Source organism: Arthrobacter pascens, from assembly GCF_030815585.1.
GTDB classification, from domain to species: Bacteria; Actinomycetota; Actinomycetes; order Actinomycetales; family Micrococcaceae; genus Arthrobacter; species Arthrobacter pascens_A.
Genome location: NZ_JAUSWY010000001.1, coordinates 4395051 through 4452240, shown reverse-complemented (window position 1 = coordinate 4452240; position 57190 = coordinate 4395051). Strand labels below are relative to the sequence as shown.

Genomic DNA, 57190 nt, shown 5'->3' with positions numbered 1-57190 from the left:
CTCAGTCTTCTCTTAACGAGGTTCCTGACCACAGCGTTCCCGACACTTTTGGAAACGATGAACCCGATCCGGCTGGGTTCGTCGGCAGCAATAGCTGCCGTATATAACACTACGTTCCGGCGTCCATTGCGGACACCGGAACGTACGGTTGTTGAAAAATCGGTTGCAGTCCTCAAACGGTTACGGGTGGCCAGCACCTTAAACTCGCAAAGAAATGTAAACCGACGAGTCAGTTATCTAGGCCGACAGTTCGGTGCGTCCCTTGCCACGACGGGCTGCCAGGATGGCACGGCCGGCACGGGTACGCATACGAAGGCGGAAGCCGTGCTTCTTGGCTCGACGGCGGTTATTCGGCTGAAAAGTCCGCTTGCTCACGTTAGTTACTCCAGTGGATCAAAGGTGCGCCCACCCGATCAGTAATGGGGAAGAACTGGCCGACGCTAAGTTTTGTATATGCACGCTTCCCCCGGCTGCTCGAACGCGGTGCGTCTGAGAGATTCAGATGGGGCAAAAAAGCGGACACAAAGGACTTCACAACGTTAGGGCAAAATGCGCCACCGAGTCAAACCGGGATGGCCTGCGATACCTGTCCCCGACTGTGGTTAACCGACGTCAACAGCCTGTGGATGAAGCGGCTCACAGGGGCTGTTTCCGAACCACAACGGTGTAATTATCCACAAGCTACTTCCCAGCTATCTTCTAGCGTTTTGATCCCCTAGAGTGGCTCAGTAGCCGATTATCCACGGACTGTGCATAACCCTGTGGATGAAGCTGGACCAGCATCCTGGTTCCGGACTTGGGGCTGCAGCTAATGCAGGCAAGCAAGTTTTGAGGAACTGATTGATGACGGTAGACGAAGCCAACCACGCCAATACTGTCGGAAGTTCCTGGCGCAGGGTTGTCAGCCTGCTAGAACAGGACGACCGTGTTTCACCGAGGCAGCGGGGCTTTGTCATCTTGGCCCAGGCACAGGGCCTGATTGGTTCCACCCTCTTGGTGGCGGTACCCAACGAGCTCACGCGCGAAGTCCTGCAGACGCAGGTCAAGGATGCGCTGGATGACGCATTGCACAACGTTTTTTCCGACGACATCCGCTGCGCAATCGATGTTGACACCGATCTGGTGCCCATCCACGAAGAGCCGGAACCCGTCGTCGAACCGTCCTTCATCTCGGACCAGCTGATCGAGCAGAAGCCGCAGCCCATGCTGCCGAGCACCTCCCACGAATTCGGCAGGCTCAACCCCAAGTACGTCTTTGACACCTTTGTGATCGGTTCATCGAACCGTTTTGCCCACGCTGCCGCTGTGGCCGTTGCGGAAGCGCCGGCCAAGGCCTACAACCCGCTTTTCATCTACGGTGATTCCGGGCTGGGCAAGACGCACCTCCTCCACGCCATCGGCCACTATGCCCGCCGCCTGTACAGCGGGATCCGCGTCCGTTATGTGAACTCCGAGGAATTCACCAACGACTTCATCAACTCCATCCGCGATGACGAAGGCGCCAGCTTCAAGACCACGTACCGCAACGTGGATGTGCTGCTGATTGACGACATCCAGTTCCTGGCCGGCAAGGACCGGACGCTGGAGGAGTTCTTCCACACCTTCAATTCGCTTCACAACAACAACAAGCAGGTGGTCATCACCTCGGACCAGCCGCCCAAACTGCTGGCAGGTTTCGAAGACCGGATGAAGTCCCGCTTTGAGTGGGGCCTGCTGACGGATATCCAGCCTCCGGAACTGGAGACCCGCATCGCCATCCTGCGGAAGAAGGCCCTCAGTGAAGGGCTCTCAGCACCGGACGACGCCCTGGAGTACATTGCGTCCAAGATCTCCAGCAACATCCGTGAACTCGAAGGGGCCCTCATCCGGGTGACGGCGTTCGCCAGCCTCAACCGCCAGCCGGTTGATGTCGCCCTGGCGGAGATGGTCCTGAAGGACCTCATTACCGACGACGGCGCCCAGGAAATCACGTCGAGCCAGATCCTCACTCAGACAGCTGACTACTTCAAGCTCAGCATGGAGGAACTCTGCAGCAAGTCCCGGACCAGGACCCTGGTCACCGCCCGGCAGATCGCCATGTACCTCTGCCGTGAACTGACAGACATGTCGCTGCCGAAGATCGGCCAGGAGCTCGGCGGGCGAGATCACACCACCGTCATCCACGCGGACCGCAAGATCCGTGAACTGATGGCCGAGCGCCGTGTGATCTACAACCAGGTCACGGAGCTCACCAACAGGATCAAGCAGCAGCAACGGGATTCCTGAACCTCGCACTCCTACCTTATTAACAGGCTCATGTGGATAACCCTGTGGATACTTAAGGGGACAACCCCGCTTAGTGGGCTTAAAACCCTTAAGGCATCTGTGGATCGTCGAAAACCGCAAAACGGTTATCCCCATCCACACCCTGTTTAAAACCTGCGGCGCCCACAGTCCATGAACAGGCCTTAACCGCTGGATCCTGCGGTCGGATTGGGTTATCCACAGTTTCCACAGCAGTTATTAACACTACTAATCCTAAGAAATTGATTTCCCTCAAACAACAAGATCGATCCGCACGCTGAGCAGACCTGGGGCTGAGGGCCCCGGACGGCGGGGATCCTTGCCGGGGATGGGTTAATCCCGGATCTTCCGGCTAAGCTGTCAGCAGCGCTCCCATCCTTGGGTTTCTCTGTGGTTCAGCAAGCGCGGACCATGCAGGTTCAGGTGTTGGGGCAACTACTTTTGGAACTCCCTTGAAGGAATTTCAGGTTCAGACATGGCAGCAGCAATGAAAGGCGGCACCCTTCCGTGAAGTTCAGAGTCGAACGGGACGTCCTGGCAGAAGCCGTCACCTGGACAGCCCGGTCGCTGTCTCCGCGGCCGCCGGTACCCGTACTGTCCGGCCTGCTCCTCAAGGCTGAGGCAGGAACCGTAAGCCTTTCGAGCTTCGACTATGAGACCTCCGCACGCCTCGAGATTGCCGCGGATATCACGGTTGAAGGCACAATCCTGGTGTCCGGGCGGCTCCTGGCCGACATCTGCCGCAGTCTGCCCTCCGCCCCCGTGGATGTGGAAACCGACGGCAACAAGGTCACCCTCACCTGCCGACGCAGCAGTTTCCACCTGGCCACCATGCCCGAAGCGGAGTACCCGCCCCTGCCTGCGCTGCCCACCATCAGCGGCACCGTGCCCGGAGATTCCTTCGCGCAGGCCGTTTCCCAGGTGATCATCGCAGCCAGCAAAGACGACACCCTCCCGATCCTCACCGGCGTCCGGATGGAAATCGAGGATGACCTCATCACCCTCCTGGCGACGGACCGCTACCGGCTGGCCATGCGCGAAGTACCTTGGAAGCCAGTTACTCCGGGCATCTCCACCAGTGCCCTGGTCAAGGCGAAAACTCTTAGCGAGGTCGCCAAGACTCTGGGCAACAGCGGTGACATCAACCTCGCCCTGGCGGACGACGACAGCAGGCTCATTGGCTTCGAAAGCGGCGGGCGCACCACCACCTCGCTGCTGGTTGACGGTGACTACCCCAAGATCCGCTCGCTTTTTCCCGATTCCACGCCGATTCACGCCACGGTGCAGACACAGGAACTGGTGGAAGCCGTCCGCCGTGTGTCACTCGTTGCGGAGCGCAATACCCCGGTCCGTCTGGCCTTCACCGAGGGACAGTTGCACCTCGACGCCGGCACCGGCGAGGACGCCCAGGCCTCCGAAGAGCTCGAAGCACAGCTTTCGGGCGACGACATCACCGTTGCCTTCAACCCGCACTATCTGGTGGAGGGACTCAGCGTGATTGAAACCAAGTACGTCCGGTTCTCGTTCACCACGGCGCCCAAGCCGGCCATGATCACTGCCCAAGCCGAAGCCGACGGCGAAGACCAGGACGATTACCGCTACCTGGTCATGCCGGTCCGGCTCCCCAACTAGGTAGCAGTATTCGTCGTTTTGGGCCCCCAAAACGACGCTTAGTGCGACCTACTTGGGTGGCGCTACTGAGCACCCCCCATTCACCAGCGCAGAAGGAGTTTCCACCGTGCATATCGGACTGATCGGCCTTGGAAAAATGGGTTTCAACATGCGCGAACGGCTTCGCAAGGGGGGAATCGAGGTCACCGGCCTGGACCGCAACCCCGACATCACCGATGTTGCGTCGGTGGATGACCTTATCGCCGCGGTGCCTGCACCACGCCTCATCTGGGTCATGGTCCCCGCCGGTGAGATCACCGATGCGGTCATCACCGAACTTGGAAACAAGCTTGACGCCGGCGACCTGGTGGTTGACGGCGGGAACTCGCGTTTCACAGAGGACCAGAAACACGGTGCCGTTCTGGCGGCAAAGGCCATCCGTTTCGTGGACTGCGGCGTTTCCGGCGGTGTGTGGGGGCTCCAGAACGGATACGGCCTGATGGCCGGCGGCGAGGCAGCCGATATCGAGCGCGCACTTCCGGTCTTTGATGCCCTGCGCCCGGAGGGAGAACGGGCAGACAGCTTTGTCCACGTGGGCGGTATCGGCGCCGGTCACTACGCAAAGATGGTCCACAACGGCATCGAATACGGACTGATGCAGGCCTATGCCGAAGGCTATGAACTGCTGGCGGCCAAGGACATCGTTACGGATCTGCCCGGAACCTTCCGCGCGTGGCAGAAGGGCACGGTGGTCCGTTCGTGGCTGCTGGACCTTATGGTCAAGGCGCTGGACGAGGATCCGGGCCTGGAATCCATCGATGACTATGTGGAAGATTCCGGCGAAGGACGCTGGACAGTTGAGGAGGCCATAGCCAACGCCGTTCCGGCGCCGGCCATCACGGCCGCCCTCTTCGCACGTTTTTCATCCCGTGAGGACAATTCCCCGGCCATGAAGATGGTTTCAGCACTGCGCCACCAGTTCGGCGGGCATGCCACCCGTCCCGCCAAGTAGTAGCCACCCCGGGATCCGAGGGGTCCCGAGAATTCTGAAGACGGCGTGTATCTAGAACACCTTTCATTGACTGACTTCCGCAGTTATGCCCAGGTAGACCTAGCCCTGGAGCCCGGAGTCACCGTGCTGGTGGGCTCCAACGGGATCGGTAAGACCAACCTGATGGAGGCCATCGGTTATCTGACCACGCTGAGCTCCCACCGCGTCAGTTCAGATGGTCCCCTGTTGCGGTTCGGCATGGAACGCGCCCTGGTCCGGGCTCGGCTGGTCCGCGGCGGCCAGACCACGGTCCTGGAACTGGAGATCAACGCCAACCGGGCCAACCGCGGCCGCATCAACCGGAGCAACCCCGTGCGTGCCCGGGACCTCCTGGGTATCTGCCAGACGGTCCTTTTTGCTCCCGAGGACCTGGCCCTGGTCAAGGGGGATCCATCAAGCCGACGCCGGTTCCTCGACGAGCTGTTGGTGAACCTGGTTCCCCGCCACTCAGCAACGCGCAGCGATTACGACCGTGTTCTCAAGCAGCGTAACGCCCTCTTGAAATCCGCCCGGGCCGGAAAATTCAGTGCCGGCCATGAGGCCACACTGGACGTGTGGGATCAGCACATGGCGCGGGCGGGCGCCGAACTTTTGCATGCGCGCCTGGAGCTTGTGGAAAGGCTGCGTCCCCACCTGGCCAGGGCGTATGCCCAGCTCACGGACGGGTCCAAGGAAGCCGGCGCTGTCTACCGCTCCACGCTTCAAAACCTGATGGACGACGACGGCGCGCCTGCTTTGGGTGCGGGAAGTGGCGGGACTGCGGGTGGCGGCACGGCTGCCGGCCAGGAAGACCTCCGGGAACTTTCTGTAGAACAGCTCACCGACCGCTACGTCCGGGCATTTGCGGCGTCCCGCCGCAAGGAACTTGAACGCGGCATTTCGTTAGTGGGACCGCACCGGGATGAGTTGGAGATGGTCCTCGGCGAGGCACCTGCCAAAGGCTATGCCTCGCATGGCGAAACCTGGTCAATGTGCCTGTCGCTCCGGTTGGCGTCCTATTACGTGATGCTCGATGACGCGCGGACCGGCGGATCCGCCCCGATCCTTATCCTTGATGACGTTTTTGCCGAGCTGGACGTCCAGCGGCGGCGTAAACTGGCGGCAATAGTCTCCGGTGCGGAACAGGTCCTGGTGACCGCCGCCGTCGACGCCGACATTCCGGAAGAGCTGTCCGGCCGGCGGGTGAAGGTTATCCCGGGAGGAATTGATGAGTAGGGACGACAAGAGCGGCGGCGGTCTTCAACCGGGCCGCGATCCCGATAACATCGACGCGCCCCAGGCGGCTCTGAACAGGATGCGCGAGGCAGCTGCGGCACGTGGGGAGATCCGTCGCAAAGCACCCCGGGCCGCAGGCACGGAAAAATCCAAGCGTGGAATCAGGGACACCCGCGGCTTCAGCCAGTTCCATGCCACCGGACGGGACCCCCTGGGACTGGGCAAGGTGGTGGGACGGCTGGTTGCGGAGCGCGGCTGGACCTCGCCGGTAGCGGTGGGATCCGTCATGGCTGAGTGGGCGACCCTGGTGGGACCGGAGATTTCTGCACATTGCACCCCGGAAAGCTTCAGTGACACCACGCTTCATGTGCGCTGCGATTCAACGGCCTGGGCCACACAGCTGCGGCTCCTGAGCCTGAGCCTGCTGGAAAAGTTCCGCACCGAACTGGGAGACGGTGTGGTCACCAGCATCCAGGTGCTGGGACCGTCCGCGCCCAGCTGGCGCAAGGGCGGCCGTACCGTCAACGGCCGCGGTCCCCGTGACACCTACGGATAAGCGCCGCGGCGACTCTTGAATATTCGTCCGACGCCGTGTAGGGCGCTGCAACGCCCTTGGGGCGTATAGGAACCCAAAGACGGGACCGCTGGGGCGCCCTAGGCCGGGTCAATGGCCTCGCACAGGCACATTAGTGTCCGCCGTTGCCCCTGGAATGCGGGATTATGCCCGGGTCCACGATAGAATCACATCAGATAACTGGGCGCCGGTGAAACGTTGACTGGGTCTGTTTTCCGCGCGCTAACAGCCAGCGGACCACGGTTCCGCACGTCGACCAAGTAGCTAGCGCCATCAGTTTGTGCCTGTTGGCGGATCCTTTCCCTTATGGACCCTGGGGAACGGAATCGGCCGGCCATCATCGAAAACAGAGGAGTCGACAGCGCCTGTGGCTAACGACAATACAGATATCCAGGCAGTGGAACCCGCACTGGAGGATGCCCGTACACCTGACACCCCGGCGGAAGCTGTGACACCGCGCGAATACGGCGCCAGCGACATTACGGTTCTTGAGGGCCTCGAAGCCGTCAGAAAACGTCCCGGCATGTACATCGGCTCCACCGGCCTCCGGGGGCTCCACCACCTGGTTTATGAAGTGGTGGACAACTCTGTTGACGAGGCCCTGGCCGGATACTGCACACACATCGAAGTGGTCCTGCAGGCCGATGGCGGCGTCAAGGTGGTTGATGACGGCCGCGGTATCCCCGTGGACATGCACCCCACCGAGCACAAGCCCACCGTCGAGGTTGTCATGACCATCCTGCACGCTGGCGGCAAGTTCGGGGGCGGCGGTTACGCGGTTTCCGGCGGCCTGCACGGTGTGGGAATCTCGGTGGTGAATGCCCTGTCAAGCCGGGTTGAGACAGAGGTCAGGCGCCAAGGCAACGTATGGCGGATGTCCTTCGCTGACGGCGGCAAGCCCCAGGGCGGCCTGGTGAAGGGTGATGAAACCGACCGGACAGGAACAACCCAGACGTTCTACCCCGATGAAGGTATCTTCGAATCCACCGAATTCGATTTTGAGACCCTCCGCGCCAGATTCCAGCAGATGGCCTTCCTCAACAAGGGCCTGCGCATCACCCTGACGGACGAGCGCACCTCCACTGAGGACGACGCCGCCGATGGTGATCTTGACCTTGACGCCGTGGTCACCGAAGGTGAGGTCGCCGCGGAACACCGCACCGTTGTCTACCAGTACGACGACGGACTGCTGGACTATGTGAAGCACCTGAATTCGGGCAAGAAGGTGGATGTGGTCCACGAGGACGTCATCGCTTTCGAAACCGAGGACAAGGAACGCCGCATTGCGCTGGAAATGGCCATGCAGTGGACCAACGCCTATTCCGAAAGCGTCCACACATACGCCAACACCATCAACACCCACGAGGGCGGAACCCACGAAGAGGGCTTCCGCGCCGCGATGACTTCGCTCATCAACCGCTATGCGCGCGAGAAGAGCATCATCAAGGAAAAGGATGACAACCTCACCGGTGATGACATCCGTGAGGGCCTGACAGCCGTCATTTCCGTTAAGCTCGCAGAACCGCAGTTCGAGGGCCAGACCAAAACCAAACTCGGCAATTCCGAAGTCAAGGGCTTTGTCCAGCGTGTGGTCACTGACGGACTGGGTGACTGGCTGGAGCGGAACCCCGGACCGGCCCGCGACGTCATCCGCAAAGCGATTTCTGCGGCTCAGGCGCGAATGGCCGCGCGGAAGGCCCGTGACAATGCCCGCCGGAAGAGCCCGCTGGAGTCCTTCGGGATGCCCGGAAAACTCTCGGACTGCTCCTCGAAGGACCCGGCCAAGTGCGAGGTGTACCTCGTGGAGGGCGATTCGGCCGGCGGTTCAGCCAAACGAGGGCGCAACCCCGAAACCCAGGCGATCCTGCCGCTGCGCGGCAAGATCCTGAACGTTGAGCGGGCCCGGCTGGACAAGGCCCTGGGCAATGCCGAGGTCCAGTCCATGATTACGGCTTTCGGGACCGGCATCGGCGAGGATTTCGATCTCACCAAGCTCCGCTATCACAAAATTGTGCTGATGGCTGATGCCGATGTTGACGGCCAGCACATCACCACACTGCTAATGACCCTGCTGTTCCGCTACATGCGCCCGCTCATCGAGAACGGCTACGTCTACCTGGCACAGCCTCCGCTGTACCGGATTAAGTGGTCCAATGCTCCGCATGACTACGTCTTCAGCGACAAGCAGCGCGATGCAATGCTGCTGACAGGCCAGGCCGCCGGCCGCCGCATCCCCAAGGACAACGGCATACAGCGCTACAAGGGCCTCGGCGAGATGGATTACACCGAACTGTGGGACACCACCATGGATCCGGACCACCGTACCCTCCTGCAGGTCACCATGGACGATGCGCTGGCCGCGGACCAGATTTTCTCAACGCTGATGGGCGAAGACGTGGAGTCACGCCGTAATTTCATTCAGCAGAATGCCAAGGACGTCAGGTTCCTGGATATCTAATCCGCTGCGCGGATTGATATTCCATAACTGACATATACCTGAAACGGAAAATAGACTATGAGTGACGAAACACCCGAGAACCCGGCGGACTCCGCCGGTCTTCCGGACGCCGTTCTTGAAGGCGATGTGCTGGTCGATCGCGTAGAGCAGGTGGATCTGCAGACTGAGATGCAGCGCTCCTACCTGGACTACGCCATGGCGGTCATTGTGGGCCGCGCGCTTCCGGATGTGCGCGATGGACTGAAGCCCGTGCACCGCCGCGTGCTGTACGCGATGTTCGACGGCGGCTACCGCCCGGACCGCTCGTTCAACAAGTGCGCCCGCGTGGTGGGCGAGGTCATGGGCCAGTACCACCCCCATGGTGACACCGCGATCTATGATGCCCTGGTCCGACTGATCCAGGACTGGACCATGCGCTACCCGCTCGCCCTGGGCCAGGGGAACTTCGGCTCGCCCGGCAACGACGGTGCGGCTGCCCCCCGGTATACGGAAACCAAGATGGCCCCGCTGGCCATGGAGATGGTCCGGGACATCGACGAGGAGACCGTCGACTTCCAAGACAACTACGACGGCAAGAACCAGGAACCCACCATCCTGCCGGCCCGCTTCCCCAACCTGTTGGTCAACGGCTCGTCCGGGATCGCCGTAGGCATGGCCACGAATATTCCGCCGCATAACCTCCGTGAAGTTGCCGACGGTGTCCAGTGGTACCTGGCCAACCCGACGGCGGGCCGCGAGGAACTGCTGGAAGAACTGCTGCTCCGCATCAAGGGTCCCGATTTCCCGACCGGCGCGACCATCCTGGGCCACAAGGGCATCGAGGACGCCTACCGGACGGGCCGCGGCTCCATCACCATGCGCGCCGTGGTCAACGTGGAGGAACTCCAGGGCCGCACGTGCCTGGTGGTCACCGAACTGCCTTACCAGGCCAACCCCGACAACCTGGCCATCAAGATCGCCGAACTGGTCAAAGACGGCAAGATCCAGGGCATCGCGGACCTCCGGGACGAGACCTCTGGCCGCACCGGCCAGCGCCTGGTCATTGTGCTCAAGCGCGATGCTGTGGCCAAGGTGGTGCTGAACAACCTCTACAAGCACACCCAGCTGCAGGACAACTTCGCAGCCAACATGTTGGCAATCGTCGACGGCGTGCCGCGCACCCTGAGCCTCGACGCCTTCATCCGCCACTGGGTGACGCACCAGATGGACGTTATTGCCCGGCGGACCCGCTACCGCCTGCGCAAAGCTGAAGAGGAAGCGCACATCCTGCGTGCCCTCCTCAAGGCCCTGGACATGCTGGACGAGGTTATTGCCCTGATCCGCGCCTCCAACACCACCGAGGCCGCCCGCGACGGCCTGATGCAGCTGCTGGATATCGATGAGCTGCAGGCGCGTGCCATCCTGGATATGCAGTTGCGCCGTCTTGCGGCCCTGGAACGGCAGAAGATCCAGGACCGGCACTCCGAACTCGAAGCCCTGATTACCGAGTACAACACCATTCTGGCTTCCGAGGAACGCCAGCGCGGGATCATCAGCACCGAGCTGGGTGAGATCGTGGCCAAGCACGGGGACGACCGCCGCACCAAGATCCTGATGGGTTTCGACGGTGACATGTCCATGGAGGACCTGATCCCCGAAGAGGAAATGGTTGTCACCATCACCCGCGGCGGCTACGTCAAGCGCACACGGAGCGACAACTACCGCTCACAGCAGCGCGGCGGCAAGGGCATCAAGGGTGCACAGCTGCGCGGCGATGACGTTGTGGAGCACTTCTTTGTCACAACTACCCACCACTGGCTGCTGTTCTTCACCAACCTTGGCCGGGTATACCGCGCCAAGGCTTACGAGCTGGTGGAGGCAGGCCGCGACGCAAAGGGCCAGCACGTCGCCAACCTAATGGCGTTCCAGCCGGACGAACACATCGCCCAGGTACTGGATCTCAAGGACTACCAGCACGCACCCTACCTGGTCCTCGCCACCAAGCGCGGCCTGGTCAAGAAGACCCGCCTGGAGGACTACGACACCAACCGCTCCGCCGGCGTGATTGCCATCAACCTGCGGGACGAGGACGAGCTGGTGTCCGCCCAGCTGGTCTCCGAAACTGACGACCTCCTGCTGGTTTCCCGCAAGGGCCAGTCCATCCGGTTCACGGCCACCGATGACGCCCTGCGTCCCATGGGCCGCGCAACCTCCGGGGTCACCGGCATGAAGTTCCGCGAGGAGGACGAGCTGCTGGCCGCCAACGTGGTCACGGACGGATCGTTTGTGTTCATTGTGACCGAGGGCGGCTATGCGAAACGCACGGCAGTGGAAGAGTACCGGCTCCAGGGCCGCGGTGGCCTGGGAATCAAGGTTGCCAAGCTTGCCGAAGAGCGCGGCGACCTGGTGGGTGCCCTGATTGTCCAGGAAGAGGACGAGGTCCTGGTGGTCATGGAAGGCGGCAAGGTTGTTCGTTCTTCGGTCGCCGGAGTCCCCGCCAAGGGGCGCGACACCATGGGCGTCATCTTCGCGAAACCGGACAAGAATGACCGGATCATCGAGGTGGCACGGAACAGCGAACGTGGACTTGAGGGCGATGAATCCATGGACGATGACGTAACGTTGGCTGATGAGGCCGGATCTCCCGAGGGATCCGCAGAGTCAGAGGCAGTGGCACAAACATCACCGGCCGTTGAGTCAGAGGACGCCTCGGGCGACGCTGAGCCGAACGAAGACTACACCGGAGGTAACGAGTGAGTAATCCCGACTCATATCCCAAGCCGACCAGCAATGGTCCCGGCGGAACACGCCAACCCGCGGCCGCTCCCCGGGTGAACGCACCCGTCCGTCCCCCGCAGCGGCCGGCAGCGGCCGGCGTTCCGGGCCAGAGGCCCGCTGCTCCCGGCCAGCGCCCGGTGCAGCCAGGGCAAGGCCCGCGCCGTGCGCAGGATCAGCCCGGCCAGGGCCAGCGAGCCGCCCAGGGTGCTCCCGGACTGGTCAAGCCGGCGCCCAAGGCAAAGGTCAGGCGTGCACGGCTGCTCGTGAGCAAGGTGGATCCCTGGTCGGTCCTGAAGATGGCATTCCTCCTCTCCGTGGCGTTGGGAATCGTCACTGTAGTGGCGGCCATTGTGCTGTGGACCGTCCTGGACCTTACGGGCATCTTTGATCAGGTGGACAGTCTCCTGGGGACCCTGGCGGGTTCCGAGGGAGGCGGGTTCGAGCTGAAGAAGGTCGCGTCCCTGGGGCAGGTGGCCTCTTTCGCCACGATTATCGCGGTAGTGAATGTGGTCCTGCTGACTGCGCTGTCCATGCTGTCTGCCGTGCTGTACAACATCTCGGCGACACTGGTCGGCGGCATCGGTGTCACCCTGACGGACGACTGAAAACCCGCAATTTTCCGGATATTTGCCGGTGGAGTACCTCGATTTGAGATCGGGCCGGGATGTGCTGTAAAGTCATATCTCGGCCCGATGAGGCATCGGGGCGTATAGCTCAGGCGGTTAGAGCGCTTCGCTGATAACGAAGAGGTCCCAGGTTCAAGTCCTGGTACGCCCACGGAACCTGTGCAGGTTCAAGTGGAGGTTCGGGTTACCTAGGTAGATCCGAGCCGGAACGGGGTGCATGTGAAGAAGTTGCTGGTACTTGCAGCTGCGATCGCAGGCGTCCTGCTCTACAAGAAGGCACAGGAATCCGAAGCCCAGAAAACAGTCTGGAGCGAGTCAACCGACAAGGTTGATTAGCCCGGATTCCAGGGCCTGGAGCTGGTAAACGGCTCTCTGGTTCTAGGGTATGATTGTCGGGTTGCTTCTTATGGGGGCATGGCGCAATTGGTAGCGCACCTGCTTTGCAAGCAGGGGGTTCGGGGTTCGAGTCCCCGTGCCTCCACCATAAGAAAGTCCCGGACAGCGGAAACGCTGTCCGGGACTTTTTGCTTTGGCTTCGCAAGGGGGTCCTTGACCCCTTGAGCCTTGGACTGCGGGGCGTGGACACGCGCTGATGCCACAGTAGGGTTGGACAGTGAACTTCTTCATCGCAGCGCTCGGTGTGTTGGGTGTTGCGTCTTCCGGTCCGCTGATCGCCGCCACGCTCGGGGCCACAACGGTGAGTGCCCTGGCAATAGCCTTCTGGCGGAACGCCATTGGGGCCGCTGTCATGGCAACTCCCACGCTGATCCGCGAACCGCGGCAGTTCGGGCGGCTCACCCGAAGCGAGTTCCGCTGGTCTTTGCTGGCCGCGCTCGCCCTGGCCCTGCACTTTGCTTGCTTTATCACCTCACTGCAGCTCACCTCCGTGGCTGCGGCAACTGCCCTGGTCTGCCTCCAGTCCGCATGGATCGCCGTCTTCCAGCTGGTCCGTGGAACGAGGCACCGCTGGCAGGTGCTCGCAGGCCTGGGAATTGCCTTTGGTGGTGTGGTTGCCATCACGGGTTTCGATATGGGATCTTCACCGGATGCACTCCTTGGTGATCTGCTGGCGGTGGCCGGCGGCGCCCTGGCCGGCCTCTACACGCTGGCGGGCGGCAAGGCCCGGCAAAGCATGACCACGGGAACGTACACCACGCTCTGCTACGGAATGTGTGCCGCAATGGTGGCGCTGCTCGCGCTCGTCAGCCATCAGCCGCTGGTGGGGTTCGACGCCGTTGGCTGGCTTGGCATCGCCGCCATCACCGTGTGCGCCCAGTTGGTGGGCCATACAGCCTTTAATCACCTGCTGGCCACCATGAGCCCGCTACTGGTGTCGATGATCATACTGCTGGAGATACCGGGTGCGGCCCTGCTGGCAGCCGTGTTCCTGCACGAGACCCTCCCGGCGGGCACCTACGCGGGATTGGGGCTCATCCTGATGGGGCTCGCGGTCGTGGTCCTTGGTCAGCGGTCCGGCCGGGCCAGAAGGAAGGGCCGGGACTCTCCGCCCGGCTCCCGGGGTGGCGGCCCGCCGTCGGAACGCCTGGCGGAGCTGGGCACAGACTGAGGCCCGGCGCGTGTTCCGACGGGGGCTACTGGCCGCCGCGGCGGATGGGCTGCGCGGTGTTTACGGTGTGGATGGCGCGCAGGAGCTTTGCCGGGAAGTAGACCGAGAAGAACACCACCATGGGTGCCTTGAGGGCCATCTTCTTGACGTTATGCGCCTTGTACGTGCGGTCGAAGCGTGTCACGTAGTAACGGTAGTCCCGGGGTGAGTCCTCGAGCCGGCGCGCCGACATGCCGGACACCATCTGCGGCCAGTACTGGACTTTGAGCTCGTGGTCGGCGAGATGCAGCGAGAGGTCGATGTCCTCGTGCATCTCGTCCTTTTCATCCCGGCAGGTTTCGTCCCGGATGGTTTTCCAGGCTGAGGCACGCAGCGCCATGTTGGAGCCGAACAGGAAGTGGTACTGGTGCTTGGCGAGTTTCAGCATCAGCTGGCGCATCTTGTCATCGGCCTTTAAACCGAACCGCCGCATGGGCATGTCGTAGTAGACCACTGGGCCGGTAGCCGCCTGTACGGACTGGTCCAGGAACGCCTTCTGCACCTGCTCAACCCAGTCGGGCTCCACGACGGAATCCGCATCGATGCGTCCGAGGACGTCTCCAGTGGCATGGTTCAGGCCGAAGTTCCTGGTCGGAATGAGGCCCTGTGCCTGGTCCTGGCTCAGCAGGATGATGGGACTTTCGGGATACTCCAGCTGCATCTGCTGGACGATGGCTGCAGTACGGTCCGTGGACAGGTTGTCCACCACGATGATCTCGTGGGCCGGAACAGACTGATAGATGGCAGCAATCAGACACTGCCGGATCACGCTCTCCTCGTTGTAAGCCGGAATAACAATGGACACGCGGGGCAGCTCGGCTGCGTCGTTCAAGGCATCCCCAGAGGATTTATCGGCTGACATCAGTTCAAATTTAGCACCGATCGGCGGCCGCCCGGCCGCCGACAGGGGCAAAGGCTGGGTAAATACTGGGAAACGACCGAAGGGGCCCGCCATAAGCGGAGCCCCTTCGATGTACCGGCCTTCGGCGGCCTGCGCCTACTAGCTGATGTTCTTGTCCGCGGTTCCGTTCATGTTGGACGCAATGTTCTTCATGGCGGTCTTGGCATCCGGGGAAGCTTTCGCTGCCGCTTCAGAGGAATCGTCCGCTACGTGCTTGGCCTTGTCCGCGTCATCCGCGGTGTCCTTGGTCTCTTCCGCAACATCTTCGGCTGCGCCGGAGGCTGCCTCGGCAGCCGCAGCTGCGGAAGCTTCAGCGGCGCCGGCTTCCTCTGCCGCCGAATCCTGAGTCTCGTTCACGGCGGTGGCAGGAACCGGGGCCGGGGTGGTCTGAACGGGAGACGGCGTCTTCCAAGGGTCTTCGACGGGCTTGGAAGCCTTCCAGGCAGCAACCGCGGCTGCCACGGCGGCCGCGATCACGCCAAACACCAGCCAGCCGCGCTTCTTGGGCTTCTCCGGCTGGGCCAGCTGGACGCCCACTGCCTTACCTGCTTCAGCGGCAGCAGCCTTGATGTGGGTGCCGGTCGTCTGCGCCTGCTCTTGGAGGGCGTGCACGATCCCGACGTCGCTGAGCTTCTGCGCAACGGCATCCACGTGCGCCGGGGTGCTTTCCAGGGTGCGGTGCACGGCGTCGGACGCGTGCCCGATCTGGTCCGAGAGGCGCGGAAGGTATTCCACCACCACGCGGTCCCGTGCGTTCTGGATCACGGGAGTGGCCTTGTCCAGTGCCTCGTGGAGGCGGGGTGTGGCGCCTTCAACGGCGTCGTGGATCTTGGGGGCGAGGTGGGCGAGCCCGTCCTGGATGCGCGGCGTGACTGTTGCGACGCCGTCGGCAAGGTTGTGGGCCGCGGTCTTGAGCCCTTCCTGGATTTTGGGAGACGCGGTATCCAGCCCCTGCTGCAAACGGGGAACTGCCCAGTCCACTGCTGCTTCTACGCGGGGGGCGGCCCAATCCTTGGCATTCTCTACTGCGCTGTTCACTGACTGCTCAAGGTCACGGGCAATACGATCCGATTTCTTCACAACTACCTCCCAATTAATGTGACGGTTCTGTTGTTAGCCTACGTGGATTGGCCCCCACCGGCTATTCTCCCCGCGGAATTCCGGCCGATTTCACCCAGCGCGGAACTGCAGTTCCAGCCGCCTCCGCGTTGACCCGCCGTGGAAGAATGGGCTTTATGACTGCCATCGCAACTGCAAAAGCAACCATTCACACCAGCCTCGGCGACATCGTCGTGAACCTCTTCGGCAACCACGCGCCCAAGACGGTCAAGAATTTCGTCGGCCTCGCCACAGGCGAGCAGGCCTGGACCCACCCGGAGACCGGCGAGGACAAGACGGGAACGCCGCTGTACGACGGCACCATCTTCCACCGCATCATCAAGGATTTCATGATCCAGGCCGGCGATCCCCTGGGCCGCGGCGTGGGCGGACCGGGCTACAAGTTCGACGACGAGATCCACCCTGAGCTCAGCTTCAACCAGCCGTACAAACTGGCCATGGCCAACGCCGGCATCCAGATGGGCAAGGGCACCAACGGCTCGCAATTCTTTATCACCACCATCCCCACGGACTGGCTGCAGGGCAAGCACAGCATCTTTGGCGAGGTGGCCGACGACGAATCCAAGAAGGTCGTCGACGCCATCGAAGGCGTCCGCACCGGCATGGGCGACCGTCCGGTTGAGGATGTCACCATCAACAGCATCGACATCGAACAGCTTTAATTCCCTCGCATGAGTTACGGAATCCCGTCGGCGGAGCCGTCCGCACAGGTCCCGGTCTGCCCCAGGCACCCGGACCGGCCCTCCTACGTGCGCTGCCAGCGCTGCGGGCGTCCAGCCTGCCCGGACTGCCAGCGGGCGGCCGCCGTCGGGTTCCAGTGCGTTGACTGTGTCAACGAAACAAAACGCACGACGCCGGGAGTCCGGACCGTCTACGGCGGCGCCGTGGCAACGGGCAGGCCACTGGTGACCTTCGGCATCATCGCGGTCTGTGCGCTGATGTACGTCCTGCAATGGGTGATACCCGGCGGCGCCGTCTACGAACAGTTCGCCTACAACAACGTGTTCGCCACGCCTGAATACGGCGTTTTCGAACCGTGGCGCATGCTGACCGCGGCTTTCCTCCATTCGCCCGATTCCATCCTGCACATCGTGCTGAACATGTACACGCTGTGGATCTTCGGGCAGGCCCTCGAACCACTGTTGGGACGGGTGCGTTTCCTTGCCCTCTACCTGATTTCCGCCGTCGGCGGCTCGGTGGGCTATCTGCTGCTCAACCCGCTTCTCGTTCCCGGTCAGCAGCTTGCTGGAGTGGTGGGCGCCTCCGGTGCCATCTTCGGGCTTTTCGGGGCAATGCTCCTGGTCCAGCGGCACCGTGGCGGCGACACCCGACAGCTGTGGGTACTGATCGCCATCAATGGTGTGATCGGGTTCCTCATTCCGCAGATCGCCTGGCAGGCGCATCTGGGCGGACTTATCACTGGCGGGCTCTGTGCAGCCGTGATCGCCTACACTCCGCGAGGTCCGCGGCAGGGCTTGGTGCAGGCCGCCGGCCTGGTAGCCGTTGCGGCACTGCTCATCGTCGTGAGCTGGGTCCGGGTCACCGCCGGCTGAGTACTCGATGCCCTGATGGACCACCCTGGGCGGGCAGGCCGCGCTGTCCTCGGTCATGGCCTGAACCTGCCACTGGCAACCGGTCCGTTCGGCTTATGGAGCCGGGGCCCAGGGTTGCACATGCACTCGTATTCAGACCGTGCCGGGATTTGTGGCTTTACCGTCGAGCCATAATTGGTCGGAAGGGTCACTGTGGGTACCGCCGGACCCGACATGCTTGTCATCGATTTTTGGGCCGTTTTTGATGACGTGGACGAGTGCCATCCCATGGCCCCGTCCCAGTCCGTAGTCCTGTTTCAACCAGTCAGTGATCGTTCCCGCTTTTGTGGCGGGATCATGATAACCCCGCTCGCGGGCCAGGTTGACCAGCTCCCGTGGAGTGAGCCCGGTCTTGTCTTCTATCTTGTCGAGGTAAGCCTGGAATGACATTGTGGTTTCCTTTCGGTTCTCAGTTTGTTGTCTGCCCATTCGCCGAGGGTCGGTCCGCCCCCGGTGGATACTTCCATTCCTGGATGATATGCGGTGAGGCGTGCATACACATCAGGACGAGCTTTGAGGCCCCGCCATTTTCGAAGCGGTGCCAGATCCCAGGTGCCACCACGATGGTGCCGCCGCTACCGGCGGTGCAGTCTGTGTCATCAAGGGTGAATCGGACTGTCCCTTCAAGGACCGTCCACGTTTCGCTATAGGGGTGCCGGTGCAGGTCCGGTCCTTCGCCGGGATTGTTGGTCACCAGGAAGAAGGAGATGCCGGACCCGTAGGTCTGACCTTCAAAACGCAAGGTATCGCTGCCGGCGATACGGAGACTGGCCGATCCAACAACAGATGGTGGTGACGCTGTCCCTGTTTCGATGAATGTGCTCCTTTGACTGGTTCGCGACGGAGATTCCGTGAGAACGGTCTGCGAAAAGACTCTGCCGTGCGCTGTGTCAGCCCACCCTAAGCGTCCCTCCGAATTCATCTCCGGGACACAAGCATCCCAGACGCGCGGAATTGAACAAGGTCGGCGCGGCCAAAACAAAGTTATCCACAGGGGATATCCACATTGTTGGTAACTTACACTGCTGTAGTTCGATAACTTCTATGAACGCAGCCCACTGGCGGCGGGCTCCGTCCAGGAAAGCCACGGTTGATTTTCCACAATTGTGGATAACACCTGGGGATGCCCCTGTGGTTAAGTGGATAATTCCCGGATTTTGGGGCCGCCTGTGGACATCGACGCGCCTTCCGCCCCGCCTAGCACTGCACGCTGATGCTTAGCGCAGGATTTCCACAGGTTATTCACAGTGTTAATAACTTACAAACATGTAGTTCGGAATCGCGTGAAGCTGCGCTGGCACCGTCATCGGCGCCAGGTCCACCATCGTGTGGATTGTTGTCCACAACTGTGGATAACTTGTGGGTAGCGGAGTGTTAGCAAGTGGAAAACCCGGCCTGTTGGTTCGTGCTCATGGTCAGCGCCTGCATTGGCTACCACGCCTTGGCTCAGGTCCTTGAGAACCTACAGCCGGCTTACACAGGAGCAGCACAGGAAACGCTTAAGTCCCTCATATTCTGTGGAGCCAGCGTTGGACCATGATGATCACAGACCAGGTCACAGGGCACAGGCTGCGCCACATCGCGCCTGGTATTCCCGTGCCGCTCCCCGCTCTGCGTCGCTCCCGGGTGGACACGCGGTCGGCCACGCCCGTGCTGGACGTGACGATCCCGGTGTTCAACGAGGAGAAGGATTTGGAGGAATGCCTGCGCCGGCTTCACGGCTACCTCCAGGAGTACTTCCCGCATCCGTTCCGGATTACCGTGGCGGACAACGCGAGCACGGATGGGACCCTGACCATCGCAGAGCGGGTAGCACGTGAGGTTCCGGAGGTCGCCGTGGTCCATTTGGCTGAGAAGGGCCGGGGAAACGCTCTGCGAAGGGTCTGGCTTGCGTCCGACGCACCAGTGCTGGCCTACATGGACGTGGACCTGTCCACGGATCTGGCGGCCCTGGCGCCCTTGCTGGCCCCGTTGATCTCCGGCCATTCGGACCTTGCCATCGGCACGCGGCTCACACGCTCGTCCCGCGTCATCCGGAGGCCCAAGCGCGAATTCATTTCACGCAGCTACAACCTCCTGCTGCGCTCCGTCATGGGCGCCCGTTTTACGGACGCGCAGTGCGGCTTCAAGGCCATCCGCGCGGACGTAGCACGCCGAATCCTTCCCTACACACAGGACAACGAGTGGTTCTTCGATACTGAACTGCTGGTACTCGCCGAGCGCTGCGGCCTGCGCGTCCACGAAGTCCCGGTGGACTGGATCGATGACCCCGACTCCAGCGTCGACATTGTCCAGACCGCCCTCGCGGACTTGCGCGGCATGGCACGCCTGACCGGGGATCTGGTCTCCGGACGCATCCCGGTCCCCGAACTCCGGGCCGCCCTTGCCCGTGGGCCGCTCCCTGCGGGCGCCCGCGACACCGAGCAGAACCGCCGCAATAGCCTCCTCGGCCAACTCGTCCGGTTCGGCACGATCGGCATCGTCTCCACGCTGGCGTATCTGCTGCTGTTCCTGGCCTGCCGCGGCTTCATGGACCCCCAGCTGGCCAACTTCCTCGCCCTCCTGTCCACCGCCGTCGCCAACACTGCAGCCAACCGGCGCTTCACCTTCGGAATCCAGGGCGGCAGCTACGCTGCCCGGCACCACTTCGAAGGGCTGATTGTCTTCGGGCTGGGTCTCGGGCTCACGTCAGCTGCGCTTGCCCTCGTGCACAGTACGACGACGCCGGGCCGCTGGGCCGAACTGGCCACTGTCACGGCGGCCAACCTCGCCGCTACCGCGCTGAAATTCCTGCTCTTCCGGCTGTGGGTGTTCCGCCACCCGAGGCCGCCCGCTGTCCCCGACGGCCGCGCCCCGAAAAGCGGCCCCGCTGAGTTCGCTTCCACCATCGCTTCTACCGAACCACCCACCACAGCGACCCTGTCGCCCCTGACCGACAAGGCCATCTCATGACCTCCACCTTGAACCCCGGCCAGAACCTGCAGGACCCGGAACAGGGCAGCACATCCCAGGGAACCTTGAAACGAACCGCTTCCGTGGCCGGCACACGGCACGGATTCACGGCCGCTGCGGCGGCGCATTCGCACGGGGTCCGGGCAGCGCACACCCTCCGGGGCGGTTGGTCCAGGCTGCACAGCCGGGGATGGAAGGGTCTCGCTTTCGGTGACCAGCCGCGCTGGGTCCGCCCGTCCGCCGCGGGCCTCCTGGTGGCCACAGCGTTCCTCTACCTTTGGAACCTTGCCGCCAGCGGCTATGCCAATAGCTTCTACGCGGCGGCCATCCAGGCCGGCACCAAGGACTGGACCGCCCTGCTCTTCGGCTCGTTGGATGCCGGCAACGCCATTACCGTCGACAAACCCCCGGCCGCGCTGTGGATTCCAGCCCTCGCCGGCCGGGTCTTCGGCTTCTCGGCCACCAGCATGCTGGTGCCCGAGGCCCTCATGGGTGTGGCCGCCGTCGGAGTCCTGTACCTCACTGTGAAGCGGGTCTCCGGGCCGGCCGCCGGTTTGCTGGCTGGCGGCGCCCTGGCGCTGACACCGGTGGCGGCGCTGATGTTCCGCTTCAACAATCCCGACGCCATGCTCACGCTTTGCCTGGTGCTGGCCGCTTACCTCACCACGCGCGCCATCGAGAAGGCCGGCTGGAAATGGCTGGCCGCCGCCGGCGTGGTGGTGGGCCTGGCGTTCCTGAGCAAGATGCTGCAGGGTTTCCTGATTGTGCCCGGCCTGGCCTTGGCCTATCTGTGGGCAGCTCCCACAACCCTCGGCAAGCGGTTCGTTCACCTGCTGGGCGCCGCGGCCGGGATCCTGGTGGTGGCCGGCAGCTACATTGCCCTATTCCAGCTCACTCCCGCGTCTGCCCGGCCGTACATGGCCGGGTCCGAGGGAAACAGTTTCCTGGAGCTGACCTTCGGGTACAACGGCCTGGGCCGCATCACCGGTTCCGGCGAAGGCGGTGCCGGCGGCGGTATGCCCGGAGGAGGCGCTGGCGGGGGGATAGCCGGCGGCAACGCCGGGTTCGGCGGCCAGGCTGGAATCGGCCGCCTGTTCGGTACCAGCTTCGGAAGTGAAGTCTCCTGGCTGCTCCCCGCGTCGCTGCTCCTGCTCGCGGCCGGACTGTGGTTCACGCGCCGGGAGGTCCGCAGCTCGGCCAGGCGGGCCGCCTTCATCCTGTGGGGCGGCTGGCTCCTCGTCACGGCCGCGATCTTCAGCTTCATGGGCGGCATTGTGCACCCGTACTACACAGTGGCCCTGGCCCCCAGCATTGCGGCCATCGTCGGAATCGGCGGGGCCGAGCTCTGGCGCCGCCGGAGCCATTGGCCAGCCAGGATCGTACTGGCCGCCGCCGTACTCGGGACCGGGCTCTGGTCCGCAGTGTTGCTGGGCAGGGACGCATCCTGGCTGCCGTGGATCCGGATAGCTGTCGTGGTCCTTTCCGTCCTCGCCACGACGGCGGTGCTGCTCAGGGCAGATCGGCTTCGGCTCGGCGCCGGCCGGCTCCGGCGCACGGCCGCCGCGGCGGTCGTCGTCGTGTCACTGCTGGCAGGCGGCCTGGGCGCTGCTGCGTGGACGCTGGCGACGGCCGCGACAGCGCACTCGGGTTCCATCCCGACGTCGGGCCCGTCCGGTTCGGCGATGGGCGGCTTCGGCGGAGTCGGTGCTGGCAACCCGGCAGCCCGCGGCGGCCGCACCGCTGACGGCGCGAGGAGCGGCGGCACGCCGGGTGCCACGGGACCCGGTGCCCGCACGGACGCCAGCCGTGGCACCGCTGACGGGAGTGCGGCGCCCCAGGCGTCAGGCGGCATGGCCGGACCCGGCGGCATGGGCGGTGAAAGCGCTAACAACAGCGAACTCAATGCACTGCTCACTTCCAGCGGCACCAAGTGGTCAGCCATTGTCTCCGGCGCCACCCAGGCGGCCAATCTGGAACTCGCCACCGGGACCAGCGTGATCGCGCTGGGCGGCTGGAACGGCGGCGATCCCTATCCCACCCTGGCCCAGTTCGAGGAGATGGTGGCCAATGGGCAGATCGGATACTTCATTGCCGGCGGCAGTATGGGTGGCGGGGATATGGGTGGGGGCCGTGGAAGCAACTCCGAGGTCGCAGCGTGGGTCGCAGCCAACTTCACGGCCCAGACCGTCGGCAACACCACCGTTTACAAGTTGAGCCACTAGCAGCCATGTCAGCGTTTGCCATTTCCGGGCGGGACTCAACAGTGCAAAGCCAGCCGGAGCAGGGCACCGGGCAGGGTTCCGCTGTTGGGCGGCTGGGAGCCATTAGGCACCGGCTGGAGCTGGGCGCCGTACTCCTGGCCACTACGGCCCTGTACCTGTGGAACCTGGGTGCTTCCGGCTGGGCCAATCCGTTCTATTCGGCTGCGGCGCAGGCAGGCTCACAGGATTGGACCGCGTGGTTCTTCGGCTCCTCGGATGCCGCCAACTCCATCACGGTGGACAAGCCGCCCGCGTCCCTCTGGATCATGGGGTTGTCGGTGCGGCTGTTCGGACTGAACGCGTGGAGCATCCTTGTCCCTGAGGCCCTGATGGGCGTTGCCACTGCCTGGATCCTGTACCTCGCCGTGCGCCGGGCGGCGGCACCCGCCACAAGGAACAGCACGCTTGCCCACAGGGCGGGCCTCGTGGCAGCCGCCGTGCTGGCCGTTACGCCAGTGGCTACGCTCATGTTCCGTTTCAACAACCCGGACGCCCTACTGGTCCTTCTCATGACAGCTGCCGCCTACGGCGTGATCCGGTCCATCCAGGAAGATCGGCTGCGGTGGCTCCTTCTGGCGGGCGTTTTCATCGGTCTTGGCTTTCTGGCGAAGCAGCTGCAGGTCCTTCTAGTGGTCCCCGGATTCGCGTTCGCCTACCTGCTGGCCGCCAGGCCCGGGCTGGGCCGCCGGCTGCTGCACCTGCTCACTGCCGGTGCCGCCGTCGTTGTCTCTGCCGGCTGGTGGCCGGCGGTCGTCGAGCTGACCCCTGCGGCGCTGCGGCCCTATATCGGCGGCTCGCAGAACAACTCGATCCTGGAGCTGACTCTTGGCTACAACGGGCTGGGCCGGCTGAACGGCGACGAGACCGGAAGCGTTGGAGGCAACAATGGCTGGGGCACGCCGGGCCTTTTCCGGATGTTCAACAGTGAGTTCGGCGGGCAGATTGCGTGGCTGATCCCGTCGGCGCTGGTGTTGGGGGCAGCCCTGCTGTGGATCGGCCGGCAGGCAGTGCGCACGGATGGCGTCCGGGCATCGGTGGTGGTCTGGGGTTGCTGGGTGCTGCTGACCGCGCTGACCTTCAGCTTCATGGCGGGCATCATCCATCCGTACTACGCGGTGGCCCTGGCGCCGGGCATCTCCGGTCTCACCGGACTTGGAGCGGCCCTGCTGTGGGAGCGGCGCTCACAGACCGTCGCGGCCCTTTTCCTGGCCGCTGCCGTGACAGCCGCCGGTCTCACGGCCTACGGGCTGCTTGGGCAAACACCGACCTTCATGCCTTGGCTAAGGTGGGTGGTCCTGGCGTTGTCCTTGCTGGCGTCCGTTCTGGTGGCGGTGGCTTCCCGCACCGGCATCAAATCTCTGTGGCGTGTGACGGCGGCACTCGCCGTCGCCGCCTCCCTCGCCGGACCCCTGGCGTACTCGCTGTCCACTGCGGCCACGACGCACAGCGGCGCCATCGTCAGTGCAGGCCCCTCGGCAGCTCTTGTCCCGGGCGGAACGGGCCGTGCGGGCTTCGGCAGGCTGCAGCAGAACGCGCCGCCTCCGAACCACCGGCAAAACACGCAGGGCAGTGGCTGGCAAGGGGCAGGCGGGATGGGCGGACTGCTGGGCGCCAGCACCCCCTCCGCCGGGTTGGTGACCGCGCTGAAGGCCGGTGCGGCCCGCTACACGTGGGCGGCAGCGGCGGTCGGCTCCAACAGCGCCGCCGGCTACCAACTGGCCACCGAACTGCCGGTCATGGCCGTGGGAGGCTTCAATGGAACCGATCCCTCACCCACACTGGAGCAGTTCCGGCAGCTCGTGGCCGAGGGTAAGATCCACTACTTCATCGCCGGCCAGATCATGAGCGGCGACAGCGGCTCGGAGGCCGCCACGGAAATCGCAGCCTGGGTGAAATCGGCCTTCGCACCCAGCACAATCGGCGGCACGACAGTCTACGATCTGTCACAGTAGAAGCTTCCCAGCCAGAAGGAACCCATGAGCGCCACCACCGAGCACATCTTCCTCGACAAGCAGCACCCAGCCATGTGGCGGGCCCTGAACGGCCTGGGACTCAAAGCCAGGGAGGCCGCCGATGCGGCCGGAATCGACCGGAAGACCGTTGAACTGCTCTATGTGCGGATCTCCCAGATCAACGGCTGCGCCTACTGCTTGGACATGCACGTGAGGGACGCCGTGGAAAGCGGTGAGACCCCGCAGCGCCTCGCCGTCCTGGCGGCCTGGCGCGACACGGCACTCTTCACTGACAAGGAGCGGGCTGCCCTTGCGCTGGCGGAAAACATTACGGAGTTGCCAGGCCACCCGACCCAGGACCACGAGGAGGGGTATGCGCGGGAACACCTCAGTGCGGATGAGTTTTCGGTTGTCAGCTGGCTGGCCATCACCATAAACGCCTTCAACCGCGTGTCCATCACCAGCCACCATCCGGTCCGCCGCGACCGGTAACCGCCTAAGGCCGGGTACTGACACTGAGGGACGAAGGACATTATCCACAGGAAATCCACACTGTTAATATCGGGCTCCGGGTAGTCTCTTTTTGATCGAAGGGCGTTCCGCGGCACCGGGGCAGTCCTGGCCTTCCCGGGAGTGAGCAGTTATGCACAATTGTGGACAACTTTTCCAACAGCTGGGGAGAACTTTCTCGCAAGCTAACCCTCGGTTGCGGGCCACACCCCTGATGAGCCGCGCCGGTGGCTGTCCACCAGATGCGTGTCGATCATGCCGATGGCCTCCATGAGCGCGAACATGGTGGTGGGTCCCACAAAGGAGAACCCCTCTTTCCTCAGGGCTTTGGACAGAGCCACCGACTCCGGGGACTGCGTGGGGACATCTGCGTGGGTTACGGGCTGCGGCGTTGCCATTGGCTGAAACTGCCACACGAACTCCACCAGGCCGCCTTTGTCCCGCAGCGCTACAGTTGCCCGCGCGTTGGCGATCGCCGCGCGAATCTTGAGCCGGTTGCGGATGATGCCGGGATCCTGGAGCAGGCGCTCCACGTCTGCCTCGGTAAAAGCGGCGACGGCGTCAGGCTGGAAGTCGTGGAACGCCGCCTGGAAGGACGGGCGCTTGCGCAGGATGGTGGCCCAGGACAGTCCGGCCTGGAAGCCTTCCAGGCTGATGCGTTCGTAGAGGCCTTGCTCATCCCGGACAGGAAGGCCCCACTCGGTGTCGTAGTACTCACGCAGGAGCGGATCAACAGACGCCCACGGCGGGCGGGCCAGTCCGTCGTCGCCTACAATCGTGCCGTCACCGCCGGGGGTCATACGCCGCCGCTAGGAACGCCAGCGGGTGGTCATCAGGAAGCCGATGATGGCAATGCCGAAACCGGCCACGATGTTCCATGACTCCCAGGCCCGGACGGGAAGCTGGCCTTCGCTGATGTAGAAAGTGATGATCCAGAGAAGGCCGAGGATCATCAGGCCGAACATTACGGGCTTGAACCAGATGGGATTTGGCTTGTATGCCTGCGTAGCCGAACCTGGCTGGGCGGCGCTGGAAGTCTTCTTGCGTGGCTTTGACTCGGGCACGTGCTCTCCTTGGCGGGCTGAGGCAAGCTCGGCGACCCGGGCTTGATATCCTGCAAGAAGGAAATTGCCAGCGGTCTGCGCGATCTTGGTCAAATCTGGATTCTTACTAGCAGCCAATTCTAGCCGTAGTTACAGGGCCTACCAACGCCCATGGCCCGCCCCGGAGGAGAACGCGTGGTATTGCAGGAGAAGGCGAGGTCCGCCGCTGCGCCGGCTCCCGGCGTCGTCATTCTGCGCGGGACCGTTCAGGTACTGGGCGAGCTGCTCATCACCGCGGGTATCGTGCTGCTGCTTTTTGTAGCCTGGCAGCTGTGGTGGACCAACGTGGAATCGGACGCCAAGCAGAGCCAGGTCATCAAAGAATTCGCCCAGGGCTTCGGCGGCGCGCCACCAGCCACTCCAGACCCGGCAGGCACACCTGCCGCTCCTGTGGACTACGGCGCCCCGGCGGTTACCGCAGCGCCAGGGCACGGCGGCACCATCGGCATCATGTACATTCCGCGGTTCGGCGGAAATTACACCCGGCCCATCGTCCAGGGGACCAGCGGGGATGTGCTGGACACGCTGGGACTGGGCCACTACAGCACCACGGCCATGCCTGGAGCCGTGGGGAACTTCGCCGTTGCCGGCCACCGGCAGACTCATGGCGCTGTCCTGGACAATATCCACCTTCTGGTCCCGGGCGACAAAATCTACGTCCAGACCAAGGACGGCTACTACATCTACGTCTTCCGGAACAACCAAATAGTGTTGCCGTCCAGGACCGATGTGCTGGAGCCCGTCCCCACCCGACCGGGCGTCACTCCCACGGAGAGCTTTCTCACCATGACCAGCTGCAATCCCCGCTTCGGTTCGCAGGAACGCATCATCGCCTACGCGCTGCTGGAGAGTTGGCGGCCTGCCTCCGCGGGACCGCCGGCTGAAATTGCCGCCCAGGTTGCCGCAGCGATTGGGAAAGGCTGACCATGTACGGCTGGATCTTCCGCCACCTTCCGGGCCCCCTCTGGCTCCGCATCCTCACCTCGCTGGTGCTGATAGCCGCGGCGCTGGTATTGATGGTTCAGTTCCTTTTCCCCTGGATGTCCCAGTTCACCCAATTCACCGACTCAACGATTGGTTCCATAAGTCAGCCATGACCACAACTAAGATCCTCGTCATAGACAACTACGACAGCTTTGTCTATACCCTGGTGGGCTACCTCCAGGAGCTCGGCGCCGAGACCACCGTGGTGCGCAATGACGACGTGACGCTCGCTGAGGCCATCGAGATGGCCGGCACCCGCGATGGCATCCTCATCTCACCCGGTCCGGGTAACCCCGCGGAGGCCGGCGTGTGCATCGAACTGATCAAGTGGTGCGGCGGGAACAACAAGCCGATGTTCGGTGTCTGCCTGGGCCACCAGGCACTGGCCGAGGCCTATGGCGGCAAAGTGACCCACGCCCCGGAGCTGATGCACGGCAAAACGTCGCTGGTGGAGCACAGCGGCACCAGCGTTTTTGTCGGCCTCCCCTCCCCCGTCACCGCCACCCGCTACCATTCGCTGGCGGCGGTCCGGGAGACAATCCCGGATGTCCTGGAGATCACGGCGGAAACGTCCTCCGGCGTGGTGATGGGCCTGCAGCACCGCACTGCGCCGTTGTGCGGCGTGCAGTTCCATCCGGAGTCCGTGTTGACCGAGGGCGGCTACCAGATGCTGGGTAACTGGCTGGAGTCGCTGGGGATGGCCGGAGCGGCTTCTCGGGCTGCCAAGCTGAGCCCGCTCATCCAGCACTGACGGCCGCATCCAGCACTGACGGCCGCCGGCGTTTCTCTGCGGGGATCTGCCCTGAGAGGCCCGTCTTTCCTCTTAGGAGCCGAGGAGCTTCTTGGTGGGAGTCGGCGTCGGGGTGGGAGACGGCGTTGGTGGTGGCGGCGGCTCCTTCGCCACCACAATGTTGATCGTCTTGCCCTGCTCGACGGCGGTGTTGACGGGGTCGCTCTGATCCGTCACCCTGCCCGCCTCCACTTGGGAGTTCTCTACTTCCTGGACGTTGGGCACCAGGCCCAGCTCCTTGAGCGCGGCCTCAGCTTCAGCCCGCGGGCGGCCACGGAGCTCAGGCATGGCCACCTTGCCGGTGGAAACCACGATCTCCACCGTGCTTCCGGGAACCACCATCTGCCCAGGCGCGGGACTGGTGGTGATTACTCTGCCCGAAGGCACGGTGGCACTGTTGGCCATGGTGGTTGACTGGGCACCCACCAGGCCGCTTTGGCGCAGGACATCGCGGGCGGCAGCCTCTGTCTGGCCGGGCAGGTTCTCCGGAATCTTGACCACGCTTGGGCCCTCGGAGATGTTCAGCACCACCTCGGAATTGGGATCCAGTGAGGCACCGGCTGCGGGATCCGTGCCGATGGCTGTCCCCTTGGGCACTGTTTCATGCTGCGTGCGTTTGATCTGCGGGCGCAGGTTGGCGCCATACAGCTCCTGCAGCGCCGCAGATTCCGTCATGGAGGCCACCGCCGGGATTTCCACCTTGGGAGCGGCAGGAGCCGGCCGGTTCACGATGGTGTAGACCCACAGTCCGCCACCGGTCAGGACCAGCAGGGTGAATATCACCAGAGTTGTGATCCAGGCACGACGCCGTGACTGCTGCCTCGGCGTCCGCTCACGTTCCGGCGGGAGGTCCAGGGGAAGTTCGTCCGCCTCCGAGGGCTCATACGCCGCAGCCGAGTGGGCAGGCAGCCTTTCTCCGACACCCACGGTATTGCCGGTCATGCGCAGCCTGCCGGTGGGCGCATCATCCAGGAAGCTGGCACCGGTAAAAGCGAACGCTTCCGTTGCGGGCGTGCGCTCCGGCGTCGGGACGTGGTCGTTCGGATCGGTAGGGGCTTCCGCAGCCGCCAGCTCCGGGACCGGTACGCCTGCCCGGGCGGCGCGCAGGGCACGCCGGAAAGCCGCGGCATCCTGGAAACGGTCCGCACGGTTTTTCTGGAGCGCCTTGGCCAGGACACTGTCCAAGGCCTCGGAAATCTCCGGATTCACGCTGCTGGCCGGTTCCGGAATTTCACGGACGTGCTGGTACGCGACAGACACAGGGCTGTCGCCCACGAACGGCGGACGGGCCGTAAGCATTTCGTAGAGCAGGCATGCGGCCGAATACAGGTCGCTGCGGGCATCGACGGTTTCACCCCGGGCCTGCTCAGGCGAGAGGTACTGCGCTGTTCCCACCACTGCCTGCGTCTGCGTCATGGTGGCCGAGGAATCCGCCATGGCCCGGGCAATCCCGAAGTCCATGACCTTCACCGAGTTGGACGCCTCACAGTACATCACGTTGGCTGGTTTGATGTCCCGGTGCACAATACCGGCCTTGTGGCTGTACTCAAGGGCTGAGAGGACGCCCAGGCAGAAATCGATCGCCTGGTCGATGCTGACTTCCTTGGCCCGGATAAGGTCCCGGAGGGTCTTGCCTTCGACGAACTCCATCACAATATAGGGCACCCGGACGCTGTCCTCCGAACCGTCAGGAACGGTGTGCTCGCCCGTGTCATAGATGGCCACGATGGATGGGTGGTTCAGCGCCGCAACGGACTGGGCCTCGCGCTTGAAGCGGGCCTGGAACTGCGGATCCCGGGCCATATCGGGGCGCAGCAGCTTGACGGCAACGGTGCGGCCCAGCCGGGCATCCACTCCCCGGTGAACGTCCGCCATGCCGCCACGGCCAATGAGACCGCCAAGTTCGTAGCGCCCGCTGAGGACACGCTGGTTATCCACCGGGAGGCTGTCCTCCCGGTGCGACGGGGTACGAGGCGAGTCATTCATAGGTAATCCTGGCGGCTATGGCTTGCAGGTTGGAGGTACCCCGGGCAGTTGGCCAGGGGTGCAGTCGGGAAGGGCGGACGTTGTTGGTGAGCTGGAAGGAGACGTCGGCGGAGCCGACGGCGTGCTCGGTGCGGGGATGGGTACGGCGTAGACGACGGTCACTTCCGACCCCTTGGGGACAGTTCCCGTGGGGTTGACCTGGAGCACTGTCCCGGCCGCTTCGGTGCTCTGCTGCGGAATCACCCTGACCGATAGCCCCATCGTTTCCAGGGTTGACTGGACCTGGCGGTAATCCTTGCCGAGATACGCCGCGGAAATGATGTTCACCGTGGTGGGTGTGGGTGCCGGCGTGGGTGTGGTGATGCTGGGAGTGGGAGTGGGCGACGCAGAGGTTGTTGTCGGGCTGGCGCTGGTGGACGGCGGGCTGCTTGCCGCCGAACTGCTGGTTGCGTCCTTGGAAGGGAAAAGGATGCCCTGCTGCGTGAGGAAGAAGCCCACCAGAGCGAACAAGACCAGCAAAATCAGGGCAATGAGGGGCCAGGTCCAGGGACTGCGGCCGCGGCGCTCGGGCTCATCAGCAGGTTCCTCGTCGTATGTTTGCTCGTCCTGGACCCAGCTGCGCTCAGCAGCCAGCGCGTCCGCGCGCGACAGCGTACTCCCGGCACCGGTGCCGGCGGCGTTGGCAGGCGCAGCACCTGCAGCCAGACCGGCTGCCGCACCCGCAGCTCCGGCGCCGAGCACGGGCAAGGCGGAGGTCGCCGTCGTCGAACTGTCGTTCCGATCGCCGATAACGCCCGTGGGCGCTGTGGGAACATCCACCGGAGCAGTGATGGGACCGGTGGTCGCCTCGAAAAGGAGCATCCCAGGGACGGCGGCGTGGGCAGCGTCGATGTCGCCGTGACGGATGGCCTCGGCGGCCTCGGAAAGCTTGATGGCGTTGGCTGGACGGTTCTTGGGATCCTTGGAAAGCATGGACATCAGGAGCGCACGGACAGGCTTGGCAAGCGTATCCGGCAGCGGTGGCGGCGCGTCGTTGACCTGGGCCAGGGCAATGGCAATCTGGGACTCGCCCGAGAATGGCCGGCGACCGGTAAGGCACTCGTAGCCGATCACGCCCAGGGAGTAGATATCCGAAGATCCTGTGGCGGTTTGGCCGGTTGCCTGTTCCGGAGCGAGGTACTGGGCGGTGCCCATCACCTGTCCCGTCTGCGTGAGCGGGACCTGGTCAGCCAGGCGGGCTATGCCGAAGTCGGTGACCTTGACGCGGCCATCCGGCATGATCAGCAGGTTGCCCGGCTTGATGTCGCGATGTACCAGACCCTGGGCATGGGCGACCGACAGGGCGCGGGCTGTCTGGGCGATCATGGAGAGCGTACGGTCCGGCGACAGCACCTGCTCATGCTCAATGATGCTGCTCAGCGGCTGGCCGGGGACCAGTTCCATCACCAGGTACGCCGAACCTTCTTCCTCGCCATAGTCAAAGACATTGGCGATGCCCACGTGGTTCAGCAGCGCAGTGTGACGGGCCTCGGCGCGGAACCGCTGGAGGAAACCGGGATCGCCGGTGTATTCCTCTTTCAGCACCTTGATGGCGACGATCCTGCCCAGGATGAGGTCCTTGGCTTTCCAGACCTCTCCCATACCGCCGATCGCAATCCGCGTGGTCAGCTGGAATCTGCCGCCGAGGGTGATTCCCGTTGTAGGCCTCACTTATTCAACACCGCCTCAAAAATCTTCTTTGCGTTCGGACTGGTTAGCTTTGCGCCGGTGGTGATGTCCACGCCCTCCATGACGATGGTGACACCCACCTGCGGGTTGTTTGCCGGGGCGAACCCGGTGAACCACGAGTTATTCAGGCCGTTGCCCAGTTCTGCAGTGCCGGTCTTGCCGGCCACCTGGACACCAGGAACGGCTGCGCTGCGGGCGATTCCTTCTGTCACCACACTGGTCATCCATTCGGTTATCTGCCTGGCGATTTCCGGGGTGGTGGAGGTGCGGAGGGCCTTCGGATCGGGTTCGTCGATCACCCGGAGATCAGGGGAGCGTACCGTCTTGACCAGGTTGGGGCTCATCTGGACGCCGCCGTTGGCGATGGCCGCCGTCATAAGGGCAATCTGCAGAGGCGTGGCGCGGACGTCCCGCTGGCCGATGGCCGACTGGGCCAGGCCCGCCGCGTCCAGGTCTGTGGGGAACACGCTCGTGGCATAGCCCAGGCGCAGCTGGTCGCCCATGCCCTGGTCGAAGCCAAACTTTTTGGCCTGATCTGCAATGGCCTCCTGGCCGAGATCGCGGGCAATGGTGGCGAACGGTGTGTTGCAGGACTGCTGCAGCGCGAACGCGAAGGTAGCCGTACTCCGGGTATAGCAGTTGCCGCCGGCATAGTTGGGGAGCTTGTACTGGATCCCGGGGAATGACATTTCCGCCGGATTGTCCAGCACACTGTCCTTGTTGTACTTGCCGGAGTTCAGCGCCGCGGCGGTGTCCACGAGTTTGAATACGGAGCCGGGCGCGAGCAGCTCCCCGCTGGGGCCGCTCACGTTCTGGTTCAGGTTGATGCCGGGGATCTTATTCAGCTCGGAATAGTTGGCGGCTTCCGCGGCGGTGTCCTGGGTGGCGATGAGGTTGGGGTTGTAGGACGGCTTGGACACCATGGCCAGGATGGCGCCGGTCTTGGGGTTGGTGACCACAATCGAGCCGCGCTGGCCGTCCGGGATGAGGTCGTAGGCCAACTTCTGGAGTTCGGGATCGATGGTGAGTTCCACCGACGCGCCCTTGGGCTGGTTGCCCAGGAACAGCTGGCCGACGCGGTCAAGGAACAGCTGGTCCGAACTGCCCGCAAGCTGTTCATTCATGGTCTGTTCCAGCCCGGTGGCACCGAAGCTCTGGGAGAAGTAGCCCGTAATCCCGGCGTAGAGCTCGGGCTGCGTGTACGTCCTCTGGAACTTGCACTGTTCCGAACCTTCGACCGACTCGGCCACGGGCGCGCCGCCCACGATGATGGCTCCGCGGTCGTTGCAGTAATCCTGCAGCATGGCGCGCTTGTTCCATGCGTTGGCTTTGAGGTCGTCGGCGCCTACTACCTGGACGTAGCTGAGCGCACCGAAGATCAGCGCGAACATGGCGATCGCTGCGACCCATGAATTTCTGATGGCCTGGTTCACAGGTGCTTCACCGCCTCGGTAGGTGTGTCAATGCCGTTGGCTTCTACCCCGGCGGCAGGCGGCAACGGCGTGGTGTCCACGGGCCCGCGGGCCGCGTGCGAAATCATCAGCAGCAGGCCCACGATGATCCAGTTTGCCAGCAGGGATGAACCACCGGCCGCCAGGAACGGCGTTGTCAGTCCGGTCAGGGGAATAAGCCGGGTGACGCCACCGATGACCACAAAACACTGCAGGGCGATGGCGAAGGACAGGCCGCAGGCCAGGAGCTTGCCGAAGGCATCCCGTGTGCCCAGGGCGGCCCTGAAGCCGCGGGTGAACAGCAGCAGGAACATCATGACGATGGCAAACAGACCGACCAGCCCCAGCTCTTCGCCGAACGAGGCAATGATCATGTCGCTGTTGGAGAAAGGCACAAGGTTGGGGCGGCCCTGGCCCAGGCCGGTGCCCACGAGGCCACCGTTGGCCATGCCGAACAGCCCCTCCACTATCTGGAAGCTGCCGCCGTACTGGCGCCCATAGACCTCGTCCGTGAAGGCATTCAGCCAACCGTCGATGCGCAGTCCCACGTGGGAGAACACCCTGGAGGCAACGAAGCCACCCCCCAGGAGGAGGCCCACACCGATCACCACCCAGCTGATGCGGCTGGTTGCCACGTAGATCATCACGATGAAGAGGCCAAAGAACAGGACCGAAGAACCGAGGTCCCGCTGGAAGATCAGCACGCCGATGCTGACCAGCCACGCGGTAATCATGGGGCCCATGTCCTTGAACCGGGGGAACTGCAGCGGACCGATCTTCCGTCCTGCCAGCAGGATGAGGTCCCGGTTGGAGGACAGATACCCGGCAAAGAAAATCGCCAGAGTGATCTTGGCGACTTCGCCCGGCTGGAACGTCATGGGCCCCAACTGGATCCACACTTTCGCGCCGAGGATTTCGCCGGCGGAGATTCCGGGGATCAGCGGCAATACAAGCAGGAGTGCGCTGGCTGCGAGGGAGATGTAGGTGAAGCGGCGGAGTATCCGGTGGTCCTTCAGGAACCAGATCACGGCGATGGCCACTGCCATGGCGATCACAGTCCACCGCAGCTGGTTGTTCCCGGTGTCATCCCCGGGCGCATCCAATCGGTGGATCATGGCCAGCCCCAAGCCGTTCAGGGCGACCACGAGCGGAAGTATTACCGGATCGGCGTACTTCGCGCGGATACGCAGCACCGCGTGGAATGCGAGGGACGCGGCTGCCAGCAGGCTCGACTGGAACCAGAAGTCCGCGTCAAAGGCCTTCTCCTGGTCCACTCCCACCAGCATGTTGGCGCCGATATCCACAGCCAGGGCAAGCAGCAGCAGCACCAGCTCAATGTTCCGCCGTGGTTTGGGTATGGTGCTGAGCTGGCTCATGGGCGCGCCTCGCAGGTGACGGAAGTGGGACTTGGTGAGGGGATGGGGGCTGCCGGCGGCGCAGCCGGGTCAACCGGTGCCGGCGAGGGGGCCGGGTCCACCGGTGCCGGCGCAGGCGCCGGTGTAGCTGTGGCCGTTGTCGCGCCAGGGGTTGGAGAAGGCGTCAGGCACTCGTCCGCCGGGGACGTCGTACCCGTGCGCTCCAGGTTCTTAACGATCCGCTGGGCGTCGTAAAGGTCACGGGCCGGCACTGTCTGCCGGACACGCTGCTGGGAGAACTGGGGAAGTGAATCCATTCGGATTTCTGTCACGGCCTCCAGGCTTGAGAGCTGGATGGGGCCCAGGCGCTGGGAGACACCGTTGTAGATGGCAACCCGGGAATCGAATTCGCCCACGTAGTAGCGGGTCTGTGTCCAGGCGTAACCAAGCCAGAGGCCCACGGTGAGGACAACCAGCACGGACGCGGCGATGGACCAGGTGACCCAGCGGCGGGGCCTGGGCTCTCCCAGCGAGTCATCGGCGTCCGTGGGCGGCTGCTCGGCTTTGTGCGTGAGTACAGTGGCGGCCCGGCGGGCAACGGTGCGTCCGGCGATGGTGGGGATAGACCCTGACTCTGCTGCCGTGGCCGCCGCGCCCACCAGTTCGTGCGGACGTGAGGCCAGCTCCTGCCGCAGGACTTCGGCTGAAAGGTGCTCGCCCAGATGCGGATCGGTGGACGACGACGGTTCGTCAGCGCTGGTATCTGGCGTATTTGATGCTGGAGGAGCGGATCCATCGCCGGAAGACGGAGGGGCTTCGGGACGTGCTGGTTCGCCGTGGGCGGCTCCGGCGGCCGAACCCTTGGCCGGTGAATCCCCTTTCTGCACAGCAGGGGCCTCTTCGGCCGCTTCGGCGGGGTTTGTGGCCCCGGCCGGCGCTGCTGCAGCCGCCGGCTGCGCAGCGGCTCCCGCTGCGGGAGGTCCAGCCGCAGCCCCGGTAACCAGCGGGGATTGAACGAGGTCGACGGCGGCGGTATTGACGTCGTCGCGCGTTTCCTCCACGATCTCCAGCATCACCACGGTGACGTTGTCCGGAGAGCCGGCCTCCAGTGTCAGGTCAACAAGGGTTTCAACGCATTCGCGCAGGTCCTTCGTCTCACGGACTGTCCTCTCCACGACATGCCCGGCGACGTAGTTGAGTCCGTCCGAGCACAGCAGCCAACGTTCGCCGGGCTTGACGTCCAAGGCATCGAGGTCCAGTTCCGGGCTGGCATCAACGTCTCCGAGGACGCGCATCAGGACGTTTTTGTGCGGGTGGCTTTCGGCATCTTCGGGGCGGAGCCGGCCTTCATCGATGAGGCGCTGGACAAACGTGTGGTCCACGCTGACCTGCTCGAATACACCGTCGCGCAGGCGGTAGGCCCTGGAGTCACCAATGTGGGCAAAGTGCAGCTTGCCCTCGGCCAGCAGCAGGGCCGTGACGGTGGTGCCCATTCCGGCAAGCTTGGGGTTGATGTGCACCAGTTCGGACAGGAGCGAGTTGGCTGTCTGGATCTCATCGGCCAGGACAGTGGCGGCGTCGCCGTCGTAATCCCCGTGGTCAAGGTGGAGCATGTCCAGGACGGTGGCGGCAGAGGCCACGTCGCCGCCGGCGTGCCCACCCATGCCGTCAGCGACAACGGCCAGGTGGTGGCCCACGTAGGCAGAGTCGTCATTCTTGGCGCGGATGCGGCCCACATCGGAGCGCGCCGCATAGCGCATGATGAGAGGCCGCTCCACGGGCTTTGTCTCGTCTGCGGGAATTTCCGGGGCGGCCATGGCTATGGCCTCAATTCGATGACCGTCTTGCCGATTCTCACAGGAACGCCAAGCTCAACGGGCAGGGCCCGGGTAAGTTGCTGATCCGCCAGGTAGGTGCCATTCGTGGACCCCAGATCCTCGATGAACCAGCGGCTGCCCTGCGGGAAGAGCCTGGCGTGACGGCCGGAGGCATAATCGTCTTCCAGCACCAAGGTGGCTTCCTGGGCCCTGCCGAGCAGGATGGGGCTGGCTGCCAGCGGGATGGTGGTTCCTTTGAGGGGACCCTCCGTGACCACCAGTTGGTGGGCCTGCTGCTTCACGGGCTGTGGCGGTGCGGCCAGTTCAGGATTCTTGCGGACCTGGCGCGCCGTGGGAGTGCCGACGGCGGCCTTGCGGCCCACCATCAGATCCCGGCGCATGGCCGAAACGATGCTGAAGATAAGTACCCAGAGCAGAAGCAGGAAGCCAAAGCGCAGGGCGGTAATGGTCAGTTCGCTCATGGGCGGCCGCCAGTGTTGGCCGGAAGCAGGCGGAATATGATCTTTGTCCGTCCCATCGTGATGGTGGAGCCGTCAGTAAGTTCGGTGGATCCGGACACTTTGTGGCCGTTGACGTAGCTGCCGTTGGTGGAGCCCATGTCCACTGCGCTGGTCACGCCGTTTGCCGTGCGGATTTCGAGGTGGCGGCGTGATACGCCGGTATCGTCAACCAGGATGTCGGCCTCGGAGGACCGCCCAAGGACGATGGACGCGGCGTTGAGTGAGTACCGCTGGCCTTCGATGTCCAGAACGGGCTGCAGGCGGACGGGCTGGCGGCTGGGTGCGGCAGGCATATTGGGCAGCGGGGACGGCTTTCCGGGGGTACCCGTTGACTTCTCGGTGGAGGATTTGATCTCGAAGTCCCCGGCCCGCAGCTCTTCGGCCCGGCGGAATGAAATGCGTACGGAGCCCTGCAGGGTGTAACCCTGGCTGCGGACGTGGTTGATGACCACGTCACAGAGTTCCTCGGCCAGCGGTGTGCCCCAGTCCTGGGCCCTCTTGAAGTCGTCGTCGCTGAGATGAACGTCGAAGACATTGGGGGCCAGTGTGCGGCCAGCGGCGATGGTCAGTGCCTTGTTGTCCACTTCGCGACGGAGCCGGCTGGCGATCTCCACAGGCTCCACCTGTGCCTTCGAGCCAGTGGAGAAGACACCGCGGACGGCCTTTTCGATGCCGCGCTCGACCTTGTCCAGCAATCCCATGGTCCTTCTCCTCTCCCTCCGGCTCCGGGGCAGTTTTCGTTCCGGAACTCAATCAGCAACAGAGTCCACAGCACAGTGGCAAGCCTGCCGGCGGCAGGCACTACTACATCAGATACTACTGGGCAGGCCTGTGAAAGACCTTAATCAAGAACGGACGGGCGGCAGGAAAAGTTCAATCCGCGATGCCCGCGGACCGCATAATACCGGGCTTTTCCACGCTATCCCTCCAGCGTTCACCGGCTGCGGTCCGGGCCGCCCGGGCGGCGTGGACGGACGGTCCAAGGCTCAATTGGTGTTTTGCCGCCGGTGTCCGTTATGCTTGATCTCGCTGCTTTTACAGGGTTGCGGGTCCGGGAAACCGGCCGTAAATCATGGAAAAGAAGTTGCGCGCGAGTGGCGGAACGGCAGACGCGCTGGCTTCAGGTGCCAGTGTCCGAAAGGGCGTGGGGGTTCAAATCCCCCCTCGCGCACGCAATGTGAATCATAGGAACCCCGGTCTTCGGACTGGGGTTCCTTTGTCTTAACAGTCCGTATCCTGCGCTTAGCCGGAGTTGCGTGCGGAAGCTTTGATCCGGCGTCGTGAGTTGGCCAGATGGCTGCGCATGGCAGCCGCCGCGGAAGCTTCATCGCCGTCGGCGATGGCGGCGGAGATGGACCGGTGCTCGTGGACCACCTGGTCGAAGTGGTCACGGGCGTAATGCTCGACGCCGGTCATCAGGCGGGTGCGCGGCATAGCGATCATGGTCTGGCCCAGGGCAGCGAGGCAGTCGGAATAGAACGGGTTGCCTGAGGCAGCGGCGATGGCGCGGTGGAAATCGAAGTCGGACTTCATGGCGTGCGCCGGATGGTCCGCGCTGGCCGTGAATTCCTCCAGGGCTTTGTCCACCGCCCTGAGCTGGCGCTCGGTGTGGTTGCGTGCGGCCAAGGCGGCGGCTTCAGCCTCCACTCCCATCCGGAACTCCAGCAAATGGAGGCGGTCCTCCATGCTCACTAGGGGCCGGCTGCCGGGGGTTCCCTGCGGGCCGTCCGAGGGTGGCGTCAGCGCGAAGCTGCCGCGCCCGCGCTCGGTTTCCACAAGTCCCTCGGCCTGGAGGCGGGTAAGAGCGGACCTCACCACGGTTCGGCTCACGCCGAACTCGCCGATGAGCGTGTTTTCGCTGGGGAGTTTCTCCCCAGGCTGGATCACGCCGTCCACAATGCGCATGCGAAGATCGGCGGCGAGGTCCGCGGTCAGGTTCCGGCTCATGGCTTCAAGGTTACGCGCCGAATTCCACACTTTCGGTGGTCCAGGCGCGCGCCTGCTCGCTGAGGGATACGCCCAGGCCGGGACGGTCGGGAACGACCATCCGGCCGTTCTTGGTTTCGAGGCGTTCGTTGAACAGCGGATCCAGCCAGTCGAAGTGCTCAACCCAGGGCTCGCGCGGATAGGCGGCGGCGAGGTGGAGGTGGATTTCCATGGCGAAGTGCGGGGCCAGGCCCAGCCCGCGCTCGTCGGCCAGGGCGGCAAGGCGCAGGAACTGGGTGATGCCCCCGACGCGCGGGGCGTCCGGCTGGATGATGTCGCAGCCGTTGGCGTTGATCAGGCCTTTGTGCTCTGCCACGGAGGCCAGCATCTCGCCCGTGGCGATGGGGGTGTCCAGGACCTGCGCCAAGTGGGCATGTCCTTCAAAGTCGTAGGCGTCGAGGGGTTCCTCGATCCAGATGAGGTTGAACTCCTCCAACTGGCGGCCCATGCGCAGAGCCGTGGATCGGTCCCATTGCTGGTTGGCATCCACCATGAGGGGAACGTCCCAGCCGATGTGCTCGCGGATTCCGGCCACGCGGCGCAGGTCCTCCGCGGAATCGGGCAGGCCAACCTTGATCTTGATGCCGCCGATGCCTTCGTCCAGGAGGACGCTGGCGCGGGCTTTAACCTCGTCCAGGGAGGCGTTGAGGAAGCCGCCGGACGTGTTGTAAGTCCGCACCGAGTCGCGGTAGGAGCCCAGGAACTTGGCCAGCGGCAGGCCGGCGCGCTTGGCCTTGAGGTCATAGAGCGCGATATCGATCGCAGCCAGGGCCTGAGTGGCAACGCCTGAGCGCCCCACCGAGGCGCCAGCCCACAGCAGCTTCGTGTAGATCCTGCCGATGTCGTTGGGGTCCTCGCCGATGATGCCCTCGGCGACTTCCTTTGCGTGGGCGTACTGCGCCGGTCCGCCGGCCCGCTTGGAGTAGCTGAAGCCGATGCCGCTGTGGCCCAGTTCCGTGGTGATCTCGGCGAAGAGGAATACCACCTCCGTCATAGGCTTCTGCCGTCCGGTGAAGACCTTGGCATCGCTGATGGGGACGGCGAGGGGAAGTCTCGCCGTAGAGAGTTTTACGTGGCGGATGAAGTCTACGGTGCTCATGGGTGCTCCTCTAAGAAGGATGGCGGGCTATATCGCCCTCCTACTTAGAGTATAAGTACCAAACTTGTAACACAAGTCTGGAGATAAAGCTGCACCGCTTTCGCTATTCGGCCGAACCTGGGGAGCGCCTTTACGTTTGGTGGTGGTTTCGTTGGGGTTTTTGGCGGGGGTCCATGTGGGGTGGGGGGAGGTAGCAGGGGACACCTTTGTTGACTTGGATATGCCATTGACCCTTCTATAGTTGTCAAGCGCAGCATTGGCTCGGATTTGTCGCGTTGAGTGTTCGGTAGATCCGTTGGGCAAGGTAGCGTTTCAGGCTCCTGCGGATCTCTTTTTTGGTCCGTCCTCCTGCTAGTCGTTTCTCGACATATCGGATGGTCTCGGCGTCGAAAGTCATCCTGCTGAGGGCGATCAGGTGCAGGGCTCTGTTCAGGGTTCTGTCACCGCCCCGGTTGAGTCTGTGCCTGATGGTGTTGCCGGAAGATGCCGGGATCGGGTTGACTCCAGCCAGGGAAGTGAAGGCCGCTTCGGAGCGTATCCGTCCCTTGTGGGACCACGCGGTAAGGCAGATTGCGGCTGTGACCGGGCCGAAGCCGGTGTCCTGGAGTAATGGTGCCGCTTCGCTGATTTCGACTAGTTCGGTGATCTTAGAACTGTTGGTTTTGATGTCCGCGTCGAGGTCGCTGATTCGTTTGGCCAGCCGGACCGCTTCAGAGCGGGCAACGGACAGTGCCAGTGGTTCTTCCCGGTCACGCCACCGTGACACCTCGGCAATCTGGGATCCGGTCAAGGGTTTGCGCGTGTCTAGGCCAAGATCGTTGGCACGGAGCAGCGCGGTCAACGCGTTCACGGTCCTGGTACGTTCGGTGGTCATGGATTCCCGCCCGGTGACCAGAACCTGCAGGGCTGCGCGGACGCCTTCATTCAGCCGTGGCCGGCGCAGCTGCTGCTCATCCAGGGGCAGGACGGCCGCGGCGATCCGGTGCGCGTCCAACAGATCGGACTTGCCGACCCCGTGACGGGACCGGGCATCCATGCGCGCCGCTTCGGCAACCTCGTAACCGGCGCCGCCGACAGCACCGGCCAACAGTGCCCCGTAGGAGGCAGCGCCCTCGATCACCCACAAGGTGGCCAAGTCAGCGCCGGTGTGGCGCGCGACCCAGGCAATGGACCGGTTGATGCCTGCCCCGGTGGTGGGGAAGTCCCGGGTGGCGATCAGTTCACCGGTGCTTGCGTGGATGATGGCGTAGACATGGTTTTTGGCATGCGTGTCGACGCCAACGACAAACGGGTAGGAATGCGCAACGATAGTCATAGCGGTTCTGGCATCTTCCTCTATTCGCGGATGTGGTCATGGCCGTAAAGGGCCGGTACCAGTCCGGGTAGAGGTCACTTCGGAACAACACTGTGACGAGCCACGCCCCAAGGGGCGGACAACCTTCTGATCAAGTTACCGAGGTGGGCCGGGCGGTACCGGCCGCCCCACCCCACGGGCGGACAAGTCAATGGAAGAGCACCCGATGGGGCCAATTATTTGTTGAGTCACGACCACAGGGCGGAACGGCCAGCACCTACTCTGCCAGCCAGTCCCAGACCAGCCACCCCAATCCTCACAGTTCTTTGTGGATGAGGTGATGGGTGCAGAGGAGGGTGCCGTTGTCGGTACTGGTGGTTCCGCCGTGTGACCAGTAGGTGATGTGGTGGGCTTCGCACCAGGGTGCGGGGATGGTGCAGCCGGGGAAGGCGCAGCCTTGGTCGCGGGCGCTGATGGCTTTGCGGATGTGTGGCGGGAAGATCCGGGTGGTGCGGCCGATGTCCAGGATGCGTCCTTCGCTGCCGAGCAGGACGGGGATGATGTCGGCGTCGCAGGCGATTTTGCGGACCGTGGAGGCGGTGACGGGGCCGGTGAACGCGAATGACCCGGTGCCGGAGGTGTTGCCGTGTGCAGTGGTGCTGCCGTGGCCCGGGGTGGCCCCGGTTGTTCGGGAGTGGTAGCGGGGTCCTTCTGCTGCGGCGTGTTCGAGCCGGTCCAGGAGATCGCGGTAGTCGATGGTGACCATGACCTGGGGGCGGAGCCCTCCGGCTGCGGGGAGTGTTCCGGTGGCCAGTGCTGCTGTGCAGGCGCCGACGAGGCCGTCGAGGAGTTGTTGAGGCCGGGTCCGGTGGTCGAGGCCGGGTTCAGGGTCATTTTCGGTTTCGTCGGTGGCCTCGCCGCCGTGCGCGTCGCTTCCGGCGGTCTTGCCGGTGAGGGTTTTGTCTGTGGTTCGTGGCTGTGTGCGGGGGTTGGTGGCGGTGTTCATGACGGTCAGGAGGTATTCGAACTGGTCGGGTGTGGCGAAGATTTCCAGGTGGTTTTGTCCGCGGCGGGCTGGGCGGATGAAGGCGCCTTGGCGTTGGCGGAGTTCGTGGTCGGTGGGTTTGGTGCCGTCCTGGTCGATGGCCTCGGTCCAGCGGCGGGCGATGCGGGTGAGGAAGTCGGCGTCGTTTTCTGCGGCGGTGCGGGTCAGGGCGTGTTCCATCCGGGCTGTGGTGTCCTCGGTGGCGTGGTGCCGGACGCGGTCCAGGGCCAGGGTGATGATGGTCGCGGGGCGGGAAGCGACGGTCCCTGCGGCGAGGGCGGTGGCGAGTTCCGGGCGTTCGGCCGGCTGGGTGTGGCCGGTGATCCCGGGCCGGGGCAGCACCGCGGCAGCGAGACTGATCCGGCGGTGGGCTTCGGCGATACTGATCCGGAGCCGGGCACGCAGGAACTCGGCAGTATTCCGGCACCCGTCATCAGCCGGGGACGATGGAACAGATGCAGCAGACGCAGCAGATCGAACAGCCGCGGCGGTGAAGCCGGCCTCGCCAACTGTGACGGGATCGGCGGCGCCATGGGGCCAGTCGGCGTCGGTGTCAGCATGGGCTTCGGTGAGGGTTTCGGTGCCGTTATCCCACCCGATGATCCACGTCCGGCCGGAGCCAGTGCGGGCGGCTGCTGCGTCGGTAATAGCCTGGGTGCGGGTCCGGTCCACGGCACCGGCGCCGAGGATCTGCAGGTACTCCACGCACCGGGAGAGGTCCTCGGCCTGGCTGGCGTAATCGGCGGCTTCCGTGTAGTCGGTCAGGGCCAGGAAGTCCGGAGCGGCCGCTGCGGCCGCTTTCACGATGGCGATAGCCTCCGCGAGCCCGAGGGCCCCGCGGCGTCCGGAAGGGCTGCCTGTTCCGTCAACGGAGTACAGCGGGGGTCTAACCGAAGTTTCCAGTCGCCGTCGGATCTTTTGCTGGAAGCGCCCCCAATAGGCGACTCAGCCCGCGTGAGCAGAGCGGATTGACCGCCGTGTTCCGCCCGCTGAACCCGAAAAGCTTCCATGGGAATACTCTCTCAAGGGGGTCTGACATTTAAGGTTGGAGGTCTTTGGGGCCCGAAATCAGCTGGCGGTAGTGCGAAACCGAAGCGGACCGCGTCGGCCCGGAGCGGCGTCCTTGGGGAGCGCTCGAAGGCGCGCGGGGCGCGCTCAACCGGACGGCGCCGTCGGACACTAAAGCCCCTTCATTACTGGTCGATATCCCCGGTAGCAGGCGTGGCAGCTAGACAAGCCAGGCGACAACAAGCAGCGCGCCGATGCTCAGCACGGTGGTGCACAGGATGACATCCCGGGCCACGCTCATTCCGCGGCCGTAGGGGGTCGCAAAGAGGAAGACGTTCTGGGCGGTGGGCAGCGCCGCCATGATCACGCTGGCGAGGAGGTGCTGCCCGTCCAGCCCAAAGACGAAGCGGCCCAGGACCCACACAACAAGTGGCATCCCGGCGATTTTGAGGAACGTGGCCACGAGGGTTTCCACCCGGCCGTCGCCCTTCTGGAGCGGTGCACGGCCCGCGAGGGAGAGGCCGAAGGCCAGCAGCACCATGGGCACGGCACCTCCGGCCAGCATGTCGATGGGCTTTTGCAGCAGGTCCGGTGCGGTCCAGCCTGTGAGGGCGACGACGACCCCCAGTCCCGAGGCAATGATCATGGGACTGGCAAACGGCTGGAGCAGCACCCTTTTCCACGAGACTTTGGAGCCTGACGCCAGGCTAAGGACGGTGAGGTAGAACGGCGCCAGCACCAGGAGTTGGACCAGCAGCACTGGTGCCACGTGCTGCGCCGTCCCCACCGCGTAGAGGGACACCGGGATGCCGATGTTGTTGGCGTTGGCGTAGCTGCTGGCCATGGCCCCGACGGCGGTCTCAGCCACCGGACGCCGGAAGAACAGGAAACTGGCCAGGCAATAGAGAAGCCCCACTATCGCTGCCGAGAGCAGCGCGAGCGGGGCATCGGTTCCCAGGGCGGCGCGGATGTCGCTTCCGGCCACGACCGTAAACAGCAGCGCCGGGTTGGTGATGTAGAAGGCCGTCCGGGTCAGGGCGCCCTGGACTTCCGGCCCCAGGATCCGCAGCCGGGCGGCGAATTAGCCCACGGCAATGACAGCGGAGACGATCAGTATTCCGGAGACAACGCCGCCCAAAGTGCGCCCTTCAATTTAACTGTTGGGGCTCCGCACGGCCGGCTCCCGTTGCGAAAGGAGGGCCGGCCGTGCGGAAACTGGTTGGTCGCCCTTAGCGGACCAGGCAGGGCCGCTTCGGGTCGAAGGTCCAGCCGTCGATGTAGTACTGCATGCCGATGCTGTCGTCCCGGGCGTCCAGTCCGTGTTCCAGGTAGAGCTGGTGCGCCTTGTCCAGTGCGTCCCGGTCCAGTTCGATGCCCAGGCCCGGAGCGTCCGGAACTTCGATGGCGCCGTCGCGGATCTGCAGCGGGTTCTTGGTCAGCCCCTGCCCGTCCTGCCAGATCCAGTGCGTGTCCAGGGCGGTGATTTCGCCCGGGGCAGCCGCGCCGGTGTGCGTGAACATGGCCAGCGAGATGTCGAAGTGGTTGTTCGAGTGCGAGCCCCAGGTCAGTCCGAACTCGTGGCACATTTGAGCCACCCGGACCGAACCGTGCATGGTCCAGAAGTGGGGGTCCGCCAGGGGGATGTCCACGGCGTTGCTGCGGATGGCGTGGGACATTTCCCGCCAATCCGTGGCGATCATGTTGGTGGCGGTCTTCAGCCCGGTGGCGCGGCGGAACTCAGCCATGACCTCGCGGCCGGAGAAGCGGCCTTCCGCACCACACGGATCTTCGGCATACGCCACTACGCCCTGCATCCGCTTGCCCAGGCGGATGGCGTCCTTCAGGAGCCAGCCGCCGTTCGGGTCAAGGGTCACGCGTGCCTCGGGGAAACGCTCGGCGAGGGCCGTGACCACGTCAACCTCGTCGTCTCCGGACAGCACGCCGCCCTTGAGCTTGAAGTCGCTGAAGCCATAACGTTCCTGCGCTGCCTCGGCCAGTGCCACCACCGCCTCCGGGGTCATGGCCTCCTGCCGGCGCAGCTTCTCCCAGCGGTCCGACGGCGCGTCCTCGACGATGTACGGCAGGTCAGTCCGCTGGTGGTCACCGATAAAGAAGAGGTAACCCAGCATCGGCACCGACGTGCGCTGCTGCCCGTCACCGAGCAGCTCCGCGACAGGGACGCCGAGGAACTGCCCGTGCAGGTCCAGCAGGGCAGATTCGACCGCGGTGACGGCGTGGACGGTGGTGCGCAGGTCGAACGTCTGCAGGCCCCGGCCGCCGGCGTCGCGGTCGGCGAATTCCGCTGCGATCTCCCGCAGCAGGGACCGGTAGCGGGCCACCGGCTTGCCGTTGATGAGGGCTCCGGCCTCCTCGATGGTGGTCCGGATCTTTTCGCCGCCGGGCACCTCGCCCAGGCCGGTCCGGCCGTCAGAATCGGTCACGATGACAACGTTCCGGGTGAAGAACGGCCCGTGGGCGCCGCTGAGGTTCATCAGCATGCTGTCGTGGCCGGCGACCGGCACAACCTCCACGCGGGTAATGGTGGGCTGGTTGCTCATGCGTTGACCTCTACGTCTGCAGCGAGGACGGAGCCGTCGATTCGGCGGTTCAGGTGCCACGGGTTGCTGTCCTGCAGGGGGACGGGCAGGAGTTGCTGGGGCAGGTTCTGGTACGCGACGGGCCGGAGGAAGCGGTTGATGGCGAGGGTGCCGACGGAGGTGGTGCGGGTGTCGGAGGTTGCTGGGAAGGGACCGCCGTGGACCATGGCGTGGCCTACTTCGACGCCGGTGGGCCAGCCGTTGACGATGATGCGACCGACTTTCTGCTCCAGGGCAGGGATCAGGGCTGCCGCCGTCGGATAGTCCTCCGCGGTGAGCTGGAGGGAGGCGGTGAGCTGTCCTTCGAGACGGTGGATCGCCTCGAGGAGTTCTTCGGTGGTGGTGTAGCGGATGACCAGGCTGGCGGCGCCGAAGATTTCGGCGTGCAGCACGTGGTTGGAGACGAACTCGTTGATGTTCGTTCCGAAGATGGCCGGGGCGGGTGCGTTTTCGGTGGGTCCGGCGGTGCCGCGGCCGACGACGTCGACGCCTGCAGCGGCGCCGAGTGCCTCGGCCCCTGAGTTCCACGAGCCGGCGATGCCTTCGGTGAGCATCGTCTGTCCGGCGCAGGCTGATACGGCGCGGCCGACGGCGGCAGCCAGTTTGTCGCCTGCCTCACCTGTGGGGGCGAACAGCAGCCCGGGGGAGGTGCAGAGCTGGCCGGAGCTGCCGGTGACGGCGGTGACGTATTGCTGGGCCAGGGCGTCCACGTCGCCCTTGAGTGCGCCGGGGAAGACGAAGACGGGGTTCAGGGAGGACATTTCGGCATAAACCGGGATGGGCTCGGGCCGTGCGGCGGCGGTGCGCATCAGGGCGATGCCGGCGCTCTGGGAGCCGGTGAAGCCCACTGCCTTGACGGCGGGGTCGGCCACGAGTGCCTGGCCGATACTGGCGCCGGGGCCGTAGACCAGGGAGAAGACGCCGGGGTGCAGGCCGAAGTCGTTGACGGCTTTGACGACGGCCTGGCCGACGAGTTCGCTGGTGCCGGGGTGGGCGTTGTGGGCCTTGAAGATGACGGGGCAGCCGGCGGCGAGGGCGGAGGCGGTGTCTCCTCCCGCCGTCGAGAAGGCCAGCGGGAAGTTGCTGGCGCCGAATACGGCCACGGGGCCCAGCGGGATCTGGCGCTGGCGGATATCAGCGCGCGGCAGCGGAGTGCGGTCCGGGATGGCCGGGTCGATCCGGACGCCGCGGAAGTCGCCTTGGCGCACAACGGCGGCGAAGAGCCGCAACTGGCCGGTGGTGCGGGCGCGTTCGCCCTGCAGGCGCGCGGCGGGGAGGCCGGTTTCCTGGCCGGCGCGGATGATGAGTTCGTCGCCGATGGCTTCGATGTTCTCAGCGATGGCTTCCAGGAAACCTGCGTGGGTGTCCGGGTCCAGGGTGCTGAAGGATGGGTAGGCCTGCGCGGCAGCGGAGGTCGCCGTCGTCAATTGTTCTTCGGTGATCAGCGAATAGGGCGGATCGAGCTGTTCGTTGGTGGCGGGGTTGAAGCCGAAAGCGGTCTTGCCGCCGCCGTGGACGGGCTGTCCGGCGATCAGGGAATGTCCGGTGAGTGTCACAGGGGTTCCTCCTAGGAAACGGTGGATCAGGAGACGGTGGCGATGAGGGCTTTGAGGTCCGCGAGGTCCTGGGGTGCCAGGTTCTGCAGCGGAGGGCGGACGCCGCCGGCGGAGCGGCCGATGGCGTCCAGGCCGCCCTTGACGATCGAGACCGAGTAGCCCTTGACCCGGTCACGGATGTCCAGGTATGGAATGACAAAATCGTTCAGCTTCTTGTTGACGGCGACTCGGTCCTGGTTCCGAACGTCCTGGTAGAAGTCCAGGGCGAATTGCGGGACGAAGTTGTACATGGCACTTGAGTACGTGCTCATGCCCAGCTGGAGCAGCGGAAGCGCGAAGGTTTCGGCGGTCGGGAGGCCTCCGAGGTAGAAGAGGCGGTCGCCGAGCTTCGCATAGACGCGGGCGTCGTGTTCGAGGTCGCCCACGCCGTCCTTGAAGCCGATCAGGTTTTCGTGGCGGTCGGCCAGCGTGGCAACCGTGGTGTCCTTGTAGATGGCGTTGGCGCGGTTGTAGATGATGACGCCCAGCGAAGTGGAGCGGCAGATGGCGCTGACATGGTCCGTCAGGCCGCCCTGGTCGGCCTCTGTCAGGTAGGGCGGGAGGAGCAGGATTCCGTCAGCGCCGGCCGCTTCGGCCGCCTTGGCGTTCTCGATGGCTTGGGCAGTGGATCCGCCGGCGGATGCCAGCACCGGCACCTGGTTGCCTACCTCATCGACGGCAGTGCGGACCACGCGCTCGGATTCCGACGGCGTGAGGGAGAACCCTTCGCCTGTTCCGCCGGCTGCGAACAGGCCGGCCACGGGGAAGCTGGCCTGCCAGGCGAGGTGTTTGCGGTAGTTTTCCTCGTCGAACTGCAGCTCGGCATCGAACGATGTCACCGGGAAGGATAGCAGGCCTTCCTTGAGGGTGTCGGCCAGTTCCTGCGGGGTGTACTTTGCCACAATGTTGTCCTCTGTGTGAATGCCGCTGGCGGCGGGGATGTTGGTTCGTGTCCAGAGTAGGCAACCCACGTGATGCCTGTCTAAGTGCCTTTTCGTATTGATTGATACCCAAACCGCATCGCCGCGCCACGCCCTCCGGACGTCCCCGCTACTCCGTTCTGAACTCGAGGTCCTGGAGGAGGCGCCGCAGTGCCGGGTTGGCCACCTTGCGGTTCCAGATGGCATGCAGCTCCACCGGGTCTTCACTGTCGCTGCCGCTCAGCGGCAGGAAGTCGACGCCCTTGATGGCCAGCAGTGTGGCCGAGTGCGGAACGAAGGCCACCCCCCGCCTGGCTGCCACGAGGGAGACCATGGTGAGGATCTGGCTGACCGTGTGGACAACATTCCCATGCCGGATGTCGTGCATGCGGACCACCAGGTCGTAGAAATAGGCCGCCTTCGTGGGCGAGTGCATAATGAGCGGTTCGTCCCGGAGGTCGGCGTCCTCCACGGGGCGCCTGAGGTCTGTGAGCCGGTGTCCGGAGGGGACGGCCAACACCATGGACTCGCGGTACAGCAGATGTGAATCAAAGACTTCCCGGTCGAAGGGTGGCCGGGCCAGGCCCATGTCGAGTTCACCCGTCAGCAGGCCTTGGATCTGTTCTCCCGTCACGAGTTCCTGGAGGTCGATGTCCACCTGCGGGAGAATGGCCGCGATCTCTTCCAGGAGTGGGCCCAGGATGCTGAATCCGCTGGCTGCCGTGAAGCCGACCCGGAGGACACCAGAGCGTCCGGTGGCGATTCTGCGTGCGGTAACCGGCGCGCGGTTAGCCAGGGCCACGAGCCTTTTGGCCTCGTCCAGGAACGCGTTCCCGGCCGGAGTCAGCTGAACTTTGCGGTTGTCGCGTTCCAGCAGTTCCGTGCCGATGCTCTTCTCCAGTTTCTGGATCTGGCGGCTCAGCGGCGGCTGCGTCATATTCAGTCTTTCCGCTGCCCGTCCGAAGTGGAGTTCTTCCGCCACGGCAATGAATCCGGCCAGTTGGTCAAAAGTAAACATGATGCCTTTCTGGTATCACCCGATGCATTTTGGGGCTTAGACATGCATCATAGCGGCTCCCTAGACTCGTCACAGGTGAACCGGCGTGATTCGGTTCACACAACCGTCCGGGATCCCCGCCCCGGGTTTCTATGAGGAGTTCCAATGAAGCACTTCCCCACACGCCGCACCATCCTCGGTGCGGCCTCCGCTGTCACGCTGCTGGCGTTGACGGCCTGCGGCAACGTCGCCGGCGGCGGAACCGCCGACGCGGCCAAATACCCGACGGGTCCTATCAACCTCTCGGTGGGCCAGGCTGCCGGCGGCAGCACCGACCTGATCGCACGGGCCCTCGCCGAAGGTGCCGCCAAGACCCTCGGCCAGCCGATGCCGGTGGTGAACAAGCCCGGCGCCAACGGCGCCTTGGCAACCAAAGAGGTGGCTGGCAAGCCGGCCGACGGCCAGGAGCTTGTCCTGCTCAACGCATCCCTGATCACCATCACTCCTTTGGCAGTCAGCGCCGATGAAGCCGTCAACATTGATGACCTGGACATCATTGCCGGGTTGTCGCAGGACGACTACGTCCTGGTGGCCAGCCTCGGGTCAGGATTCAAGACGTTCAAGGATGTGACCGGTGCCGGCCGGGCCGTCACCTTCGGTACCACGGGGGTCGGCACCGGCAGCCAGCTCGCCCAGACAGTGCTCTTCAAGCAGGCCAATGTCACCGGCACCGACATCCCCTTTGACAGCGGCAAGCCTGCCCTGACGGCAGTCCTTGGCAACCAGGTTGAGCTCGCCACCATCCAGCTCGGCGAAGCCATGCCGCAGATCGAGGCCGGAAAGGTTGCCCCGCTGCTGGTCTTCTCCGAGGAACGCAACACGTTCCTGCCGGATACGCCGACCGCGAAGGAAGCCGGCTACGACGTGCCGGTTGCACAGTATCGCGCCGTGGCCGCCCCGAAGGGCACTCCGCAGGACGTCAAGGACAAGCTGCTTGCCGCATTCCAGGACGCCTTCAAGTCGGATGCCTATAAGGAGTTCAACAAAAAGAACATGCTGACGCCCAAGGAAATCTCCGGTGAGGAAGTGGTCACCGAGTGGAAGGCCTATGCAGCTAAGTACAAGGAGCTGGTGGAGAAGTACGACATCAGCCTCAGCGGAAATAAGTGACTCCTGTGAAAGGAACACCCGCAGAATCCGCCGGAGGCAGCGCCACTGCCTCCGGCGGCGGCGCCCCCCGCGATCCCGCCGAGTCCGCTGTCGAAGTGGATGACCTGACACCCGAGCAGCTCGCAGCCCAGTGGGAGGAGGAAAAGCCTCCTGCGGCGGGAGCCCTCGCCAACGCGGCGTCGTCGCTGGTGGTCCTGGGCGTCGGCATCGGTGCCGTCATCCTCTCGGTCTCCATGGGGCTGGGCACACCTGATAAGCCGCAGCCCGGTCTGTGGCCGTTTGTCATCAGCCTGGTCATGGTTGCCCTCGGCGTCTTCCAGCTGATCCTGGGCCGGCACAACCGGGATGCGGAGAAGTTCACCCGCATGTCCACCGCCCCGCTGACCGGACTGGTGACCCTCGCCGCCATGGTGGCCCTGATGCCGCTCATCGGCTTCGAGCTGCCGGCCCTGGTGCTGTGCATCATTTGGATGCGCTTCCTTGGCGGCGAAACGTGGCGCTCCACGCTGGTGGTCAGTGCCGTCGTCGTGATTGCGTTCTACGCAATCTTCGTCCTCGCGCTCAACACCTCCATCCCCCACCTCTTCTAGGAGACCCCGTGGATTTTCTGAATCCCGTTATTAACGGATTTGCGGTTGTCCTGGAGCCGACCAACCTCCTTTACTGCCTGATCGGCGTCGTGATCGGCATGCTGATCGGCGTGCTGCCCGGCTTGGGGCCCGCGGCAACCATCGCCATCCTGCTTCCGCTTACGTACAACGTGGAGCCCGTGACCGCCATCATCATGCTGGCTGGCATCTTCTACGGCGCACAATACGGCGGCACCATCACTTCCGTGCTCCTGCGGCTTCCGGGTGAAGCGTCCTCTGTGGTCACGGTGTTCGACGGCTACCAGATGGCAAAACAGGGCAGGGCGGGCACTGCGCTGGGCCTGGCCTCCATCGGATCCTTCATCGGTGGAACGGCTGCCATCATCGGCCTGACGTTCCTGGCGCCCATCGTGGCGAGTTTCGCCCTGGACTTCGGCCCGCCCGAGTACACGGCCCTGGCGATGCTCGGCATTCTGCTGGTGGCCACGATCAGCAGTGGCTCCAAAGCCAAGGCGCTCATTGCCGCGGCCCTGGGCCTGCTGCTCGCCACCGTGGGCCGGGACATCTTCACCGGCGAAAGCCGGTTCACGTTCGGCAGCCTGCAGCTGGCCGACGGCATCGACTTCGTGCCGATCGCCATGGGCATCTTCGGCCTCGGCGAAATCCTCTACAACCTTGAGGAGCGCCACCGGGCCGCCAAGGCGCCGTCGAAAGTCGCGAACGTCTGGCCCTCGCGCCAGGACCTCAAGCAGGCCTCCGGCGCCATCGGCCGCGGATCCGTGCTGGGTTTCTTCCTCGGAATCCTCCCCGGCGGCGGCGCAACCATCGCATCCATGGCTTCCTATGCGATGGAGAAGAAGCGGGCCAAGCAGCCCGAACGCTTCGGCAAGGGTGCCCCGGAAGGCGTGGCCGGACCGGAAACGGCCAACAACGCCGCAGCCACGTCGTCCTTTATTCCGCTGCTGACGCTTGGCATCCCCGCCAACGCCACCATGGCGCTGATGTTCGGCGCGCTGCTGATCCAGGGCGTCACCCCCGGACCGCAGCTGGTGGAACAGAACCCGGAGCTCTTCTGGGGCGTGGTGAACTCCATGTACATCGGCAACATCCTGCTCCTGATCATGAGCCTGCCGCTGGTGGGAATCTTCGTGAAGATCCTCCGCGTCCGGGCCGCCATCCTGGCCCCGGTCACGGCCCTGATCACGCTGCTGGGCGCCTACACCATCAACAACAGCATGTTCGATGTCACGCTCGTGGTGGTCTTCGGCATCATCGGATACCTCATGAAGAAGTTCGGCTTCGAACCGGGTCCCCTGGTGCTGGCCTTCGTGCTCGGCGAACTGCTGGAAAGCTCCGTGCGCCGCTCGCTCCTGATGTTTGGCGGCGACTCCGTCGGCTTCCTGGGCCGTCCCATTTCGGCAACACTGCTCATCATTTTTGTCCTGGTAGCCCTGCTTCCGGTTATCCGCAGTGTGGCCGCCAAGCGCAAATCCACAGGCGCCACGGCCGTGACGCCGGAAATCAAGGAGAAGGTATGAGCATCATCGTCGGATTCGTCCCTACCCCCGCGGGAGAAGCCGCATTGACCGCAGGCATCGCCGAAGCCAAGCTCCGCAACGAGGACCTGGTGATCGTCAACTCGGCGAGGGAAGGCGCTCTGGTGGACAAGTCAGTGGCACCGGACAATGTCCTGGCACGGGCGGCCAGCCGCGCGGCGGAGGCCGGCGTCAAGGCCACCGTGATCCAGCCCCCGTACCAGCACGACCTCGCCGACGAGTTCCTCGACGTCGCCCGCGAGGCCAACGCGTCGCTGATCGTCATCGGGCTCCGGCACCGGACCCAGGTGGGCAAGTTCATCCTGGGAAGCCATGCACAGCGGATCCTCATGCAGGCCGACCGCCCCGTCCTCGCCGTCAAGGCGGACGGAGCCGGTTTCTAACCGGCGCGTTTGATCATGGCAGGCTGACCACAGGCTGCTGCACAAGAAGGCAGGCGGTGTCCACGGGCGCCGCCTGCCTTCCGCTGTTTCTGCATGTCAAAACACCCGCATATTCGCCGTGGACGGTGTGCCCCGTGCGGCCGTCGTGCGCCACTTTGGGGAGCAAAATCCGCGGACCAGGCCGAAACGGCGGCGTGTCCGTGTCGAAGTGCCCCACTTTCGTTCAGCTCCCGCTAAGTACGCAGGGCTCCGAGCCCGGCAATCAACGCCTCGAGCCCCAGGCCGAAAGCGACATCGGCCGGGCGTTCGTGCCCCGCTTCGGCAAGGCTCCGTACGGCACCGGTGAAATGGGGCGTGGAACCGGCCATGCTGCCGGGGTCGAAAATGTCCGCCGGAGCCGTCACGTCATAGGCCGAGCCGAAAATGAAGGATTCCAAGGCCACTACGGCGGAAATGATCCGCTCCTGCGGGAAACCGGCGTCCAGGAATCCCGCGCTGACAGTCTCATACATGGCCAGGGTCTGTGGCGCATCCGTTACGGGCAGGACCGCGATCACCGGAATCAGGGGAGTGTGCTGGGCGAAGACATCCCGGTAGCTCCAAGCCCACGTCCGCACCGCCCCTTCCCAGGGCTCAGTTCCGAAGCCGGACACGTCCACCAGTGCGGCGAGATGGTCCTCCACCAGCAGGAGCACGTCACGTTTGGAGGCCACATGGTTGTAAAGGGCCGACGGCGCCACGTCCAGCACGCGCGCCAGTCCGGCCATGGTGAGGCCGTCGTAGCCCTTCTGGCCGATGAGCTCCAGTGCCGCTGCCGTGATCCCTTCCTTGTCCAGCACAGCGGCGGAGGGCCGGCCGGCGCGCCTCCGGGCTTGAGCGGAGATCTTGCCGGCCGTTCCGGCTGTGGTTCCTGGTGCGGCTGATGCTGCCGGCATTGCTGGCCTTTCGGTGGGTTCCCCAGCATTATTCCACCAGCCTCTTCCGGAGCCTTGCGCGAACCGCTATAGTTCTAATAAATGAATGACATTCATTTAGTGGAGCGCATCACTGGCGTGCTCACAGAGAGGACATCATGCTGAACCTTAACCGCGACGTTGTGGTCGTGGGAGCGGGGCCCTCCGGGCTGACCGCGGCCCGCGAACTGAAGAAGGCAGGCCTGAGTGTCGCCGTACTGGAAGCCCGCGACCGCGTGGGTGGCCGCACCTGGACGGACACCATTGACGGAGCCATGCTGGAGATCGGCGGCCAGTGGGTCTCGCCGGACCAGACTGTGCTCCTGGACCTCCTGTCGGAACTGGGCCTGAAAACCTATTCCCGCTACCGTGACGGCGCGTCGGTCTACATCGGCGCCGACGGCACGCCCGTCCGCTACAGCGGTGACTCCTTCCCTGTCGACGCCGCCACCGCCGCCGAAATGGACAAGCTCATTGCCCTGCTGGACGGGCTGGCTGCTGACATCGGCCCCACTGAACCGTGGGCACACCCCAAGGCCCGCGAGCTGGACACCATTGCGTTCCATCATTGGCTGCGGGCCCACTCGGACAATGAGGAGGCGTGCAAGAACATCGGCCTGTTCATCGCAGGCGGGATGCTCACCAAGCCCGCCCACGCCTTCTCAGCACTCCAGGCCGTGCTGATGGCGGCTTCCGCAGGGTCCTTCACCCGCCTCACGGATGAGGACTTCATCCTGGACAAGCGGGTTATCGGCGGGATGCAGCAGGTCTCCCTGTTGCAGGCGCAGGAGTTGGGCGACGACGTCGTTCTTAACAGTCCGGTGCGCACCGTCAACTGGGAATCGGATCCCGGTGGTGGCCATCGCGTCCACGTCGTTTCCGAGCGGGCCAGCGTCAACGCGCGGTTTGTGATCATGGCGGTGCCGCCCAACCTTTACTCCCGGGTCTCCTTCAACCCGCCCCTGCCGCGACGCCAGCATCAGATGCACCAGCACCAGTCCCTGGGCCTCGTCATCAAGGTCCACGCCGTCTACAGCACGCCGTTCTGGCGCGAAAAAGGGCTGTCCGGGACGGGCTTCGGAGCAGGCTCCCTGGTCCAGGAGGTCTATGACAACACTAACTACGGTGACGTGCGGGGCACCCTGGTGGGGTTCATTTCCGATGAAAAGGCCGACGCCGTCTTCGAGTTGGGCGCCGAAGACCGCAAGCGTGTAGTGCTGGAGTCGATTGCCGGCTTCCTGGGGGATGAAGCCCTCGAGCCGGAGGTCTACTACGAATCAGATTGGGGTTCTGAGGAATGGACGCGGGGTGCCTATGCCTCGAGCTACGACCTGGGCGGCCTGCACCGCTACGGCAAGGACCAGCATGCCCCCGTGGGGCCGATTTATTGGTGCTCCTCGGACCTCGCGGCCGAGGGCTACCAGCATGTGGATGGGGCCATCCGGATGGGCCGGCTGACCGCCGCCCGCATCCGCGAAGTGGCCCGTGTGGCAGCGGCTGCGGGGGTCTGACCTCCACGACGCCGGCGGACGTACGGTCAGCAAGCCTGCCATCGGTTCCGCGGGCATCTCGCAAACGGAGCTGACCACCATTTTCGCGGCCCGCACAGCGATCGACGGCGACGTCCTCACGCACGGCTGGACCACGGACCTCCGGCGGCAGGGCCGGCAGCTCGCGGCGATCATCACCTGCCGGACCAACGACGTCAACGGTCCCCTGGAGCGGAACCAGCACGTGGGAGGCAGTGACGCAGGCGTCCGCCGTCGACAACCTCCGGCCAGTCGTGGTCCCGGGAGACCCCGGCGTGCATGCTCTCCGCTGGTTCCGCGGCTCCATGCGCTCCTCGCAGGCCTTTGAGATTGAGATTGTGGCAAGCGTGAAGGTTGTGGGGGCGGACGCGTAGCCGGTTACTGCGGGAAGCTTCGCTGCCCGCCTCTTTACTCCCCGGGGCTGAGGGCTGCAGTCACTGCCGGCAGCAGGACGTGGTTCCTGCCCCACGACGGGTCCAGGATCTCCACGTACCAGGAGTCGGCCAGGAGCAGCGCCAAGTTTTCGTTGGTCTCACCCGCCCAATCCTGGATCTGCTCCTCGGTTACAGGATTTTCACTGGAACCGAGCACGGTGACCACCTCTGCTCCCGCCAGCGTGACCGGGATCGCAGCGCTGCTGGCCTCCCCGGGCGCATGCGCTACTGTGACCAGCTCGGACCGGGTGGACAACGCCAGGAGCTGGGCCGCCACGTCCGCACTGCAAAATCCCGTGACGTATTGGCGCTGGGCGTTGGCGCCGGTCCGCAGGCCGGGCTGGGACTCCTTGGTGAACAGGCCGTTCCTGTTGAGGAAGGCCAGGGCTGCGGCTATGGGACCGGTCTCGTCGTCAAAGCTTGCCGTGAAGGTAGCGGGCTGGTACTCACTGCTGCCTTCGAGCCAACGCGCCGTCAACTCGCCGGCGGCCTCCAGCGTCACAGCCTGCCGCCAAACTTCCCGGTCTGCCAGCAGCCTGCCAAATTGGTCGCGAACTTCCGTTTCTGTGGGCTTCATCTTCGGATGCTACCGCCGGGCAAGTGCCTGGCTCCAGCGGCGCCGACACAGCCCTTAACGTCGGCCGGCCGGGATCCTGTGGAATATTTGACGCATGCTTCCTGTCTCCCACATCTGGCAGATCAGTAGTTCGGTGGACGCTGAATGGCGAAGTCCCGTTGCGGACGCCGTTGCGGCTGCCTGGGGCTCGCCTGCAGGTGCCGCGCGCTGGCTAAGGTCCAGCGCCACCCATGTCTTCATCGTGCCGGGCAGGG

Annotated in this window: 51 protein-coding genes and 3 tRNA genes (2 of these 54 only partly in view); 28 read left to right on the top strand and 26 right to left on the bottom strand. The window is 64.3% G+C overall.

Annotated features, from left to right (window positions below; all coding sequences use genetic code 11):
* Both rnpA and rpmH read right to left on the bottom strand, forming a co-directional pair.
* Positions 1 to 197, bottom strand: partial view of a ribonuclease P protein component gene (gene rnpA, locus QFZ30_RS20630; protein ID WP_307079486.1) — the 5' end (the start) only. 214 nt of this gene lie to the left of the window's left edge; only the first 197 of its 411 coding nucleotides appear in the window; the start codon lies at positions 195 to 197; the stop codon falls past the left edge of the window.
* A gap of 40 nt (positions 198 to 237) precedes the next feature.
* Positions 238 to 375, bottom strand: a complete 138-nt coding sequence (rpmH, locus tag QFZ30_RS20625; protein ID WP_003800212.1) for a 50S ribosomal protein L34 — start codon at positions 373 to 375, stop codon at positions 238 to 240.
* Between the two features lie 468 nt (positions 376 to 843).
* On the opposite strand from rpmH, the gene dnaA reads away from it, so the two are divergent.
* The 12 genes from dnaA (at position 844) to QFZ30_RS20565 (ending at position 14142) form a co-directional block, all read left to right on the top strand.
* Positions 844 to 2265, top strand: a complete 1422-nt coding sequence (gene dnaA / locus QFZ30_RS20620) for a chromosomal replication initiator protein DnaA (RefSeq protein WP_307079484.1) — start codon at positions 844 to 846, stop codon at positions 2263 to 2265.
* A gap of 525 nt (positions 2266 to 2790) precedes the next feature.
* On the top strand, positions 2791 to 3915 hold the full coding sequence (gene dnaN / locus QFZ30_RS20615) for a DNA polymerase III subunit beta (RefSeq protein WP_307079482.1): 1125 nt from the start codon (positions 2791 to 2793) through the stop codon (positions 3913 to 3915).
* Positions 3916 to 4021: 106 nt separating this feature from the next.
* Positions 4022 to 4906 carry a phosphogluconate dehydrogenase (NAD(+)-dependent, decarboxylating) gene (gnd, locus tag QFZ30_RS20610; RefSeq protein WP_307079479.1) on the top strand — a complete coding sequence of 295 codons (885 nt, stop codon included), beginning with the start codon at positions 4022 to 4024 and terminating at the stop codon, positions 4904 to 4906.
* 45 nt (positions 4907 to 4951) lie between these two features.
* The gene (recF, locus tag QFZ30_RS20605) at positions 4952 to 6160 is read left to right on the top strand and encodes a DNA replication/repair protein RecF (RefSeq protein ID WP_307079477.1); all 1209 of its coding nucleotides are present in this window, start codon (positions 4952 to 4954) and stop codon (positions 6158 to 6160) included.
* Positions 6153 to 6716 (top strand): DUF721 domain-containing protein, encoded by a 564-nt coding sequence (locus QFZ30_RS20600; RefSeq protein ID WP_307079475.1) that lies wholly within the window; start codon positions 6153 to 6155, stop codon positions 6714 to 6716. Before recF ends, QFZ30_RS20600 begins: the two co-directional genes overlap by 8 nt.
* 385 nt (positions 6717 to 7101) lie before the next feature.
* Positions 7102 to 9192, top strand: a complete 2091-nt coding sequence (gene gyrB, locus QFZ30_RS20595) for a DNA topoisomerase (ATP-hydrolyzing) subunit B (protein ID WP_307079473.1) — start codon at positions 7102 to 7104, stop codon at positions 9190 to 9192.
* A 57-nt stretch (positions 9193 to 9249) separates the two neighbouring features.
* A complete protein-coding gene (gyrA, locus tag QFZ30_RS20590) occupies positions 9250 to 11928 on the top strand; it encodes a DNA gyrase subunit A (RefSeq protein ID WP_307079471.1) in 2679 nt (892 codons plus the stop codon).
* Positions 11925 to 12554, top strand: coding sequence for a DUF3566 domain-containing protein (locus QFZ30_RS20585; RefSeq protein WP_307079469.1), 630 nt, complete (start codon positions 11925 to 11927; stop codon positions 12552 to 12554). The genes gyrA and QFZ30_RS20585 overlap by 4 nt, the downstream gene beginning before the upstream one ends.
* A gap of 98 nt (positions 12555 to 12652) precedes the next feature.
* Positions 12653 to 12726 (top strand) — tRNA-Ile (locus QFZ30_RS20580).
* A 68-nt stretch (positions 12727 to 12794) separates the two neighbouring features.
* Entirely contained in the window at positions 12795 to 12911 is a 117-nt protein-coding gene (locus QFZ30_RS20575; RefSeq protein WP_307079467.1) for a DLW-39 family protein, read from the top strand.
* Between the two features lie 72 nt (positions 12912 to 12983).
* Positions 12984 to 13059, top strand: a tRNA-Ala gene (locus QFZ30_RS20570).
* A 129-nt stretch (positions 13060 to 13188) separates the two neighbouring features.
* Positions 13189 to 14142: a DMT family transporter gene (locus QFZ30_RS20565; RefSeq protein WP_307079466.1), complete on the top strand. Its 954-nt coding sequence runs from the start codon at positions 13189 to 13191 to the stop codon at positions 14140 to 14142.
* A gap of 25 nt (positions 14143 to 14167) precedes the next feature.
* Here QFZ30_RS20565 and QFZ30_RS20560 read toward each other — a convergent pair whose 3' ends face one another.
* Together QFZ30_RS20560 and QFZ30_RS20555 are read right to left on the bottom strand one after the other, a co-directional pair.
* Complete coding sequence (locus tag QFZ30_RS20560) at positions 14168 to 15043, bottom strand: glycosyltransferase (RefSeq protein ID WP_307079464.1); 876 nt, start codon at positions 15041 to 15043, stop codon at positions 14168 to 14170.
* Between the two features lie 138 nt (positions 15044 to 15181).
* A complete protein-coding gene (locus QFZ30_RS20555) occupies positions 15182 to 16162 on the bottom strand; it encodes a hypothetical protein (protein ID WP_307079462.1) in 981 nt (326 codons plus the stop codon).
* 155 nt (positions 16163 to 16317) lie between these two features.
* Here QFZ30_RS20555 and QFZ30_RS20550 point away from each other — a divergent pair, with 155 nt between their 5' ends.
* Both QFZ30_RS20550 and QFZ30_RS20545 read left to right on the top strand, forming a co-directional pair.
* Positions 16318 to 16863, top strand: a complete 546-nt coding sequence (locus QFZ30_RS20550) for a peptidylprolyl isomerase (protein ID WP_307079460.1) — start codon at positions 16318 to 16320, stop codon at positions 16861 to 16863.
* Between the two features lie 9 nt (positions 16864 to 16872).
* Positions 16873 to 17754 (top strand): rhomboid family intramembrane serine protease, encoded by an 882-nt coding sequence (locus tag QFZ30_RS20545; RefSeq protein WP_307079458.1) that lies wholly within the window; start codon positions 16873 to 16875, stop codon positions 17752 to 17754.
* Positions 17755 to 17886: 132 nt separating this feature from the next.
* Here QFZ30_RS20545 and QFZ30_RS20540 read toward each other — a convergent pair whose 3' ends face one another.
* Positions 17887 to 18183, bottom strand: coding sequence for a DUF4287 domain-containing protein (locus QFZ30_RS20540; protein WP_307079456.1), 297 nt, complete (start codon positions 18181 to 18183; stop codon positions 17887 to 17889).
* Between the two features lie 19 nt (positions 18184 to 18202).
* On the bottom strand, positions 18203 to 18535 hold the full coding sequence (locus QFZ30_RS20535; RefSeq protein WP_307079454.1) for a cupin domain-containing protein: 333 nt from the start codon (positions 18533 to 18535) through the stop codon (positions 18203 to 18205).
* A gap of 794 nt (positions 18536 to 19329) precedes the next feature.
* Between QFZ30_RS20535 and QFZ30_RS20530 the strand changes: the two genes are divergently transcribed.
* The 4 genes from QFZ30_RS20530 to QFZ30_RS20515 are packed head-to-tail and all read left to right on the top strand — an operon-like array spanning position 19330 to position 25450.
* Positions 19330 to 20745 carry a bifunctional glycosyltransferase family 2/GtrA family protein gene (locus tag QFZ30_RS20530; protein WP_307079452.1) on the top strand — a complete coding sequence of 472 codons (1416 nt, stop codon included), beginning with the start codon at positions 19330 to 19332 and terminating at the stop codon, positions 20743 to 20745.
* Positions 20742 to 22967, top strand: coding sequence for a glycosyltransferase family 39 protein (locus QFZ30_RS20525; protein ID WP_307079450.1), 2226 nt, complete (start codon positions 20742 to 20744; stop codon positions 22965 to 22967). Before QFZ30_RS20530 ends, QFZ30_RS20525 begins: the two co-directional genes overlap by 4 nt.
* 5 nt (positions 22968 to 22972) lie before the next feature.
* The gene (locus tag QFZ30_RS20520) at positions 22973 to 24958 is read left to right on the top strand and encodes an ArnT family glycosyltransferase (RefSeq protein WP_307079448.1); all 1986 of its coding nucleotides are present in this window, start codon (positions 22973 to 22975) and stop codon (positions 24956 to 24958) included.
* Between the two features lie 24 nt (positions 24959 to 24982).
* Positions 24983 to 25450: a carboxymuconolactone decarboxylase family protein gene (locus QFZ30_RS20515; RefSeq protein WP_307079446.1), complete on the top strand. Its 468-nt coding sequence runs from the start codon at positions 24983 to 24985 to the stop codon at positions 25448 to 25450.
* Between the two features lie 203 nt (positions 25451 to 25653).
* On the opposite strand, the gene QFZ30_RS20510 is transcribed toward QFZ30_RS20515, so the two are convergent.
* Together QFZ30_RS20510 and QFZ30_RS20505 are read right to left on the bottom strand one after the other, a co-directional pair.
* Positions 25654 to 26268 carry a DNA-3-methyladenine glycosylase I gene (locus QFZ30_RS20510; protein WP_307079443.1) on the bottom strand — a complete coding sequence of 205 codons (615 nt, stop codon included), beginning with the start codon at positions 26266 to 26268 and terminating at the stop codon, positions 25654 to 25656.
* A 9-nt stretch (positions 26269 to 26277) separates the two neighbouring features.
* Complete coding sequence (locus tag QFZ30_RS20505; protein ID WP_307079441.1) at positions 26278 to 26532, bottom strand: cell division protein CrgA; 255 nt, start codon at positions 26530 to 26532, stop codon at positions 26278 to 26280.
* 174 nt (positions 26533 to 26706) lie between these two features.
* On the opposite strand from QFZ30_RS20505, the gene QFZ30_RS20500 reads away from it, so the two are divergent.
* Positions 26707 to 27495, top strand: a complete 789-nt coding sequence (locus QFZ30_RS20500) for a class E sortase (protein ID WP_307079439.1) — start codon at positions 26707 to 26709, stop codon at positions 27493 to 27495.
* A 169-nt stretch (positions 27496 to 27664) separates the two neighbouring features.
* Positions 27665 to 28306 (top strand): anthranilate synthase component II, encoded by a 642-nt coding sequence (locus QFZ30_RS20495; protein ID WP_307079437.1) that lies wholly within the window; start codon positions 27665 to 27667, stop codon positions 28304 to 28306.
* A 72-nt stretch (positions 28307 to 28378) separates the two neighbouring features.
* Here QFZ30_RS20495 and pknB read toward each other — a convergent pair whose 3' ends face one another.
* The 7 genes from pknB to QFZ30_RS20460 are packed head-to-tail and all read right to left on the bottom strand — an operon-like array spanning position 28379 to position 37904.
* The gene (gene pknB / locus QFZ30_RS20490; protein WP_307079434.1) at positions 28379 to 30331 is read right to left on the bottom strand and encodes a Stk1 family PASTA domain-containing Ser/Thr kinase; all 1953 of its coding nucleotides are present in this window, start codon (positions 30329 to 30331) and stop codon (positions 28379 to 28381) included.
* Positions 30332 to 30346: 15 nt separating this feature from the next.
* Positions 30347 to 32041 carry a protein kinase domain-containing protein gene (locus tag QFZ30_RS20485; protein ID WP_307079432.1) on the bottom strand — a complete coding sequence of 565 codons (1695 nt, stop codon included), beginning with the start codon at positions 32039 to 32041 and terminating at the stop codon, positions 30347 to 30349.
* Positions 32038 to 33492, bottom strand: a complete 1455-nt coding sequence (locus QFZ30_RS20480; protein WP_307079430.1) for a peptidoglycan D,D-transpeptidase FtsI family protein — start codon at positions 33490 to 33492, stop codon at positions 32038 to 32040. Before QFZ30_RS20480 ends, QFZ30_RS20485 begins: the two co-directional genes overlap by 4 nt.
* Complete coding sequence (locus QFZ30_RS20475; protein WP_307079428.1) at positions 33489 to 34886, bottom strand: FtsW/RodA/SpoVE family cell cycle protein; 1398 nt, start codon at positions 34884 to 34886, stop codon at positions 33489 to 33491. Before QFZ30_RS20475 ends, QFZ30_RS20480 begins: the two co-directional genes overlap by 4 nt.
* Positions 34883 to 36682: a PP2C family protein-serine/threonine phosphatase gene (locus tag QFZ30_RS20470; RefSeq protein ID WP_307079426.1), complete on the bottom strand. Its 1800-nt coding sequence runs from the start codon at positions 36680 to 36682 to the stop codon at positions 34883 to 34885. Before QFZ30_RS20470 ends, QFZ30_RS20475 begins: the two co-directional genes overlap by 4 nt.
* A gap of 2 nt (positions 36683 to 36684) precedes the next feature.
* The gene (locus QFZ30_RS20465) at positions 36685 to 37164 is read right to left on the bottom strand and encodes an FHA domain-containing protein FhaB/FipA (RefSeq protein WP_307079424.1); all 480 of its coding nucleotides are present in this window, start codon (positions 37162 to 37164) and stop codon (positions 36685 to 36687) included.
* Positions 37161 to 37904, bottom strand: coding sequence for an FhaA domain-containing protein (locus QFZ30_RS20460; RefSeq protein ID WP_307079422.1), 744 nt, complete (start codon positions 37902 to 37904; stop codon positions 37161 to 37163). Before QFZ30_RS20460 ends, QFZ30_RS20465 begins: the two co-directional genes overlap by 4 nt.
* A 387-nt stretch (positions 37905 to 38291) precedes the next feature.
* Here QFZ30_RS20460 and QFZ30_RS20455 point away from each other — a divergent pair.
* Positions 38292 to 38374 (top strand) — tRNA-Leu (locus QFZ30_RS20455).
* A 71-nt stretch (positions 38375 to 38445) separates the two neighbouring features.
* Here QFZ30_RS20455 and QFZ30_RS20450 read toward each other — a convergent pair.
* From QFZ30_RS20450 to QFZ30_RS20410, 9 genes are all read right to left on the bottom strand, one after another.
* Positions 38446 to 39150 carry a FadR/GntR family transcriptional regulator gene (locus tag QFZ30_RS20450; RefSeq protein WP_307079420.1) on the bottom strand — a complete coding sequence of 235 codons (705 nt, stop codon included), beginning with the start codon at positions 39148 to 39150 and terminating at the stop codon, positions 38446 to 38448.
* Positions 39151 to 39160: 10 nt separating this feature from the next.
* Positions 39161 to 40288, bottom strand: coding sequence for an L-talarate/galactarate dehydratase (locus tag QFZ30_RS20445; protein ID WP_307079418.1), 1128 nt, complete (start codon positions 40286 to 40288; stop codon positions 39161 to 39163).
* A 244-nt stretch (positions 40289 to 40532) separates the two neighbouring features.
* The gene (locus tag QFZ30_RS20440; RefSeq protein ID WP_307079417.1) at positions 40533 to 41603 is read right to left on the bottom strand and encodes an IS110 family transposase; all 1071 of its coding nucleotides are present in this window, start codon (positions 41601 to 41603) and stop codon (positions 40533 to 40535) included.
* A gap of 295 nt (positions 41604 to 41898) precedes the next feature.
* A complete protein-coding gene (locus QFZ30_RS20435) occupies positions 41899 to 43431 on the bottom strand; it encodes an HNH endonuclease signature motif containing protein (RefSeq protein WP_307079415.1) in 1533 nt (510 codons plus the stop codon).
* A 424-nt stretch (positions 43432 to 43855) separates the two neighbouring features.
* Positions 43856 to 44671: an AEC family transporter gene (locus tag QFZ30_RS20430; RefSeq protein ID WP_373462903.1), complete on the bottom strand. Its 816-nt coding sequence runs from the start codon at positions 44669 to 44671 to the stop codon at positions 43856 to 43858.
* Between the two features lie 193 nt (positions 44672 to 44864).
* Positions 44865 to 46193, bottom strand: a complete 1329-nt coding sequence (locus tag QFZ30_RS20425; protein ID WP_307079411.1) for an enolase C-terminal domain-like protein — start codon at positions 46191 to 46193, stop codon at positions 44865 to 44867.
* Entirely contained in the window at positions 46190 to 47788 is a 1599-nt protein-coding gene (locus tag QFZ30_RS20420; RefSeq protein ID WP_307079409.1) for an aldehyde dehydrogenase (NADP(+)), read from the bottom strand. The genes QFZ30_RS20425 and QFZ30_RS20420 overlap by 4 nt, the downstream gene beginning before the upstream one ends.
* Positions 47789 to 47814: 26 nt before the next feature.
* Entirely contained in the window at positions 47815 to 48729 is a 915-nt protein-coding gene (gene kdgD / locus QFZ30_RS20415; protein ID WP_307079407.1) for a 5-dehydro-4-deoxyglucarate dehydratase, read from the bottom strand.
* A gap of 148 nt (positions 48730 to 48877) precedes the next feature.
* Positions 48878 to 49765 carry a LysR substrate-binding domain-containing protein gene (locus QFZ30_RS20410; protein WP_307079406.1) on the bottom strand — a complete coding sequence of 296 codons (888 nt, stop codon included), beginning with the start codon at positions 49763 to 49765 and terminating at the stop codon, positions 48878 to 48880.
* 144 nt (positions 49766 to 49909) lie between these two features.
* On the opposite strand from QFZ30_RS20410, the gene QFZ30_RS20405 reads away from it, so the two are divergent.
* The 4 genes from QFZ30_RS20405 to QFZ30_RS20390 are packed head-to-tail and all read left to right on the top strand — an operon-like array spanning position 49910 to position 53443.
* Positions 49910 to 50914: a Bug family tripartite tricarboxylate transporter substrate binding protein gene (locus tag QFZ30_RS20405; protein ID WP_307079404.1), complete on the top strand. Its 1005-nt coding sequence runs from the start codon at positions 49910 to 49912 to the stop codon at positions 50912 to 50914.
* A 5-nt stretch (positions 50915 to 50919) separates the two neighbouring features.
* Positions 50920 to 51504, top strand: a complete 585-nt coding sequence (locus QFZ30_RS20400; protein ID WP_307079402.1) for a tripartite tricarboxylate transporter TctB family protein — start codon at positions 50920 to 50922, stop codon at positions 51502 to 51504.
* 8 nt (positions 51505 to 51512) lie between these two features.
* A complete protein-coding gene (locus QFZ30_RS20395) occupies positions 51513 to 53042 on the top strand; it encodes a tripartite tricarboxylate transporter permease (protein WP_307079400.1) in 1530 nt (509 codons plus the stop codon).
* Positions 53039 to 53443, top strand: a complete 405-nt coding sequence (locus tag QFZ30_RS20390) for a universal stress protein (RefSeq protein ID WP_307079398.1) — start codon at positions 53039 to 53041, stop codon at positions 53441 to 53443. The genes QFZ30_RS20395 and QFZ30_RS20390 overlap by 4 nt, the downstream gene beginning before the upstream one ends.
* A 233-nt stretch (positions 53444 to 53676) precedes the next feature.
* On the opposite strand, the gene QFZ30_RS20385 is transcribed toward QFZ30_RS20390, so the two are convergent.
* Complete coding sequence (locus QFZ30_RS20385) at positions 53677 to 54378, bottom strand: TetR/AcrR family transcriptional regulator (RefSeq protein ID WP_307079396.1); 702 nt, start codon at positions 54376 to 54378, stop codon at positions 53677 to 53679.
* Positions 54379 to 54515: 137 nt separating this feature from the next.
* Here QFZ30_RS20385 and QFZ30_RS20380 point away from each other — a divergent pair, with 137 nt between their 5' ends.
* Positions 54516 to 55907, top strand: coding sequence for a flavin monoamine oxidase family protein (locus tag QFZ30_RS20380; protein ID WP_307079394.1), 1392 nt, complete (start codon positions 54516 to 54518; stop codon positions 55905 to 55907).
* Positions 55882 to 56253 (top strand): hypothetical protein, encoded by a 372-nt coding sequence (locus QFZ30_RS20375; RefSeq protein WP_307079392.1) that lies wholly within the window; start codon positions 55882 to 55884, stop codon positions 56251 to 56253. The genes QFZ30_RS20380 and QFZ30_RS20375 overlap by 26 nt, the downstream gene beginning before the upstream one ends.
* An 80-nt stretch (positions 56254 to 56333) precedes the next feature.
* Here QFZ30_RS20375 and QFZ30_RS20370 read toward each other — a convergent pair whose 3' ends face one another.
* On the bottom strand, positions 56334 to 56936 hold the full coding sequence (locus tag QFZ30_RS20370) for a DUF6919 domain-containing protein (protein WP_307079390.1): 603 nt from the start codon (positions 56934 to 56936) through the stop codon (positions 56334 to 56336).
* Positions 56937 to 57030: 94 nt separating this feature from the next.
* On the opposite strand from QFZ30_RS20370, the gene QFZ30_RS20365 reads away from it, so the two are divergent.
* On the top strand, positions 57031 to 57190 hold the start of the coding sequence (locus QFZ30_RS20365) for a hypothetical protein (RefSeq protein ID WP_307079388.1). It continues 362 nt past the right edge of the window; 160 of the gene's 522 nt are visible here — the first part of the coding sequence; it begins with the start codon at positions 57031 to 57033; its stop codon lies beyond the right edge, outside the window.

What these genes read in the sequence shown, in the direction of transcription:
- dnaA (WP_307079484.1), top strand. Translation starts at nt 844, where the DNA reads ATGACGGTAGACGAAGCCAACCACGCCAATACTGTCGGAAGTTCCTGG.
- QFZ30_RS20600 (WP_307079475.1), top strand. Translation starts at nt 6,153, where the DNA reads ATGAGTAGGGACGACAAGAGCGGCGGCGGTCTTCAACCGGGCCGCGAT.
- gyrA (WP_307079471.1), top strand. Translation starts at nt 9,250, where the DNA reads ATGAGTGACGAAACACCCGAGAACCCGGCGGACTCCGCCGGTCTTCCG.
- QFZ30_RS20560 (WP_307079464.1), bottom strand. Translation starts at nt 15,043, where the DNA reads ATGTCAGCCGATAAATCCTCTGGGGATGCCTTGAACGACGCAGCCGAG.
- QFZ30_RS20550 (WP_307079460.1), top strand. Translation starts at nt 16,318, where the DNA reads ATGACTGCCATCGCAACTGCAAAAGCAACCATTCACACCAGCCTCGGC.
- QFZ30_RS20545 (WP_307079458.1), top strand. Translation starts at nt 16,873, where the DNA reads ATGAGTTACGGAATCCCGTCGGCGGAGCCGTCCGCACAGGTCCCGGTC.
- QFZ30_RS20540 (WP_307079456.1), bottom strand. Translation starts at nt 18,183, where the DNA reads ATGTCATTCCAGGCTTACCTCGACAAGATAGAAGACAAGACCGGGCTC.
- QFZ30_RS20530 (WP_307079452.1), top strand. Translation starts at nt 19,330, where the DNA reads ATGATGATCACAGACCAGGTCACAGGGCACAGGCTGCGCCACATCGCG.
- QFZ30_RS20525 (WP_307079450.1), top strand. Translation starts at nt 20,742, where the DNA reads ATGACCTCCACCTTGAACCCCGGCCAGAACCTGCAGGACCCGGAACAG.
- QFZ30_RS20520 (WP_307079448.1), top strand. Translation starts at nt 22,973, where the DNA reads ATGTCAGCGTTTGCCATTTCCGGGCGGGACTCAACAGTGCAAAGCCAG.
- QFZ30_RS20515 (WP_307079446.1), top strand. Translation starts at nt 24,983, where the DNA reads ATGAGCGCCACCACCGAGCACATCTTCCTCGACAAGCAGCACCCAGCC.
- QFZ30_RS20510 (WP_307079443.1), bottom strand. Translation starts at nt 26,268, where the DNA reads ATGACCCCCGGCGGTGACGGCACGATTGTAGGCGACGACGGACTGGCC.
- QFZ30_RS20495 (WP_307079437.1), top strand. Translation starts at nt 27,665, where the DNA reads ATGACCACAACTAAGATCCTCGTCATAGACAACTACGACAGCTTTGTC.
- pknB (WP_307079434.1), bottom strand. Translation starts at nt 30,331, where the DNA reads ATGAATGACTCGCCTCGTACCCCGTCGCACCGGGAGGACAGCCTCCCG.
- QFZ30_RS20475 (WP_307079428.1), bottom strand. Translation starts at nt 34,886, where the DNA reads ATGAGCCAGCTCAGCACCATACCCAAACCACGGCGGAACATTGAGCTG.
- QFZ30_RS20470 (WP_307079426.1), bottom strand. Translation starts at nt 36,682, where the DNA reads ATGGCCGCCCCGGAAATTCCCGCAGACGAGACAAAGCCCGTGGAGCGG.
- QFZ30_RS20465 (WP_307079424.1), bottom strand. Translation starts at nt 37,164, where the DNA reads ATGAGCGAACTGACCATTACCGCCCTGCGCTTTGGCTTCCTGCTTCTG.
- QFZ30_RS20460 (WP_307079422.1), bottom strand. Translation starts at nt 37,904, where the DNA reads ATGGGATTGCTGGACAAGGTCGAGCGCGGCATCGAAAAGGCCGTCCGC.
- QFZ30_RS20450 (WP_307079420.1), bottom strand. Translation starts at nt 39,150, where the DNA reads ATGAGCCGGAACCTGACCGCGGACCTCGCCGCCGATCTTCGCATGCGC.
- QFZ30_RS20445 (WP_307079418.1), bottom strand. Translation starts at nt 40,288, where the DNA reads ATGAGCACCGTAGACTTCATCCGCCACGTAAAACTCTCTACGGCGAGA.
- QFZ30_RS20440 (WP_307079417.1), bottom strand. Translation starts at nt 41,603, where the DNA reads ATGACTATCGTTGCGCATTCCTACCCGTTTGTCGTTGGCGTCGACACG.
- QFZ30_RS20425 (WP_307079411.1), bottom strand. Translation starts at nt 46,193, where the DNA reads ATGAGCAACCAGCCCACCATTACCCGCGTGGAGGTTGTGCCGGTCGCC.
- QFZ30_RS20410 (WP_307079406.1), bottom strand. Translation starts at nt 49,765, where the DNA reads ATGTTTACTTTTGACCAACTGGCCGGATTCATTGCCGTGGCGGAAGAA.
- QFZ30_RS20405 (WP_307079404.1), top strand. Translation starts at nt 49,910, where the DNA reads ATGAAGCACTTCCCCACACGCCGCACCATCCTCGGTGCGGCCTCCGCT.
- QFZ30_RS20390 (WP_307079398.1), top strand. Translation starts at nt 53,039, where the DNA reads ATGAGCATCATCGTCGGATTCGTCCCTACCCCCGCGGGAGAAGCCGCA.
- QFZ30_RS20385 (WP_307079396.1), bottom strand. Translation starts at nt 54,378, where the DNA reads ATGCCGGCAGCATCAGCCGCACCAGGAACCACAGCCGGAACGGCCGGC.
- QFZ30_RS20380 (WP_307079394.1), top strand. Translation starts at nt 54,516, where the DNA reads ATGCTGAACCTTAACCGCGACGTTGTGGTCGTGGGAGCGGGGCCCTCC.
- QFZ30_RS20370 (WP_307079390.1), bottom strand. Translation starts at nt 56,936, where the DNA reads ATGAAGCCCACAGAAACGGAAGTTCGCGACCAATTTGGCAGGCTGCTG.